General features: G+C 45.7%; 61 protein-coding genes and 1 pseudogene (2 of these 62 running past the window's edge). 18 read left to right on the forward strand and 44 right to left on the reverse strand.

Features of this window, described 5'->3' with window-relative positions; translation table 11 throughout:
• From AC07KQ_RS11380 to AC07KQ_RS11430, 11 genes are all read right to left on the reverse strand, one after another.
• A protein-coding gene (locus AC07KQ_RS11380; RefSeq protein WP_003576247.1) for a glutamate-5-semialdehyde dehydrogenase crosses the window boundary here: on the reverse strand, positions 1-658 show its 5' portion. The gene continues 599 nt to the left of window position 1, outside the view; the window shows 658 of its 1,257 coding nt (coding positions 1-658); its start codon is at positions 656-658; the stop codon falls past the left edge of the window.
• Between the two features lie 88 nt (positions 659-746).
• Entirely contained in the window at positions 747-1,580 is an 834-nt protein-coding gene (gene proB / locus AC07KQ_RS11385) for a glutamate 5-kinase (RefSeq protein WP_003588744.1), read from the reverse strand.
• 316 nt (positions 1,581-1,896) lie between these two features.
• Complete coding sequence (locus tag AC07KQ_RS11390) at positions 1,897-2,091, reverse strand: hypothetical protein (RefSeq protein WP_003567298.1); 195 nt, start codon at positions 2,089-2,091, stop codon at positions 1,897-1,899.
• Between the two features lie 253 nt (positions 2,092-2,344).
• Complete coding sequence (locus AC07KQ_RS11395; RefSeq protein ID WP_013246024.1) at positions 2,345-2,881, reverse strand: hypothetical protein; 537 nt, start codon at positions 2,879-2,881, stop codon at positions 2,345-2,347.
• Between the two features lie 188 nt (positions 2,882-3,069).
• Positions 3,070-4,293, reverse strand: coding sequence for a hypothetical protein (locus AC07KQ_RS11400; RefSeq protein WP_013246025.1), 1,224 nt, complete (start codon positions 4,291-4,293; stop codon positions 3,070-3,072).
• 588 nt (positions 4,294-4,881) lie between these two features.
• Positions 4,882-5,709, reverse strand: a complete 828-nt coding sequence (locus AC07KQ_RS11405) for a class C sortase (RefSeq protein ID WP_013246026.1) — start codon at positions 5,707-5,709, stop codon at positions 4,882-4,884.
• Positions 5,710-5,715: 6 nt separating this feature from the next.
• Positions 5,716-7,275: a SpaH/EbpB family LPXTG-anchored major pilin gene (locus AC07KQ_RS11410; RefSeq protein WP_480156564.1), complete on the reverse strand. Its 1,560-nt coding sequence runs from the start codon at positions 7,273-7,275 to the stop codon at positions 5,716-5,718.
• A complete protein-coding gene (locus tag AC07KQ_RS11415; protein WP_016386628.1) occupies positions 7,272-8,594 on the reverse strand; it encodes a pilin N-terminal domain-containing protein in 1,323 nt (440 codons plus the stop codon). The genes AC07KQ_RS11410 and AC07KQ_RS11415 overlap by 4 nt, the downstream gene beginning before the upstream one ends.
• Before the next feature lies 1 nt (position 8,595).
• Entirely contained in the window at positions 8,596-11,601 is a 3,006-nt protein-coding gene (locus AC07KQ_RS11420) for a SpaA isopeptide-forming pilin-related protein (protein ID WP_289420785.1), read from the reverse strand.
• Positions 11,602-11,878: 277 nt separating this feature from the next.
• Positions 11,879-12,436 (reverse strand): hypothetical protein, encoded by a 558-nt coding sequence (locus tag AC07KQ_RS11425; protein WP_003580832.1) that lies wholly within the window; start codon positions 12,434-12,436, stop codon positions 11,879-11,881.
• 94 nt (positions 12,437-12,530) lie between these two features.
• Positions 12,531-13,727, reverse strand: coding sequence for a DUF2075 domain-containing protein (locus AC07KQ_RS11430; protein ID WP_274991117.1), 1,197 nt, complete (start codon positions 13,725-13,727; stop codon positions 12,531-12,533).
• Between the two features lie 208 nt (positions 13,728-13,935).
• On the opposite strand from AC07KQ_RS11430, the gene AC07KQ_RS11435 reads away from it, so the two are divergent.
• From AC07KQ_RS11435 to AC07KQ_RS11455, 5 genes are all read left to right on the forward strand, one after another.
• Positions 13,936-14,991, forward strand: coding sequence for an Mbeg1-like protein (locus AC07KQ_RS11435; RefSeq protein ID WP_003605954.1), 1,056 nt, complete (start codon positions 13,936-13,938; stop codon positions 14,989-14,991).
• A 270-nt stretch (positions 14,992-15,261) separates the two neighbouring features.
• Positions 15,262-15,909: a helix-turn-helix domain-containing protein gene (locus AC07KQ_RS11440; RefSeq protein WP_013246032.1), complete on the forward strand. Its 648-nt coding sequence runs from the start codon at positions 15,262-15,264 to the stop codon at positions 15,907-15,909.
• A gap of 135 nt (positions 15,910-16,044) precedes the next feature.
• Positions 16,045-16,374: a PadR family transcriptional regulator gene (locus AC07KQ_RS11445; protein WP_003596042.1), complete on the forward strand. Its 330-nt coding sequence runs from the start codon at positions 16,045-16,047 to the stop codon at positions 16,372-16,374.
• Positions 16,371-17,159 (forward strand): hypothetical protein, encoded by a 789-nt coding sequence (locus AC07KQ_RS11450; protein ID WP_013246033.1) that lies wholly within the window; start codon positions 16,371-16,373, stop codon positions 17,157-17,159. The genes AC07KQ_RS11445 and AC07KQ_RS11450 overlap by 4 nt, the downstream gene beginning before the upstream one ends.
• A 52-nt stretch (positions 17,160-17,211) precedes the next feature.
• Positions 17,212-18,000 carry a hypothetical protein gene (locus AC07KQ_RS11455; protein WP_003567326.1) on the forward strand — a complete coding sequence of 263 codons (789 nt, stop codon included), beginning with the start codon at positions 17,212-17,214 and terminating at the stop codon, positions 17,998-18,000.
• A 44-nt stretch (positions 18,001-18,044) separates the two neighbouring features.
• Here the strand turns inward: AC07KQ_RS11455 and AC07KQ_RS11460 are convergent, their stop codons facing one another.
• The 9 genes from AC07KQ_RS11460 to AC07KQ_RS11500 form a co-directional block, all read right to left on the reverse strand.
• On the reverse strand, positions 18,045-18,323 hold the full coding sequence (locus AC07KQ_RS11460; RefSeq protein WP_003567328.1) for a bacteriocin immunity protein: 279 nt from the start codon (positions 18,321-18,323) through the stop codon (positions 18,045-18,047).
• Positions 18,324-18,346: 23 nt separating this feature from the next.
• Positions 18,347-18,631 (reverse strand): bacteriocin immunity protein, encoded by a 285-nt coding sequence (locus tag AC07KQ_RS11465; protein ID WP_003580845.1) that lies wholly within the window; start codon positions 18,629-18,631, stop codon positions 18,347-18,349.
• 192 nt (positions 18,632-18,823) lie between these two features.
• On the reverse strand, positions 18,824-19,120 hold the full coding sequence (locus AC07KQ_RS11470) for a bacteriocin immunity family protein (protein WP_013246034.1): 297 nt from the start codon (positions 19,118-19,120) through the stop codon (positions 18,824-18,826).
• 104 nt (positions 19,121-19,224) lie between these two features.
• Positions 19,225-20,580, reverse strand: coding sequence for a threonine/serine exporter family protein (locus AC07KQ_RS11475; protein ID WP_013246035.1), 1,356 nt, complete (start codon positions 20,578-20,580; stop codon positions 19,225-19,227).
• Between the two features lie 305 nt (positions 20,581-20,885).
• Complete coding sequence (locus AC07KQ_RS11480) at positions 20,886-21,197, reverse strand: hypothetical protein (protein ID WP_013246036.1); 312 nt, start codon at positions 21,195-21,197, stop codon at positions 20,886-20,888.
• 72 nt (positions 21,198-21,269) lie between these two features.
• Entirely contained in the window at positions 21,270-21,620 is a 351-nt protein-coding gene (locus AC07KQ_RS11485; RefSeq protein WP_013246037.1) for a hypothetical protein, read from the reverse strand.
• Positions 21,621-21,793: 173 nt separating this feature from the next.
• Positions 21,794-23,173 carry a bacteriocin secretion accessory protein gene (locus AC07KQ_RS11490; protein ID WP_013246038.1) on the reverse strand — a complete coding sequence of 460 codons (1,380 nt, stop codon included), beginning with the start codon at positions 23,171-23,173 and terminating at the stop codon, positions 21,794-21,796.
• 10 nt (positions 23,174-23,183) lie between these two features.
• Positions 23,184-25,376, reverse strand: a complete 2,193-nt coding sequence (locus tag AC07KQ_RS11495; RefSeq protein WP_013246039.1) for a peptide cleavage/export ABC transporter — start codon at positions 25,374-25,376, stop codon at positions 23,184-23,186.
• A gap of 287 nt (positions 25,377-25,663) precedes the next feature.
• On the reverse strand, positions 25,664-25,819 hold the full coding sequence (locus AC07KQ_RS11500) for a bacteriocin-like peptide, LSEI_2386 family (RefSeq protein WP_013246040.1): 156 nt from the start codon (positions 25,817-25,819) through the stop codon (positions 25,664-25,666).
• A gap of 169 nt (positions 25,820-25,988) precedes the next feature.
• On the opposite strand from AC07KQ_RS11500, the gene AC07KQ_RS11505 reads away from it, so the two are divergent.
• A complete protein-coding gene (locus AC07KQ_RS11505; protein ID WP_013246041.1) occupies positions 25,989-27,287 on the forward strand; it encodes a GHKL domain-containing protein in 1,299 nt (432 codons plus the stop codon).
• A gap of 4 nt (positions 27,288-27,291) precedes the next feature.
• Positions 27,292-28,098, forward strand: coding sequence for a LytR/AlgR family response regulator transcription factor (locus tag AC07KQ_RS11510; protein WP_013246042.1), 807 nt, complete (start codon positions 27,292-27,294; stop codon positions 28,096-28,098).
• A 301-nt stretch (positions 28,099-28,399) separates the two neighbouring features.
• On the opposite strand, the gene AC07KQ_RS11515 is transcribed toward AC07KQ_RS11510, so the two are convergent.
• The 3 genes from AC07KQ_RS11515 to AC07KQ_RS11525 form a co-directional block, all read right to left on the reverse strand.
• Positions 28,400-28,822, reverse strand: a complete 423-nt coding sequence (locus tag AC07KQ_RS11515; protein ID WP_032800967.1) for a hypothetical protein — start codon at positions 28,820-28,822, stop codon at positions 28,400-28,402.
• 176 nt (positions 28,823-28,998) lie between these two features.
• Positions 28,999-29,181, reverse strand: a complete 183-nt coding sequence (locus AC07KQ_RS11520; RefSeq protein WP_020751751.1) for a hypothetical protein — start codon at positions 29,179-29,181, stop codon at positions 28,999-29,001.
• A gap of 307 nt (positions 29,182-29,488) precedes the next feature.
• Complete coding sequence (locus AC07KQ_RS11525) at positions 29,489-29,668, reverse strand: bacteriocin (protein WP_013246044.1); 180 nt, start codon at positions 29,666-29,668, stop codon at positions 29,489-29,491.
• Between the two features lie 666 nt (positions 29,669-30,334).
• Here AC07KQ_RS11525 and AC07KQ_RS11530 point away from each other — a divergent pair.
• On the forward strand, positions 30,335-30,505 hold the full coding sequence (locus AC07KQ_RS11530) for an ATP-binding protein (RefSeq protein WP_225360534.1): 171 nt from the start codon (positions 30,335-30,337) through the stop codon (positions 30,503-30,505).
• Between the two features lie 224 nt (positions 30,506-30,729).
• Entirely contained in the window at positions 30,730-30,948 is a 219-nt protein-coding gene (locus AC07KQ_RS11535) for a hypothetical protein (RefSeq protein WP_013246046.1), read from the forward strand.
• Positions 30,949-31,280: 332 nt separating this feature from the next.
• Here the strand turns inward: AC07KQ_RS11535 and AC07KQ_RS11540 are convergent, their stop codons facing one another.
• Complete coding sequence (locus AC07KQ_RS11540; RefSeq protein ID WP_032800966.1) at positions 31,281-31,478, reverse strand: hypothetical protein; 198 nt, start codon at positions 31,476-31,478, stop codon at positions 31,281-31,283.
• 435 nt (positions 31,479-31,913) lie between these two features.
• On the opposite strand from AC07KQ_RS11540, the gene AC07KQ_RS11545 reads away from it, so the two are divergent.
• Complete coding sequence (locus AC07KQ_RS11545; protein ID WP_032800965.1) at positions 31,914-32,183, forward strand: hypothetical protein; 270 nt, start codon at positions 31,914-31,916, stop codon at positions 32,181-32,183.
• A gap of 243 nt (positions 32,184-32,426) precedes the next feature.
• On the opposite strand, the gene AC07KQ_RS11550 is transcribed toward AC07KQ_RS11545, so the two are convergent.
• Together AC07KQ_RS11550 and AC07KQ_RS11555 are read right to left on the reverse strand one after the other, a co-directional pair.
• The gene (locus tag AC07KQ_RS11550; RefSeq protein ID WP_013246049.1) at positions 32,427-32,600 is read right to left on the reverse strand and encodes a bacteriocin; all 174 of its coding nucleotides are present in this window, start codon (positions 32,598-32,600) and stop codon (positions 32,427-32,429) included.
• Between the two features lie 38 nt (positions 32,601-32,638).
• Positions 32,639-32,812, reverse strand: coding sequence for a ComC/BlpC family leader-containing pheromone/bacteriocin (locus AC07KQ_RS11555; RefSeq protein WP_013246050.1), 174 nt, complete (start codon positions 32,810-32,812; stop codon positions 32,639-32,641).
• A 321-nt stretch (positions 32,813-33,133) separates the two neighbouring features.
• On the opposite strand from AC07KQ_RS11555, the gene AC07KQ_RS11560 reads away from it, so the two are divergent.
• Positions 33,134-33,358, forward strand: a complete 225-nt coding sequence (locus tag AC07KQ_RS11560; protein ID WP_013246051.1) for a hypothetical protein — start codon at positions 33,134-33,136, stop codon at positions 33,356-33,358.
• A gap of 566 nt (positions 33,359-33,924) precedes the next feature.
• On the opposite strand, the gene AC07KQ_RS11565 is transcribed toward AC07KQ_RS11560, so the two are convergent.
• The 11 genes and pseudogenes from AC07KQ_RS11565 to AC07KQ_RS11615 form a co-directional block, all read right to left on the reverse strand.
• On the reverse strand, positions 33,925-34,725 hold the full coding sequence (locus AC07KQ_RS11565; RefSeq protein WP_032800964.1) for a CPBP family intramembrane glutamic endopeptidase: 801 nt from the start codon (positions 34,723-34,725) through the stop codon (positions 33,925-33,927).
• A gap of 283 nt (positions 34,726-35,008) precedes the next feature.
• Entirely contained in the window at positions 35,009-35,167 is a 159-nt protein-coding gene (locus tag AC07KQ_RS11570) for a hypothetical protein (protein WP_013246054.1), read from the reverse strand.
• Between the two features lie 115 nt (positions 35,168-35,282).
• Positions 35,283-35,615 carry a hypothetical protein gene (locus AC07KQ_RS11575; RefSeq protein ID WP_003567365.1) on the reverse strand — a complete coding sequence of 111 codons (333 nt, stop codon included), beginning with the start codon at positions 35,613-35,615 and terminating at the stop codon, positions 35,283-35,285.
• A gap of 250 nt (positions 35,616-35,865) precedes the next feature.
• Positions 35,866-36,057, reverse strand: a complete 192-nt coding sequence (locus tag AC07KQ_RS11580; RefSeq protein ID WP_013246055.1) for a hypothetical protein — start codon at positions 36,055-36,057, stop codon at positions 35,866-35,868.
• A 312-nt stretch (positions 36,058-36,369) separates the two neighbouring features.
• The gene (locus tag AC07KQ_RS11585; RefSeq protein WP_003576308.1) at positions 36,370-36,705 is read right to left on the reverse strand and encodes a bacteriocin immunity family protein; all 336 of its coding nucleotides are present in this window, start codon (positions 36,703-36,705) and stop codon (positions 36,370-36,372) included.
• Between the two features lie 118 nt (positions 36,706-36,823).
• The gene (locus tag AC07KQ_RS11590) at positions 36,824-37,420 is read right to left on the reverse strand and encodes a sugar O-acetyltransferase (RefSeq protein WP_013246056.1); all 597 of its coding nucleotides are present in this window, start codon (positions 37,418-37,420) and stop codon (positions 36,824-36,826) included.
• A gap of 402 nt (positions 37,421-37,822) precedes the next feature.
• The gene (locus AC07KQ_RS11595) at positions 37,823-38,743 is read right to left on the reverse strand and encodes an IS30 family transposase (protein WP_003574021.1); all 921 of its coding nucleotides are present in this window, start codon (positions 38,741-38,743) and stop codon (positions 37,823-37,825) included.
• A gap of 110 nt (positions 38,744-38,853) precedes the next feature.
• Positions 38,854-39,054, reverse strand: a pseudogene (locus tag AC07KQ_RS11600) (hypothetical protein); the annotation flags it as partial.
• Positions 39,055-39,189: 135 nt separating this feature from the next.
• A complete protein-coding gene (locus AC07KQ_RS11605) occupies positions 39,190-39,405 on the reverse strand; it encodes a hypothetical protein (RefSeq protein ID WP_003567374.1) in 216 nt (71 codons plus the stop codon).
• Positions 39,402-39,635 carry a Blp family class II bacteriocin gene (locus AC07KQ_RS11610; protein ID WP_003567376.1) on the reverse strand — a complete coding sequence of 78 codons (234 nt, stop codon included), beginning with the start codon at positions 39,633-39,635 and terminating at the stop codon, positions 39,402-39,404. The genes AC07KQ_RS11605 and AC07KQ_RS11610 overlap by 4 nt, the downstream gene beginning before the upstream one ends.
• 271 nt (positions 39,636-39,906) lie before the next feature.
• Positions 39,907-40,860 (reverse strand): aldo/keto reductase, encoded by a 954-nt coding sequence (locus tag AC07KQ_RS11615; RefSeq protein WP_013246059.1) that lies wholly within the window; start codon positions 40,858-40,860, stop codon positions 39,907-39,909.
• Positions 40,861-41,064: 204 nt separating this feature from the next.
• On the opposite strand from AC07KQ_RS11615, the gene AC07KQ_RS11620 reads away from it, so the two are divergent.
• Both AC07KQ_RS11620 and AC07KQ_RS11625 read left to right on the forward strand, forming a co-directional pair.
• Entirely contained in the window at positions 41,065-41,799 is a 735-nt protein-coding gene (locus AC07KQ_RS11620) for an SDR family oxidoreductase (RefSeq protein WP_003580891.1), read from the forward strand.
• Positions 41,800-41,824: 25 nt separating this feature from the next.
• The gene (locus AC07KQ_RS11625) at positions 41,825-42,988 is read left to right on the forward strand and encodes an NADH-dependent flavin oxidoreductase (RefSeq protein ID WP_480156565.1); all 1,164 of its coding nucleotides are present in this window, start codon (positions 41,825-41,827) and stop codon (positions 42,986-42,988) included.
• A gap of 387 nt (positions 42,989-43,375) precedes the next feature.
• Here AC07KQ_RS11625 and AC07KQ_RS11630 read toward each other — a convergent pair whose 3' ends face one another.
• The 3 genes from AC07KQ_RS11630 to AC07KQ_RS11640 form a co-directional block, all read right to left on the reverse strand.
• Entirely contained in the window at positions 43,376-44,752 is a 1,377-nt protein-coding gene (locus AC07KQ_RS11630; RefSeq protein ID WP_013246061.1) for a class II fumarate hydratase, read from the reverse strand.
• A gap of 132 nt (positions 44,753-44,884) precedes the next feature.
• Positions 44,885-45,643 carry a hypothetical protein gene (locus tag AC07KQ_RS11635; RefSeq protein WP_003576318.1) on the reverse strand — a complete coding sequence of 253 codons (759 nt, stop codon included), beginning with the start codon at positions 45,641-45,643 and terminating at the stop codon, positions 44,885-44,887.
• 291 nt (positions 45,644-45,934) lie between these two features.
• Positions 45,935-47,542: an Nramp family divalent metal transporter gene (locus tag AC07KQ_RS11640; RefSeq protein WP_003567390.1), complete on the reverse strand. Its 1,608-nt coding sequence runs from the start codon at positions 47,540-47,542 to the stop codon at positions 45,935-45,937.
• A gap of 387 nt (positions 47,543-47,929) precedes the next feature.
• Between AC07KQ_RS11640 and AC07KQ_RS11645 the strand changes: the two genes are divergently transcribed.
• Together AC07KQ_RS11645 and AC07KQ_RS11650 are read left to right on the forward strand one after the other, a co-directional pair.
• A complete protein-coding gene (locus AC07KQ_RS11645) occupies positions 47,930-50,647 on the forward strand; it encodes an HAD-IC family P-type ATPase (RefSeq protein ID WP_013246064.1) in 2,718 nt (905 codons plus the stop codon).
• Positions 50,648-50,946: 299 nt separating this feature from the next.
• Complete coding sequence (locus AC07KQ_RS11650; protein ID WP_003567394.1) at positions 50,947-51,312, forward strand: hypothetical protein; 366 nt, start codon at positions 50,947-50,949, stop codon at positions 51,310-51,312.
• A 153-nt stretch (positions 51,313-51,465) separates the two neighbouring features.
• On the opposite strand, the gene AC07KQ_RS11655 is transcribed toward AC07KQ_RS11650, so the two are convergent.
• Both AC07KQ_RS11655 and AC07KQ_RS11660 read right to left on the reverse strand, forming a co-directional pair.
• Positions 51,466-52,839: an MFS transporter gene (locus tag AC07KQ_RS11655; protein WP_013246065.1), complete on the reverse strand. Its 1,374-nt coding sequence runs from the start codon at positions 52,837-52,839 to the stop codon at positions 51,466-51,468.
• A 39-nt stretch (positions 52,840-52,878) separates the two neighbouring features.
• Positions 52,879-54,408, reverse strand: a complete 1,530-nt coding sequence (locus AC07KQ_RS11660; RefSeq protein ID WP_003585581.1) for a multicopper oxidase family protein — start codon at positions 54,406-54,408, stop codon at positions 52,879-52,881.
• Between the two features lie 245 nt (positions 54,409-54,653).
• Here AC07KQ_RS11660 and AC07KQ_RS11665 point away from each other — a divergent pair, with 245 nt between their 5' ends.
• The 3 genes from AC07KQ_RS11665 (at position 54,654) to AC07KQ_RS11675 (ending at position 55,965) form a co-directional block, all read left to right on the forward strand.
• Positions 54,654-54,845 carry a hypothetical protein gene (locus AC07KQ_RS11665; protein WP_003576326.1) on the forward strand — a complete coding sequence of 64 codons (192 nt, stop codon included), beginning with the start codon at positions 54,654-54,656 and terminating at the stop codon, positions 54,843-54,845.
• A gap of 128 nt (positions 54,846-54,973) precedes the next feature.
• Complete coding sequence (locus AC07KQ_RS11670; protein ID WP_003567403.1) at positions 54,974-55,612, forward strand: cation efflux transmembrane domain-containing protein; 639 nt, start codon at positions 54,974-54,976, stop codon at positions 55,610-55,612.
• A gap of 20 nt (positions 55,613-55,632) precedes the next feature.
• Positions 55,633-55,965, forward strand: coding sequence for an ArsR/SmtB family transcription factor (locus AC07KQ_RS11675; protein WP_003567405.1), 333 nt, complete (start codon positions 55,633-55,635; stop codon positions 55,963-55,965).
• Positions 55,966-56,085: 120 nt separating this feature from the next.
• Here the strand turns inward: AC07KQ_RS11675 and AC07KQ_RS11680 are convergent, their stop codons facing one another.
• Positions 56,086-57,027 (reverse strand): metal ABC transporter solute-binding protein, Zn/Mn family, encoded by a 942-nt coding sequence (locus tag AC07KQ_RS11680; RefSeq protein ID WP_003567408.1) that lies wholly within the window; start codon positions 57,025-57,027, stop codon positions 56,086-56,088.
• Positions 57,024-57,414: the 3' portion of a metal ABC transporter permease gene (locus tag AC07KQ_RS11685; RefSeq protein ID WP_003567411.1), read on the reverse strand. Its footprint extends 506 nt past the window's final position; only the last 391 of its 897 coding nucleotides appear in the window; its start codon lies beyond the right edge, outside the window — the gene reads right to left on this strand; the stop codon is at positions 57,024-57,026. Before AC07KQ_RS11685 ends, AC07KQ_RS11680 begins: the two co-directional genes overlap by 4 nt.

Below are 57,414 nucleotides of genomic sequence, written 5' to 3' on the forward strand. Positions count from 1 at the left end.
GAACCGTTGCCTGTTCAACCACCGCTTTAATCAACCCTTTGCCGCCTCGCGGAATCAGCACATCAATGTAGCCGTTTAAGTGCATCATCTGAGTGGCAACGGCACGGCTAGGATCGGTGATCAATTGCACGGCATCACGCGGTAACCCTTTTGCTGCCAGCGCATCTTGTAAAACTGTCGCCAACGCAAGATTGCTGTGTAATGCTTCCTTGCCACCGCGTAAAATGACCGCATTGCCGCTTTTAAAGGTCAGGGCAGCTGCATCCACCGTCACATTTGGCCGCGCTTCGTAAATCATGCCAACAACACCCAATGGCACGCGTTTCTGAGCAATCGTCAAGCCGGCTTCGTTCACCCACGCCCTGTCCGTTTGCGCAGTCGGATCATCCAGTGTGGCAACCTGTCGTACCCCAGCTGCCATGTCGGCAATGCGTGCCTTCGTTAACGCGAGCCGATCAACAAACTTTTCCGGCAGGGCGCTCGCAGCTGCAAGATCAGCCTTATTTGCCGCCAAGATGGTATCGGCATGCGTCTCCAGCGCAGCTGCCATCGCTAACAAGCCGGTATTTTTCTGTAGTGTCGTCAATTGGCCAAGCGTCATCGCCGCCGTTTTGGCTGCCCGCCCCATCTGTTCAAGATCAATTGTCGTTGCGTCCATATCATCGGTCTCCTTTTTTAGTGCACGCGAGCAAGCTTCTGTGTCTGCCAACGTGATATGAGCCGTTTAAAAGTGCTACTAAAACCTACTATTGAAAACTTTGACTGACACTTGCTGCTTGTTTGGGCTGACCGAACCAAGTACCGACTGGGTCGCCGGCCAAGATTTGTAAAACAATCCGCGGATCACGACCACTAGCAAGCACCATTTGTTTGCCAGCACGCATCATCGTCTTGGCGGCCTTCAGTTTTGTCACCATGCCGCCGGTCCCGAAGCGCGTCGAACTGCCGCCTGCAGCTGCCAGCACTTTGGCAGATAGCTGCGTAATCGTCGGCATGAGCGCAGCATCCGGATGGCGATTCGGGTCACGGTCATACAACCCGTCAATATCTGAAAGGACGACCAACAAATCAGCGCCTATTTGCTTAGCCACTAGCGCCGACAATTGGTCATTATCACCAAATGTCGTGCGATGATCCAACTCGTCAACCGCTACACTGTCATTTTCGTTGATCACCGGAATCACTTGCTGAGCCAATAACGCATCAATCGTGTCCAGCACATGCTGACGATTCATCGGATAATCAAATACATCATGTGTTAGCAGCAATTGGCCAATTTTCGCACCATAATCACTAAACCGCTGCGTGTACAAGGTCATCAATTCCGACTGGCCAATCGCGGCAAGCGCTTGTTGCTCGGCAATGACAGCTGGTCGTTTCGACATGCCTAGTTCCGCCATTCCCACGCCAATTGCGCCAGAGGTGACTAACACCAGCTCATAGCCTTGATTATTCAGCGCCGTCAAAGCGTAGGCCAGTCGATCAATGGTTTGCAAATTGACTTTACCATTTGGATGAATCAGGCTACTCGTGCCAATCTTCACTACTAATCGTTTACATTGCATCGCCCGTTTTGCCATTGCTACCTCCGCTGAATGCATACTTGTCGAGAAATCTAATCTATCAAAAAAAGCACCGCCTTGATCGAGACACCCGTTAAGGCGGTACCATTCTCGTTCAAAGCAATGCTTTGCGCTTTTATCGTTATTTAAGTTTTGTGAGACTCATCATACAAGCTTGGATTCGCGCACATTTCAGGACTTTCAGCGATTGTCCTGATCTCTGTGAGGCGCTACTATGACTTGATGAAGTGAATTGTATGCGGGCAATGACGAAAAGTCAAGCGCAGGTATTCCGAAGCGTTGATTACCGCTTATACGCACGCCTCATCGTTACTCAACTCCGAGCAAATAATTGTCTAAGGTGTGCCCCTAGAAGAACCAAGAACCCACTGAGACTGCCACAAACTAAAATAAACTGAAAAGGTTGGCTAACCCCTTTAAAGAAAAGCAGGTAGCAAGCCACCACGATAAAACTCACGGTTAAAAGCAACGCATTTGCCATTTTGTTTTGTTTCTTTTTCGCGCGCATAAATCATACCTCCAAGAACTGCAAAAGATTTTAAAACGACACAATGCTTTCAAAAACATTGTATCGTACAAGGAAGCATCTAAGCGGGTTCAAAAATAAACGTTGTATTTTCGCCGATAATCGTGTGTCACTGCTATCTCGACAACCGAAATTTAGCGGGGATTAAAAACTCTTTTCCCCATCAAGCCAGCCAACCATTTACTGAAATAAGGGCGAAAAATATAAACTAGGCATAGGCAGTGTCAACAATCGCTCACTGCCGCGTCACCGCCACCCGAAAAGCGTAAATTCTAGGCAGTTCCTCTCCTGTATGAATGGCCTGACCATTGGCCGTGATGCCAGTGCGCTTCACGTGAATCTTGACAGGCAGCGGCATTTTGGTCGCATATGGTCGCGGCAAAAGTAGGCGCTCACTGTAAAAAGTCCCAACTGGTAGGTTCTTGGCGATGGCAACAATACCGTGCCGATCTGCTTTTACCTTATAGGCTTCTTTAGAAGTTAATGGATTCCCAACTGACCGCCAATGACCATCCGTTGTTCGATAGCGGCGGCGGCCTGAACTGTCGAATCGATAAAAAGCAAAGATGCCGCCAGCAAGTGGTTGCTGCGTGCCATCCGGAAAGACGGCTAGTTGTTGAAAGAGTGGTCTAACCTTCTTGGCCTCATAAACTGCGGCAACATGATTGGCTTTTAATGGCAGCGGCTCACTTTCCGCTGAGCCGCTTGGCATGCCCAACATCACCAGCAGCATGCCAAGCGCCGCCAGTCCTTTTATCCCATATTGACGCATCCCCACACCCCCAAAATAAGTCAATTAATATTGTAATAATAACTTTATCATTTTGGCCAAACGATGTGCGAACAAAACAGGTGTTATTAAAATTGCTGGTTTCTGAGGCAAACAAAAAGCAGTTTCCGCGATCACCTTCTGATTGCAAAACCTGCTTTTGGCTTCTCTCTTACTGTCAAGCCATGCAATTACTGGACTTGGCCTTTTTTAACCAACACTGGCAAAATAATGACCCGATCCATGTAACTCGGACGATGCATGAAGGAGCCTGCTTCACGATAAGCTTTGGCACCACTTTCAAAGATCATCGAAATGTGCTTCTCAGAAGGATCAAGGCTGATTTCTTCAACCGAGTTTGGCACGTTAATAATTTTAGATCCTGACTTTGGTGCAGTGAAGTCTAGTTTGGTCCAGCTTTTATTGCCCGGAACCCGAATCCAGATTTTGCCTGGTGCGCTGCCATTTGACTGACTGAGCAACGTCAGCCCACTTTTGGCAATGGCAATGCCTTGAAGCCGATCCCAGCCATTGTTATACGAATTAATGACTTTCTTTTGAATCAGCGATTTAAAGACCATGTTAACTTCTTGATCGAGTGTTTTGCCGGCAAACTTTGGTGCAAGTTCCAAAGCCCATGCTTTCATTTGCTTCATCGTGATGGGTGCTGGCAGCCCATTTGCATTGAGCGGTAAGGCAAGGATCGAACGGTTCTTTTTGTTCTGACCATATTTAACAAAAACCAATTGATTGTTATACAGGGCAATCGCTGAGGTCCGTCTTGCCAAATGAAGTTCAATCCGGGTTGACTTTATCGGTTGTTGCGTTGCTTTAGCCGAATAGGCATCGATTTCGCGCTGTGACACATAACTGATACCAGCACCTGTTGTCTGCGCGGCATCATCAGACCAAAGCAGCCGCTGATGGTCGATGTCGTAAGTGATACCACCAACGTGCGATTTGCTCCTTAAAATTAAGGTTTTATTGTACTTAGCATTATGCTTGTTCACCTGAACAATGATTGAATTCAGTTTGTGATTACCATCATACAAGCTCATATAGATCGCATCTTTGGACTGGGTGACCCCCTGAGGCACCCAGTTATTGCCAAAACCCGCTTTTTTGGTTTTAGCATTGATCGACCAAGCACCGCGAAGTCCAGGAATCACCACTAATTTGGCATCGGTGGCCGCGCGTTTTTCAAGCGGATCTGATTGCCCGATAGCTTTAATTTGCTTAATTGCCGCGCTTTTGGACTGCAACGGCCGCGGATCAGCTTCCCATCTTTTAACATCACTTGGCTGATCAACTAACTGGCTGTACTGATAATGATCAATCAACGCCCAGCCGCCAAAGCCAAGTGCAACGATACCGATGGCTGACAATACCGTCACCCAAACCCATTTTTTCAACATGCATACACTCCTTCATATCAGAATTATAATATATTTGAATTAACCACGCGATTATATTACTCGGTAATTGCCAGAAAAAAGCAAAAGGCGGCCTTGATCGTTCTTGAAAAACCGTATCACTTTTTTGTCGAATGCTACTTCAGGAATAACTTTTGGCCATGTCACGGAAAACAGGTCAGGACATCTTTCTCAGTCGGCAAAATAAAAGCGAACAAATTTCTACTTAAAGGAAATTTGTTCGCTTTTGCCTGCTCATAGGTTATTTATTATGATTTTAAAGACCGGAGTGCCAAGGCGGAGCAATCGTAGGCCAGATGGGACTCAGCCGTGCAAACAACACAGCGACCGGTCTTTGTCGCTGATGTTGTTAGGCGACTTCGAGACCGCGGGCTTTGCGGGCTCAAAGCGCCGTCACAGCGTTCCAGCCCCAGCTGGCCGGAGATTGCGGAGTTTGGCACGGCAAGGAAATTTTAGCCAAGCATCTCCCTGCGATTATTCGGAGTTTAATGAATCACGAGTCCTACGTTGGAATTATGGTGCACCCTCTTTTTCACAAAATTGGTCAATCGAACTTGTCTTCCTGACCTTTTATGACCTACGCTGTCGGCGCAAGTAACGGCGGGCTAACCAGACGATCAGCACAGCTAGCAACAGCACACCGCCGATAATTGCAGCGCTTTTCCAAAAGCGCCATTGGTCAGCGGCTTTTGCTGCTTGTCCCAACGATTCAGTATAGGGCACGCGTTTACCAGTGACCAACAAGCGATGCGAGTTGATCATGTATGGCGTGCACGTCATGAGCGTTGCTAAATCCTGACCTGATTCAATCTGCAAGCTTTCAGTCTGATCTGGTTTCACAGTTTGAATGCGAAAGACCTTGTATGCTAGTTTCTTGCCGTTAACTTCAATCAGAAACTGCTGACCTTTCTTGAGCTTCTTCAACCCCGTAAAGTAGCGCTTGGTTGGCAAGCCGCCATGGGCCGAAATCACTGTGTGCGTATTTTTACCGCCGCGCGGATAACTAGTACCCGGTAAAACAACGGCGCCTTGATCAAGTAAGGTGTTGTTGGTGGTATCAAATAGTGGCAAGTCGACTTCTATTTTCGGAATCGCAATTCGCCCAATTAAATGCTTTTTAACATAAGCCTGCTTGACTTTTTGCTCACTGTTAAAGGGGTCTTGGCCGGGTCGCAGGCCGGTTTCGGCGAGCGCGCGATTCTCAGAAGCGCGTTGTGCATCTTGGGCTGCGGCATTTTTGGCTGCTTCGCGATCGGCTTCAGCACGACGACTGGTCATGATGACTTCATTGATCGCCGTCGCCGCAAAAGGGTAGCAGAAGCAGGCAGCCCCCGCGGTGAAGAGGATGATCACGAGCCAGCGCAACAGCCGGTTCGACCCTTTCGCCTGCTTAGCCATAGGCGATCAGGCTTTCTTGCCGGTTTGCTTCTTCAAATAGTAACCACCGCTCATCAAGACGATGCCGATCAGCAGAAATGCGAGCAGTCCCATCCCGCCGGTCATCGGCAGCAATGTGCGTACGGGGGTGTTTGTGATGCGAACGATTTTCTCGCCCCACGTACCTGCAACAATCTCAAAGTCCGTGGTTGGATCCGTGATTTCATAGCCATCAGGGGCATCTGTTTCAATCAAGGTATAAGTCCCTGGCAGCATCCCTTGAATCGACAGGTTAAATGGTTTTCCTGCGCTAGTGGTCAGTTCGGTTGCATCAGCTTTCGTTGTCGTCCAAGTGATCTTGCTTGGGGCATAAGCGCCTGTCATACCGGTGACACCTTCAAGCACAGCATATTCTTTTGCATTGCCAGTTTGTCGCTGAATGATGAACTTTGCACCAGCCAACGACTTGTCATCGGAACCAGTTTCATATTTGAAAAACTTCATCCCGCCAGTCTGAATTTCCGGGCCGTTAACGGTGATTTTGGTATCAGGATCAAAAGAAACAACTGCTGTGTTCCCGATTTTTTGATCAGGTACCATCTTCTCGTTCACGATCCCCGTATAGCCAACGGTCACCCGTTTACCGGCATACTTCGTCAACAAATTACGAACGGCATTGGCGTCTGATCCGCCTAAGAAATCTAATTTGAAGCCGAATGGATAGTTGCCATGCGCGGTTTGCCATGCCGCGTCATTTGAGGTCATCAGCGCGATTTTGCCTGTTAAGTCGTTCAAAATATTTTGACCGTCCACAGTCACTGCGGTTAGTTCTTTAAACGTCAAGCCGGCTTTGGTCATGTAATCCAGCACTTCAAATTGATTGTACTTGAACACGCCGGATTGATTATCCGCCATTGCGCCAATGTCATGGGGAATCTGAAATTGGATATTGTAAGTCAACACATCACCGACAGCAACGTCATGTAAGTCTTTAGCGGCAACTGCTCCGCCATTGATAGCATCTAAATGTTTGGTAACCACACTATCCTTAGGGTAAAGATGGATATTGGTTAAGTCATTGCCATTCTTGTCACGCACCGGCAGACTCACGATCATATCAGCTGCTTTTTGATAGGGCTGAGGCGTCCATGTTTCACTAAAAGCATAAACGCTGTGCCGACCACCGGTTTTAGCTGGCAGTTGATTAAAAACTGCCAACCCATCTCGACCCGTCGTGATTTCTGGCGCATTTTGATCTTGAAGATTTGTATAGTTGCCCAGATTCTGCGACATCATCGCCGCCGCAGTCTCTTTATCGTGTGTCTCTAATAGCTGATAAAAAGCATCTGTAACATTAAACACTTTGAATTTTGCACCGACAACTGGGGTTCTGCCAGTGAGACCTAAATCATGGCCAGTGTTTTGAATCTTTTCATCTGCAGTTTGTTCAATTTTGTGAAGGGTAAATGCAACCTGGCTTTCGGCAGCGTGAACGGTTCTGCCAGCGCCCAATAGCGGTAGTAACACGCTCATGAGCATCAAAGCGGCTAATAGGCCGTGTCCGATCTTTTTTATCGTGGCATTCATGGGTGGTTCCTCGCTTTCTTATGCTTGATCAGGAAGTAAGTTGCCAATGTCAGGAGTCCTATACCGATGAGAACGAGACTTAGGTTTTGCCAGTCAGACATTGCCGGCAAATATCCAGTTGCGCCTGCGCCAGTCGGTTTGTCTGACTGATCAGACTGGCCTGTCGGCGGTGTCGGGTCGGATTCGCTTGAAGTGCTGCTGCGATCTGTATAGTTATAAACTCGGGGATTACCGATACTAATCATTTCCGGTGTCACGATCCCGCCGATGTTTTCTTTCATCGGCTGGCCGTCAATCAGTACATAACGGTAATTGTCATCATCATCTAACCAAGAGTCGGGAATTTCGATTTTAATCGCCCGACTTTTTTCGTCCAATTCATAACCTGGTACTGACTGTAATTCTTCAAAATAATACGTGCCCGCCGACAAGAATCGTTCACCTGTGTTCACTAAACCGTCTTTGTCCGAAACAAATTTATTCACACGATCATCATGAAGAGCATCGGTTGATGCAACCCATTTGTTCTTCAAGTCAGTAGCTGGTGACAAGTCGAGATATAGTTTCTGACCGTCCACGATTCGGTAGATCGCGAAAATGGCCCCGGCTAATCGCCGACTCGTCCCGTCAGGATGAACGCCGAATTTAAAGAAGTACGGGTCCCGGACATAACCGACGTTCTTGGGATAAAGATGCACGGTCGACATTGGGTCACCTGAAGTCGGATCTTTTACCGGAAAAACAATCAGCATCGGTGAGCTTTTTCTTTCCATGTCAACGTTCAGATCGGTGGAGAAATCCAACGCGGTTTCAATCAGCAGATACGCTTTCTCGAAGCTGCCTTGACCAGTGTCAACTGTGACGCGTCCAATCCCGTCTTCACCAAGATTTTTATCGGTGGCGGTGTTAATCAAGCCAAGTCCTTTATTCCCTTGACCTGCAAGTTGCAGGTTTGCCCGCGCAAACTTAAGTGCCTGCTTGCGAGTCATATTTTGATACTTTTCGATCAGTGCCTGAACGTCATCCGGTGTCATATCTGACTTCAACAAGGAACTAGCATCGTAAACTTCAAAATTAGCGCCATTCAGACCACTAGTTTTGCTCAACAGTTTATATCCAGCCTTATCGGGGTTTTCCGGATCAATTATCTGACCGTCATTGTCATACCAAACATCTTCAGGTTGCCGCACATCTCGGTAAATGCGTTTATGCAAGACAATTTCGGCAGTGTTTTCAGCCGCGCTGACTGGCTGAAGACCAAGCAGCGTGCCAACTAATAGGAGGAGTGGGATAACCCACCATAGCAATCGTAGTCGCATCTTAACGCGCCTCCTTTCGCTTGAGCACAATGGCTAGCAGTAATCCGCTAGCGCCGGCCACTAATGCCATTAGCAGAAATAGCACAATGCCCTTGCCGCCTGTTTTCGGTAACAAACTCTCAAGGCTGTGATTGACGACTGTAAAGCTAATGCGATTAACCTTGTCGCTGGCGTCCGGCTGGAATTTAAACTCATAATCATCAGTCGTGAGATCACTGCCGCTGTATTTTAAATCAACCATGGTGCCGGTTTGATTGATCTTAAATGTGAATACCCCCGCCAATTTATCGAAACCCTCAGGTGCTTTGGTTTCAACTAACCGGTAGCTGCCAGGGGTTAGCTGATGATCAAAAAGCAACCGCCCTTCATCATTTGTGTTGTCCGAAGCAACCGGCTCAGTCTGACCATCGCGATACAGTGCAAACGTAGCCTTGGCTAATGGTTTGTTACTTTTATTGACCTTGAGTAACTCAAGGTCAGTTGGTTTCAACTGATTAACCACCGTGTTGTCGTCCCAAATCTCCCCTTGCCGTCCAATCGTCACGTCACCATTTTCAGCGACAATTAAGTCAAACTCTGGTTGGAGCAAGTGTCCTGGTGACATCACTTCGGCAACGGTGTACTTTCCGGGGCGTAAACCGGTGAAGGTCGCCTGTCCTTGGGCATTGGTGACCGCTTCCTGCAATGGCTGGCCAGCTTGTTTCAACGTAAACTTAGTTCCTTCAAGTAAAGCGCCATGCTGATTCTTTTTAGTGATGCTGGCGGGAAAACGATTCAGCGGGTCTAAATGCACATCCACCTCGTTAGTTTCCTTGCTATAGCGCTCTTTCGTATCGAAGAATTTCACCACCGCGCTGTTGGTCATTGTCACGCGTTGATCGATGGTGTCAGGATCGAGGGTTGGCCGAACCTTGAGTCGCAGTGAGAAATAGCCGCTGTGGAAGTAGATTTTCTGCACATCTGCTCGGCCAATCGTCAGCGTGATACGTTGGCGGCCCTTTTCCTCAGTCACCTCAAACGATGAAACGCCAGACGTCAGTGTCATGGCCCGATCTTTGTTGGGTGCATCAGGATCAGTCGCGTTAAAAAGTTGAAAGGCTTGTTCATAAGTCGGTGGCCCATTGTTCTGATCCGGAATCAATTCAATATTTTCCGGCAATAAATCCGTCACCGTGATGGTCGTCGGCTTTACCACATAATCGCCCATGCTGTACACTTCTTGGTTGATGTAGTAGTAAAAAGGTTCGCCTTGGTAATGCTCATTGACCACCTGATTGTGGAGATCGTTTGACGTCCAAATTGGCTTGTTTTTATCCGCCTTGGCGCCACCGCCAGCAATCGCTTGTGCGCTGACACTCTTGTTGTTGGTGACATTCGGGTCAATTAACTCAATCTGTCCGCTGCCATTGGCGACCCATGTACTTCCACCGCTCGAAAAGGTTCCTCGCTTAAACGTGTGACTCGTACCATTCAGCGTATAAGCCACAGCCCCGCGGCCAAATGTTGGCGCGCCGAGGCGGTCCTCCCACTCACTTAGATTGTCATGATCAATCGGATCAACCCAGTTCCCCCATGTTTTCGAGGTATAGCCTTTCTGACCAGTGCCCCGTTCGCCAAGATTCTCTTGATCAAAAACGTCCTTGTTCGCGGTAATCCAGTTACCTTCTTGAAACTGCCAGTCAGTGACATAATCAGCATTGTAAGTCGCGTTGATATCTGACTGCTCAGTCCAAACGAACTCGCCTGGGTTCAATGATGTAAAGGTTAAAGTCGAATTCTGATTCAGATCACTTTGCGGAATAAAATTCAGCCGCTTGCCGGTTTCTTTTTCATAAAAGACCACCCGCCAGTCATAGTGGAGGACGTTAGCGAAGGACATCCCAGAAAAGAAATTGTTCGAGAAGTCGATGCCGACATCTGTTGGCGTTGGTGCCCATTCAACGCGGCGCACATGGATATTGGTCATTTCCACATAGGCCCCGATCTCAAAGTGTCGACCATTCAAATCACTGGCCGAACCTACATGATTGATATCGACTTTAAGCTTGGCATCCAAAACATTAGACAAGCCATCTTCTTGGGTAATCACGTCTTTAAAAATGACCGCTGTTGCTGAAGAACTCGGCACATAATCTGTCGAGACATTTTCTTTCATGGCAGTTTGGCTACCGTATTTACTGCGGCTGCTACCGTTTGGCTTTCGGTAAATCTGAGCCGACCCAATCGGAAAGTCAGAACCATCTGCCTTCGTGACCTGAATTTTGGTTTCACCCAACGCTGCACGCGGCAGGATGAGACTGTGTGCATCCAAGCTGTCTGTGCCGGGTTCGCTCACATGATCGTTCACGATCGGACCCGGCAACTTCAGATCTAGATTCAGCGATACCACGTGATCAGTGCCATTGAACCCGTCTAGACTGAGCTTGAAGCTTTTTTGCTTTTGTTCCTCACTCGAGAGCTCCTTCGTCATCTCATATTCATATTCAGCCCAGTTATTGTTTTCAAACACATGATTTATTTCACCATTCGTATGAGCGGGTTGTGACACTATATCTTTAAATGGCGTCACAACAACTTTTTGTGTTCTATTCTCACTCCACGGCTTGACGAGTTTTAGCTTCACCTTGATTTCAGCCTGCTGCATGTCGTATGTGTAAGTCACGACATGCTGGCCGACCGCCGCTGTCCATTGCCCGCCATCGTCCAAAACAACATCTTGTCGATCAAGGCGGTTGGTCAACTCCGGCATCTCCGTTTTGACGGTTTGGTTCTCAGAACTGCTCATTGCTGCACTTGTCTGTTTCTTGTCAGACTCAATTGTGTCTTGGCTAATTGCCGCTTGTCCGCTCGCATCGTTCTGGTGTGAGGATGGATCGGATTTTGGCGCCGCACGGTCATGTTCGGTGATGTTTGTCTCACCGTTGTCGGCTACAGGGACAACGGCGCTGCCGACCTGGGTCAGCATCAACATCGCCAACATGACGATATGGATCAACTTCTTAGGCATCTGTGCGCCTCCTTCCATTGTTTCCGGCGTCTCTCTTCTTCCAACACCAGCTTAACAAGTTGACCCCGCGCAAAGGAATGATAATGTTCGTTATTTAACAAGATATTTTTAACAGTGCATACTTATTGACATTATAGGTATTAATCTGTACATATAATGTAAAAAGCTCTATTTATAGGTAAATAAGGTCTTCAAACCCAAAAGTAGCCTTGAAACAGCCGGCGTATTGCCAGTAAGTTTCAAGACTACTTATAGGTTATTTATTCAACTAATTAGTTTAAGCTTTGATGATTTTCCCAACTGCAATTGGTAAAGTAACGTGGGCATCGTAGTTCATGACAGTTCCTTGAACAGTAGCCGGTAGCTTCAAGGTATCCGGCACACCATGAATATAAATGACCCTTTTATCGAGCTGCAAATCGTCACTGCCAAAAGCGGCTTTAAACGCTGTCTGCAATTCCTTCAGATCAACGAGTTTGTCATAAGCATAGTGACCTTCTGCATCAGCCACTGGGTAACTGTCATTTGGCACATGCATCTTGGCCGGTTCAGCGTCAAATGGCACCATCGTTGTACCGGAAACCGGTTCTGTTTCTGGCAGATCAACGAAACCGTCACCATTAGCATCTTGTGCCGCTGTGGCGATTTCTGCTGGCTTACCATCCGGGAATCCGTGGAAATGTTCCCAATGCTGCACATTAGCAGGTGTATCAAACATATCGATATGAATCTTCATTTGCGCACCATCAATCGTGAACGTCGCGGCACCGTGCGCTGCGCTGCCAATCTTCTCAGCGTTCAATGGCACAATTTCTGCTGTATACTTTTCAGCCATGCAAACCACTCCTTTTAGATTTAGACTCAGTTTCAGCATAGTGCTAACTGGAACGACTCACAATCTATTGCATTTCAAAAGTGAGATTGCAAGATTATTTGGCCAATTGCAATAACCGTTGGCGCAAAGTAGGATCAGCTGCGTAAAGATAAAGCCCATGCTTCGCCCTCTTCAGCAGAATATTAATGGCATTCATGATAATCGCGGCTTTAGCGTCGGTGGTGTCTGCCAAATCCGGGCGCTTTTTGAATGCTTCCTTGTCTTGGTACTGCGCCAGATCAACCGTAAGCCGGTCTTTTGAGGGATCATAGCCTAGACTCGGCCCTAGAATCACACCTGCGTAATTCAAGTCAAAGCCTTGAATCGTATAAATGGAACCAACTTCATGCAATGTCTCAGGACGTTGTGCCCACGGACGATCGGTGAAGTTGATCTTGTCCCAAGGTAACCGCAAAGAACCAGCTTGGACATACCAGGTTTTACCATCGAGCACTGTGAATGGATAGTCAGCTGTCGCGATCATGCGCGAAAGGCCGGTTTCGGCATTGCGCCGCTGAATGAGGTCATACATCGGCTGACCATCAGAAAAGACTTGAAAATCAAAATGTTGCGGATGTGGCAAAGGCAACGCTTTTCCACGAACAAAATGATCAATCCAGTCATTCACCGCCGCATCGCCTACCCGCATCTGTTCAGTCAGATGATAATGTGTCACTGCGTAATCACGCGTCACTCTTTTCAATAAAGCAGGTGTCCAAAAACTCTTTAGCTTGACTAGCTGATGGAAATCGAACACGAGCACCACCACTCGAGCCAACTGAAGAATATCAGCAAGCTGATTATGGCCACGAAATTTATTATACGGATCAGGCGTCGTCAGTAGTAAATGGCCCTCATCGATCAGCACGACATCTGCTCGCTTACCGGCTTTGCGGTACGCGTTAATAAATGGTGTTGGTTTCATAAAGTCTTTCTTTCGAAAATAAGACTTTGTACCAGCAATTTCTTTGTAAATCTTCAGCATTTCATTGTGATTTACCAACAACTTGTTGTCTGTGCCAGCCAACTCGCCGCTTGTCGCACGGGCAGCTTTTTGCAACTGCGCAAAAGCAGCATCCAACACCACACTTTTACCAGCACCGGCATCACCCGAAATGATCAATAGATGTGTTGACGTTGTGTTGTGATTGTCGTTGATAAAGGTCCAAATTCGCTGTTCCAATGCTGACTGTTCTGAGGTCAGTGTCGCATCTTGCGGCAAAATAAATGTTGACTGTGCTAAATCTGGCATACGAACACCTCCGTTAACAACAATACAGCATTCTGGCGTGCAAACGCTGCTGTGACTTGATTTTGTCGGTACTTTTAAAACATTTTAAAAAAGAACATTAAATATACACAACAATTAACAGCATATTACATACTTTAACCCAGTAAACCGGTTACACTAGAGATAGTCAATTTCTCGAAAAAGTTATTCAAGAACTAGGAGTATTGAAATGCCTTCAATTGCTGATTACCCTCAACGCCATAGCTTGGCGTCATTTCAACAAACACCGCTCACCGAACTTGATGCGGGTTTATTTGCGCAACTTGGTTATTTGAACTTCAATTACCTGATCGGCCAGCCATATGCGCGTTTTGCCGATTTAAATGACAGTGCCCGCCTAAACAGGGCTACCTTGACTACTTGGGCGATTCCAACTCATCAGATCATGTTAGACGCCATGCGTCACAGTGAACGTTTTGCCCGGGTTACTTGGGAAAATTGGCTGGAAACTTGCAGCCATCGCAACGAAGAAGACTTCGCGGCCATCACATTCACATTAGCCCCCGGGGTTTATTGTGTCAGTTTTCGGGGGACAACCAATAAACTGGTTGGTTGGAAAGAAGATCTCAATATGAGCTTCATGCCAACGATTCCAGCGCAGCGTCGGGCATTAAGTTACTTGATTAAACAAATCAGTCAGCATCCCGGCACTTATTACCTGACTGGCCATTCCAAGGGCGGCAGTCTCGCCACCTATGCGTTTGACCACTTGCCACAACCATTAGCCAGTCAAGTTGCCCATGTCTATAGCTTCGATGGGCCGAGCGGTGTCCCGCTTGATCCAAGCCATCGTGACCGTGTCACCAAGCTCGTTCCACAAAGCTCCTTAATTGGCGTCAGTCTCGATCCAGCGATGAATTTTGAGGTGGTCAAAAGTCGCGTGAAGTTGTTCGGCCAACACGATGTTCTTACTTGGAACATTGCCGACACGACCTTCGCTCACTTGCCAACCACAACATGGGCATCGCGTTATTTCCAAAAAACTTTTGCCCTTTGGTTAGCTGGCCTTGATGCCAAAGCCACCGCGGTTACCGTGGACGCACTTTACCGCATTTTGCGCAGTGGCAATGCCATCACCTTAGATGATCTAGCTAAAACAAAAAATCATTGGCGCCACTATCTTGGGGCTTTCCGGCGCCTCGATAAACATCATCGGCAACAACTTGGCCGCTCATTCCGCTGCCTCCTCGGTGCCATGGCTGGCTCGCTGGTTCAAACGCATTAAGAGGGTCACAAGCTCGGCAGATGCCGGGCTTTTTTATTGCACCCATGGTCGTGAAAGCTGGCCAAATCATCTGTATTCTGGCCAAAAGCTACCCCACATCTTAGCAAGCATTCAACTTATCCTGCGCACTAGTGTCAACAATCATCCATCAGCAATGTGCATCAAAATCGCGTCATATCAATGACTCTATGATTCTCAGACCTCTATCAATTGAAAAAAGCTTGTGTAATTTTATTCCTGCCTCAACAATAATAGCAGGTGGTGAAGGACATGCAATTCAGCGACAAACTCAAACTGGCTCGCCAACAGCAACAACTCACACAAACACAAATTGCCGAGCAATTACACGTTTCCCCAAAAACAATTTCCAGCTGGGAAAATGCGCGCAGCTTTCCTGACATCGGCACACTCGTCAGGATTAGCGATTTTTATGATATTTCTTTGGATCAACTATTACGGGAGGATCAGACAATGACAGATCATTACGACGCGATTGACAAACATGTACAACGGGATCAAAAGTATTTTCAAGTTACCTATTATTTGAATATCATTCTCTTTTTAATTGGCTGGGCACTGATAATCATCTCGCCCAACTTGAAACCATTCGCAGGCTTATTCTCACTTACGCTCAGTATTAACGTTGTTGTACTAGCAACCCATTATCCTAACTATCGTGCCTGGGTTAACAACATTCCTCATCAACTATTGCTGGGCCTTTTTGTGGTCGGCTTTGGCGCGATCTTCTTCCTTATTCATATAAAAACTATTGGCTTAGTTCCACCCTCCATATCCGGTGGCAATAAATTAGCGGCCGCAGCTGGATTTTATACGGGCACACTTGTTAAACCACTAGCCCAAACTTTTAGTGTCATCTTCATGATTTTTGGCTATGGTGAGCTAAAAGAAACTAAGTAACCCACCAATTCATGCCGATACGCCCAATTAGTCAGCATATGTTGCTGACTTTTTTCTTAAATGCGTATCTTGCTTTACAAGGTACCCCCTCACGATTATACTATGCTTAACAAGGTACCAAAAGGAGGTTAAGCCATGCAACCTTCATCGCAAATGTTAAAAGGCATTCTCGAAGGCGCCATTTTACAGATCATCCAACAAGGCGATATTTATGGCTACGGATTACATGAAAAGCTAGGTGCGCTGGGCTTTGGCGATATCCCTGAAGGTACCATTTACCCGTTGCTACTGAAACTGCAAAAAAATAAATCAATTGTGGGCGTTCGGCGAGCATCTGAAAGCGGACCGGATCGAAAATACTATCACTTAACCGAAGCTGGCCAACAAACACTGGCTGATTTTCAACAACAATGGCACCAACTGAGTCAAGCGATGGCTAAGCTCAACCAAGGAGGCACAACATGAAAAAGTTGAACCAAATGCGTATGGCCAACGATCAACAGCTCAAACAAATTCACGGCACAGATTACGCTTATACCGAAACGGTGGTTATCTACCTGCGTGGTGCGCTTCGCAAGAATCCATATGCGGTTGAGCATGCGATTAGCGATTTGTTGACAACTTTGATTGATGCTCAAACAGCAGGACGCAAAGTCTCAACCTTCTTTGGCGATGATCCTGAAACAGCAGCAGATAATATTTTAAAAGAATTGCCGCCTGCCCCGCTTGATTATTTTGTCAGCCTATTCTGGCCTTTTGCCATGTTTCCGCTGATTGACGGCATCTTGATGATGGTGGTCGATCACGAAACCCGCCTCTTACTAACCGACTTTTTCCCCATGTTGATCGTTTCGTTAGGCCTCTTTGGCATTTCATTTGGTCGAGGTATCTCGTTTAATCGGCTTTCTCGTAAAACAATCCGTCGTGTCTTGATCAGCCTATTCCTCATCGTTGGCTTGCCTCTACTAATTGGCTATGTGTCAAATCATGTTTTCAACCTATCGTTTTCTAGCACCACACTGATTCCCATCTGTGGCGGCTTTGTCTTTCTGAATTTAGGGCTTGCGGCCTGCTTTCGAAAAAACGCTTTATTATTCCTTGGGTGGTCAGCAATCTGGGCTTTCACGGCGGCGACGCTTTTCTTGCCAATCTCGGAATTATCCGTTGGCTTGGCCATTGTTGGCCTAGGCGCCTGTTTGCTGCTGCTTTTCTACCGTCCTGAGTCACAGTCGCATCTGGAAGTATCCTGACCTGACGATCCTTATCACGACAACGGTGCCAAATGCTTTATGGAGGCTACTCATGAAAAAGTTAAAACAACTCCGAACTGCAAACGATCAACAACTAAAAGCCATTCACGGCACTGACTATACCTACACCGAAACCGTCATCGGCTATTTGCGGACTGATTTACGCAAAGATCCGTACGCTATTGAACAAGCTATCAATGACCTACTAACGACATTGACCGATGCACAAACAGCCGGCCATCGCGTGGCTGCATTCTTTAGTGACGATCCGCAGACCGCGGCGGACAATATTTTGAAGGAATTGCCGCGTGTGCCTGCCTGGTATCTCTTTGATCAATACTGGCCGATTGTCATGTTTCTATTTGCATCCATCATTTTCACGATGCTAGTTGGCCAAGAGCATCGACTTTCATTAAGCAGTATCGCGGCACCTGTTGCTGTCGTGTTTGCTTTCATTGGCGTTCCCTTTGCCCGCGGCATTTCATTCAACAAAGTCTCTTCTAAAACCATTTTCGGCCTTCTAATCGCCTTTGCTCTTTTTATCATCGTCCCTTTGCTAATCGGCTATTTTTCGGCTAAAACAAATGCCTTTTCGTTTTCCCGCCCACTCCTCATTAGCCTTTGTGTTGGCATCGGGCTGGTCAACTTATGTCTGGCTGGCTACTTTCGCACCATTGCTTTACTCCTAATTAGTTGGACTGGCATCTGGCTGCTCGCCTTGCTCGGTCTCCTCTTACCAGCATCCAGTTTAACGGTCGGCCTAGCAATCGCTGGTGTCCTGTGCGCAACACTACTGCTTTTCTATCATCCTGAGCCAAAATCCGTGATTGCGGCAAATTAAAAAAGCCCTTGCTTGTGCAAAAGCCCTTCTGTAGGTCGTCAAGTTCATCTAAAAATCTGAGTCAATCCCCAGTCTCGATCGTCCATTGGCCCAATCTTCATATAAAGTTTGTTCAGTGCGTCAGGTGCATCCAACTGATGCAAGGCCACGTAGCGTGAAATGCTGTTCTTCAACTTCACAGCAACCATCTGATAGGGATCACCATTTTGCAGATGTTGCGCTGATGTGAACAACAACTTTCGAAGATCATCCTGTTTGGCAATCTCAGGGTCTGCATAAGCAACATCGATTGCTTCAAACAATTGTGTTTCTTGTTTTTTCATGAACGTGTCCTCCTTACAAATATTCAAAGCCAAACGCTCAACCCGCCGCCTCCGCGCGCTCGCATACTAGCGCCTGCTACCAATTTATAAACTGGCTCAAGTGCAGACGGATACTGAAAGTGATGAACCTGCGAATAAGACGCGATGAAGCTGTCAAGGCGGGCAGCGACGTAACTGAACCGATCACCACTTGCCAATCGCTGGGCTGATTCAAATAAAAAACGTTTAATCTCATCATCCGACTGAACTGCGGCATCATTATAGGCGCCATCAATGGCCTGAAATAACCGCGTTTCCTTTCCACCCAATACGATCAGCTCCTAACGATAACGGCAGTTTAACACTTCAAAAAATGCGGCGCAATGTTGATACGGATGACCGATCAGCCACCAACCACCGACATGCCAAACATAACGGCTGGTTTTAATTTTTCAAATTGTCATGTGAACTGAACCATGATTGACTGCTGTTACCGCCCCCAAAACACTGGATAGCTATTGTTAGTAACCATACCGAATATTCGCCAGGGCCATCAATGCATCAAGCTTATCCGACTCTGAAGCAGTTAACACAAATTGGTTGTTTTTCAGAGCGCTGGAAATGTCGAGATTCATGCGACTTAAGATGAACGGAACCGCTGATTCTTTTCTCTTAAGCGCCTCTATATAATCGCTTAATACTTGCTGTAACGGCTTTTTCTGCTGGCTATGATTTAGATCTGCCACCAATTCAGTTAAAATACTGATCGCTTGTTCTGCTCGGTCTTGACCGCCAGCATACCATTTTAAAATACTCATTCTTCCATCACTCCTTATAAAAGTTTGTCGAGACATAAAAAGTCCCATTTTGCACGGTGTGACCACGCGAAATGGGACTTTTTATGTCCTGCCAAATGATGCTCTCAATCACTTTTCCGCCAACGCGAATCCATGATCAAGCGGGCCGTAAACAGTCCCAATGGTAAAAACATGATAATCAAAGCGGCGCGGGTCATCCATTCAGCGCCAACGCCGATATTGTTTAAGCCGATGTTATAAATCGCTCGATAAATATACAAGCCAGGCACCATGATCACAATGGATGGCACCGTGAGCGAGATCCGCGGGTAGCCGTCAACCCGATTGATCGCTGAAGCAAGTAACCCCGCGACCAAAGCGCCAATAAAAGCGGCAGCCGCCGGTGGAATCGTGCTCAAGTCGACCAGTTCAAGTCGCAGCGTATTCGCCACTGCCCCGATCAAACCAGCTTGTACCGCCATGCGCTTTGGACTGTTAAACATAACCGAGAAACCAAAGACGCCGCTGAAACTGGCAATCAACCGAAAAAGCAGCAAAAGCATCGGATTCAATCCCAGATCAACAAAGTTTTCAGGGCGCAAGTGCACAATCATCGCGACTAACCAACCGACCAGTGATGCGACAATCGTAATCATCAAGGCATACAGCAGGCGCTCCATCCCTGACCGCATATCTTGCTTCGAAATATCTAACATACTCGTGATGAACGGAAAACCGGGAATCACGAACAGCATGGCACCAATATAACCGGCCTCATGCCGCGCAGCGATGCCTAGACTCATTTCCAATCCACGAAAAACAAGGAAGTACGCTAAGCAAGCAACAGCAACACTGACGCCAATGCAGGCCAACAAGGTCCAGCTGCGGCGAATCATAATACCACGCAACCAATTGCCGATACCCGCGCCAACAAAACAGCAAACCATCTCAACTGGACCACCGCCAAGCAGAAAAACGAAAGCGCAACACGCCAGCGCCGCAGCCAATCCTGCTCGCAGCGGATCATAATTACCCGACATTTTCTGGATCTGATCGAGCCGATGATGAATCTCGCGCACCGTTTCCGTGGTATATTGCTTTTCAAAATTGCGCACAAACCGTTCAAGTGCATCAAGTTTATCTGTGTTCACGCCGCTTTGCGATAATGAGAGAACTTCGGAGTAGGCGTGGTTGTTACTAAAACAAGTGTAGGATAACGAAATGAGGCCAATATCTGCAGAACACGACATTCGCAAAGCACGCGCAACCGTGTTCATAGCTTCACGCACGCGCCATGCCCCAGTTCCACACGCCAGCAACATAATCCCCACCCGACCAACGAGTGAAGCACGTTCCTCAAGCGTGGCATGATCTGCCTGCCGTTCTTCGCTGACAATCACGTCATACCATGGAATCTGCATGTGATGTTTTTCTGAAAGTGGCCGCGTTCCTCGCGCTGTCTGATTACTTTTTGCCGTCATAACTTGTGCCGATCCTTCTTCTTATAGGAATGTGTTATCTTGAAAAAATGAAAATAAACATTCACTATTTTAGCACATCTGACGTACACGCGTTGGCGATCAAACCAGGCCTCGTCTCTTACCCCGACAGTTTACGCTGAAATACGGCACTCAAATGACACTTTTTAAAGCAGCTAACACAGCAGCTACGAGATAACAAATGATATGGCCATCATTCAAAACTTAACCTCCTTCGTCTACGCCACTAGCCGCAAAAATGGGTCGGGTGCCTCTAGGCTAGTTTTGATTAAATCACCAACGCGTCGTCAAACCCTAGCTTTCTGTTCTTTAATTAGACGCAGTTCACGCCTCAATTGACGCAGGTTGCCTAGCCACAAAAATGAAAAATCCAGTTCACCATTTTCATCAGCAAATACCATATAAGGATTTTCCGGATCAATTAATTGGCTCATGGCTTTGCTTGATAACTGCAATCCTTGATTCAGGGTCTTAATCTCGTGAATCAGGTGTCTGCGAAGTGTTCTTTTCCAAAAGACCGGCACCGCGTAACAAATGACACCGCCCATCACCATCAAACTCACCATACCTGCATCAACCAAAGCGTCTATCTTCAACACCCCAAACTTGTGATCCTGCTGCCGATCAAACGATCGACACGCTAAGCGACAACCAGTGTGTTTCCAATGTTTTTAGTTACAGCCAAACAAATGGGCAAAAAAGCGTTGTATGCCACGCCTTTCCGGTTCTGGTTTGCCAAGTGGTTCCCCGTTCGCCAAACGTCGAATGTCATCAATCGCATCCCGCCCCAATTGACTCAACTGGATACTTTGGGTTGACAAAATGAAATCAATTTTTTGGGCAAATCTAAACAATTGGCGATCAAACTCCGGTCCATGCGGCAGTTCATTGTCCATATCACCGGCGACTCTATCAACGACATACGCCATCTCCGGCGACCGATTAAGCGGATGCAACTGATGAATTTTATGACGGAGAATCATAATCAATTTCCTAGCTTCCATTTCAAGTTGATATTCCATACCCCTTTACCTTTCCCTTAACAAAAGATTACGCCCATCCCAACTTTAACAAGCACTTGCTTATTGTAAGATTACCATCTCCCGTGTTGTGTGACGCAATCTGTCGATTAACGTCGTGTTTTGGCCGATTAACGTCGTATTTTTCATCTTTCAGCTAAAAAGTAGCCTTAGTTTTACTGGTGATTAAACATTTTATCGACAAAATATTGCCAGTAAGTTTTCGTTCCGGTGATAACGGCGGCCTGTCCGGCGATACCGTAGTGCAAGGTCTGCCGCTGTTGTTTACTCAGTGGCACTCGTGCCTGTACTTTAAAGTAATTGCCAACTTTAGCATTCACAGTTGGTGCGACATCAATGGCATCAATCCGGCCGGTCAGCGTCATCGGTGATGGGACATTCTCCGCAATTCGCAGCCGAACGCTTTGACCACGTTTCAAACTCATGATTTCCGCTGGCGAAACTGCCAGCTTCAACTCAACTTCTTTTTGCGTGGCTAAGTCTGGCAAGATCTGCGCCAAAACGGTGCCAGCCGGAATGTACTTGTTGCCACTTAAGGATGCTTCAAGATGCAAAACGCCGCTGGCAGATGCTTTGACTTGGTAATTCTTACTTTCGTCCTTTAGTGCCGCCAGTTTCGCCTCGCCTTCTTGGGTACCTTGTTGGACTTTCACCTGTTCTGCAGTCATGGTTTGCTGCATATGGCTTTGCAACGAGGCCAGTTTTGCCTCATTCTGCCCCGTCTGCTGCGCTGAAAGATCCGCCTGCTTCTGGTTGATACGTTGGGTGCGCAAGGAAGCGAGGGTTTCCTTTTCGGTTGTCAATAAGTTTTGCAACTGTGACTGGTACTGACCTTTCAAACTGTTCAAATTAGCGGCATCGGCATTTTTAGCCTCGGCTTTATATTGCAAATAAAGATAGTTGTACGTGTGATTGTCACTTAATGGCCGATCGGTTCGTATGGCCGTTTGGGCCTCACGAATCGCCGTCATTTTAGCCTCGCTTGCCTGCATACTGGTTTGCAACAATTGATCGATTTCTTTGCTCTTACCATCGGCCACACCTTGGGTCGCATGCAAGGCTTCCGATTCCAGTTCGTAAACCCGACGTTGGCTGAGATAATCGCGAACTTGTTGCTGATAACCGAATTTATCAGGACTCGCAAAAAGGTTTTTATTGGCAGCAATACTCTGGTTGAGAACTTCGAGCTGCGCTTTTTGATCTTTCAACGTCGCCAGTTGCTGTTCAAGCACTTTCAATTGTGCAGGATGAGCAACATCGTGATACACCAGCAACGTGTCGCCGCGTTTGACATGCTTGCCTTCCTTCATATGATTCGTCACAATTCGATTCGCCGCCGTCCCTTGAACCGTGACCGCCGTTTTGACCGGCGCAATTTCCGCCGCTGTTAAAACGGTCACCTCGCGCTTGGCGAAGATCAGAAAAAGCAACAACAGAACAAAGAGGATCGCGGTCGGCACAATAATGACTGTTGAAAAATTACGGTAGCGATGGTTATAAAACTCGGTTGTCTCTAACTTCTTTAGATCAATCATCGCGGCCTCCTCACTCACTTACCAACCGAGCATAATAGCCTTGTTTGGCCAATAACTCAGCATGATTTCCTTGTTCAACAATCGCACCATGATCCATGACCACAATCTGTTCCGTTTTAGCAGCAATGGTCAGCCGATGAGCCACAAAAATAATGGTTCGATCAGTCATCGCTAACAACCGATCAACAATTTTTCGCTCGGTGATCGTATCTAAACTGCTGGTCGATTCATCAAAAATCAACACTTTTGCCGGTGATAATAACGCTCGGGCAATTGCTAGTCGCTGCTTTTGTCCACCCGATAAAATACTGCCGCTTTCAGAAAGTTTGGTCTGCCATATCTGCGGCAAATTCGAAATATCTCCGGCAATTTCTGCCACTGAACAGGCAGCTTCAATATCGGCTTCAGTGATATTCGAACGGCTACCCAACGTTAAGTTTTCAATGACTGAGCCAGAAAAAATAAACGGATCTTGTGGTACATACTCGATATATTGTCGTAACGTTGTTAGATCAACATCACTGATTGGAACCCCATTAAATGTGATTTTCCCTTTGCCAGTGTCCACTGGATAGAAACCTACTAGCAACTTGGCTAAGGTCGATTTCCCTGATCCACTCATGCCGACAATGGTGTATTTGGCATTCTCCGGGATTTCAAGATTGATTTGCTTCAAAACATCTTGCCCAAAACCATACTTAAAGGACACATCGGTCACATTGATAGCGCCATCAATTAAATGCCGATCATTCAAACTTCGCTGTTCTTTAAACTCCGATTCAACCAAATACACTTCATTCAGCCGGTTATTCGCGACTTTGGCCATTTGCAATTTTGGTTGCAAATTAATGATGCTTTCTAACGGATTAGTGAAATATGCCAACAACGCATTGAACGTCAGCATCTGTCCTAGACTCATCTTGTTAGCCATCACCAAACTCGCACCAATCCACAGCACGACCACATTCAAAACCAACTTCAGCAGTCCCTTGATCGCCTGCTGCAGTTGATCAGCTTTTGTATAATTGAACGACTTTTTCAAATAAGTGACGAATTCACGGTCAACCCGTTCATAACTGACTTTCTCACCGGTCAGTGATTTAATCGTCTCAATCCCGTTCAAATCCTCGATAATGGATGAACTCAAAATGGCATTGCTTTCCATCGTCTCTTGATTCAGTCGATTAAATGGCCGCTGAAAAGCGAACACAATCACCAAATAACAAGGCACAGCAATTAAAGACACCAAGAATAAGGTGGTGTTTTGAATGCCTAACACGATCCCTAAAATTAAGACAATCCAAATATCAAGAAACAAGGTCATAATCGTGTTTGCCAGCGCATCAATAATCTTATTAGCATCGGAAAACCGCGACACAATTTCCCCAGTCCGACGCGTGGAAAAGAAGGACATCGGTAATTCATAAAGATGCCTAACGTAACCCAAAATGACATCAATCGACAAACGCTGTCCTAAAACAGCCATCAAAAAATTTTGCCCATAGGTTAAAACCGACTGCAGGACATAAGCAAGGATGAGACCAGTGGCAATCATTCCCAAAGTTGTGCGCATCCCGTTTGGAATATAAGTATCAATAATCGACTGAAGAAAATAAGACCCGACAATACTAATCAACGTGATCAACACAGCGGCGACAATAATATTGGCAATGATCCCTTTTTGTCGCGCTAGCATCGGCACAAACGCAAAGAGACTGCCTTTGTCCTCTTTGCGTGGTTGATATTGCGGTTCTGGTGCAATAAAAATAGCGACCCCCGACCACTCCTTCGCAAAGCGATCTTTGGGAAGCCAGGTCATCGCTACTGATGGATCAGGATCGCCAATCAATATATGATCCTTTGTCGCCTTAAACACGACATAATAATGAAGCAACTCGCCACGCTTCAAAACATGGACAAGAAACGGATAAGGAACATCATCAAGATCAAACAGCGTCATATCCGCCTTGACAGCCTTGGTTTCAAAATGAAGCGCCTGAGCAGCGCGGACAATCCCTAACGCTGTTGTTCCTTCCTGATCCGTCTTCGCTAACTGTCGCAGATGCGCTAGCGAATAATCCGAGCCATTAAATTGCAGCAGCATATTAAGCGCCGCAACCCCGCAATCGCGCTCATCCACCTGAGGCGTGTAGTAACGCTTGTAATACTGTGCTTGGCCGAGCTTTAGGTTGTATTTGATCATGGGCATGTCTCCTAGTTGGTGCTGGATTGTTGTTCTTCGTTCACGTCACGTAGGTCTTTCAGAACCAGAAAGCATTTGCGTGCCAGCTGTCCGATTCTAGTCGTCTAATCTTTTAATAAAAAGTTGAGCGCTTCAACTGTCAAAAAGCTAGAAATGTGGTAGTATGACTTTACAGAAGAACTTTAAAACGCATAAATAACCATTTATACTATAATTTTAATAAAAATAATTATTTAACGCATTATAGCTCGTTTCTTTCTTGAATCTTGGCTCTTGCTTATTCATTCCTAACTTTTACCCTGAATAAGGTTTCCAAGCCATTTCTTCAAAGATTCAAACGCTTCGCTTGTTGGCCGTCTAATACCGCCACGCACCAGTGACAGATCATAATCTTGCATCAAAGTAGTTGTTTCCTTCTTTACTTTACTTTTCTTAACATTCATCTTGTTGTTTCCCCCGATCGATTTTTTAACATCATCAGATTAACATGTCACGGGGACAACTCATCTCAAAAAAAATAAACGTTGTGTTTTGACCGATTAACGTTGTGTGACCAGTATTTGAGCTCAACTATATTTCTGTCATCCTAAAAAAACAATGGAGGGCTTTGCCATGCAAACACTACCCAGCATAACTTACTTCTCAATGACATGGCCTATCTTTACACTTGGTATTCTTTTTCTTTCCCATATCTTCTTTGGCCGCTTCAAACCAATTCATGTTTTTTTGTGGTCTCTGATCGGAACATCGCTTTCGCTGATATTTTCCACTTACGGAGAAATCAGCTTTTGCGTAATATATGCTTGGTATATGGCGAAAACCGATGACCGCTCCGATATATTCTGGATTTTCATATTCATGGAAGTCAATCTCATTATTGTGACAATTCAAACTTGTATAACTGAAACTGCTTATTCTTTTAGCTCCGATCAATTAAACCCCGCTGTTATCGTTACAACGCTTATTCTTGATTCATTGCTAGCCATGATATTGACGTGGCTTTTCGTAAAAGAAAGAACACAACTTAACAAACTGCGAAACCTGATTCAAGAACAAAATAAATTACAGAACTCAGTCATTCTTTATACCGGTGCAACTTGCGTCTCGTTGTATTGTTTCTCAGGTATATTTAATCTCGTCAGTCTCAACACTGCACTCAATTTTCTTATTCTAGGTATGTTTATACTTTCTATTATCATTAATCTATATTCGTTGTTTTTCATCTTAAAATCATATGGCTACTATATTGAACTCACTTGGATCAAACGCGCAGAAGCATCTCAGCACGCCTACTACACCATGCTGGATCAGCAGCAAAAAAGCACCAACAAGCTTTTACATGATTATAAAAATCTGCTGGCATCGCTTCAACTTTCCTTGCAGCAATCAACTTCAACTGTCTCAGCGGATACGCAAGCCATTATTTCGCGGGCGCAAACTTCTATCAATCGGGCAGAATCAAGTAAAAGTACCTTCAGCTCAATTAAAAGTGATCCGTTAAAAAGCCTGCTTTACCTGAAATGGGCAGAATCGGCGAACCACAATGTCATCATGAATGTCCGGACTGAGGGTACCATTCAACCACTTGATAGCGATTCCGGTTTTGCCATCATCAGAGCACTCGGCATCTTAATCGATAATGCCTTAGAAGAAACTATCAGAATTAACAAGACTCATTTCAGTGTCCTGCTAGTGGCTTCAGATCGGGGGCTAGAAGCAAGCGTCGTCAACGATATCAATGATGATTTTAATCTAGCAAAATTTACAGAACCCGGTTTCACAACCAAAGGCCGCGGGCATGGCAATGGCTTGACCATCATAAATGAGTTAATCCAGCAGAATAAAAATATCATCATTAAAAAGACCGTTATTAACAAGCAACTAAAGATCACTTTATTTATAGGGAGATGACTTCATGACCAACCACCAAACGATGCTGAAGATTTTCATTTTGGAAGACAATGCTGACTTCTTGAATTTCTTAGAAAGTACACTTCGCAATTATATTATGATTGAGGCATTGCATGCCGAAATCAAATTCACCACTCAGTCAGCAACAGATTTGTTAGATGCTGTTGATCTAGAAGAGATTAATGACTGCCTTTTTCTGCTGGACATTGACATCCCTGGATCTTCTGTAAGTGGTATTGATATCGCCACCATCCTTCGAAAAAAGTCTTTATACGCTGACATCATGTTCATCACCAGTCACACTGAAGAAGCCTTGTCGATTCTGGCCCACAAAATTGCGCCTTTAGACTTAATTGATAAAAGTGTCCTTTTTGAAGTTGAAGCGCGACTGCGATCAAATATTGTTTATGCCATCAAGCGATTGAAGGCGCGTCAATTGCAATCGCCACGACTATTTAATTACAGCATTGATTCAAATCTCTTTACAGTTATATTAGATGAGCTACTTTACATTCAAACAACCCCTGGTATCTCTGGCACGTTGGAACTACACGCAGAACGTGAAATCGCAACCTTTCCAGGAAATCTGAAGGAAGTATCGCTTCAATATCCAACATTATTTCGCTGTCATCGAAGCATTTTGCTCAACCCAACGCATATTTCTAAATTGGACACGCATGGCCGTTTTGTTTACATGGACAATCAGGACAAACTGGAGGTCAGTATTCGTAGAGTGTCAGCTCTGCGTCAAATCATGATGGCCTCGAATAAACCACAATCACCGGCCAATGATCTGTCAAATGATGCTTAACCGAAACATCCGTATCTATTCTTTCACATCGATGCCATCATCAAGCTAATGGGTGGTGAAAGGGTTATTGAAACGACAAAAGACTGACAAAGTCTGACTCAAAATCAGATTTAGTCGGCCTTTTTATCACAAGCTGCAAGAAAGCCATAACCTTGTCAGCAACCTCAAAAAAACTCTGATATTCCCACAACTTGTCGGAAGTATCAGAGTTCCACCTAACCGTATCATTTGACCGTTGAACAGAGTAATGCCTCTAGTTTATTTTTCCTCTCTAGACCTGTTTTAGTCGCGCTCCCTTCTATTAAAGAGAATTAACTGTTTCTTTTCGGCATAGCGTAATATACAGGTGATATGCTAACAGCAAAAATCCTAAGATGATCCCTAAAACACCTAAATACTTAATGATATAAAGAGGGGCAATAAACATAGGAATCGCCAAAAAGCTGGGAGCACCAACGCTCTTATATCTCCTCATACAAAATACTGAAAAAACGATAAAAGACAGCGTGACGCTAAGTGACAGGAAGAGCAACAAGAACTGTGTCACAGGTCCATGTCTAGAAAATGAAAGAACTAAAACGTTAGAGAGAAGAACACAAACTACATATAAAACGGTTTCTGAAACTAAGACTGCTGTGAACTTTTCCCTGTCAACTGGGTACTTAGCGTCCTTAAATGACCACATATCCAACCAGTTGTACAGATACTCTTTTAGGTTTGCCAAATGAAACACTCCTTTTATCTGCCTTGTGTTTTAAGCAATACCGTCCAATCAAATATTAACTCGATCAATCAGGAAGCCAAGATGATAATCATTTCAGTTGAATTGAGTTAATGATCCTCCATTGCTCTAGATACGCAACGTAAAAAGGCACCAATCAACGAAACAAATCCTGCGTTTTAATGACCAAGGCCCCTAAAAATACCAATGAAACCGTCTACAAGTCCTCGGGCTGTTGCTACATCAGTGTTGTAAATTGGAACCATTCCCATACCTGTTTGATACATGTGATCAACAATATATCGTCCACCGTTAATGCTATTTAGGTCAGATGTTTCTAAAACTTCATACTCTTTACTCATTGTGAATCCTCCATATAGATTTTCTCGTAAAAGTTCTTACATCAAGTCTAGTAAGATATGTTGTATTCGCACGTAAACTCCTCTTATTACTTGTATCTGCGATATTGCTGGTTTATGCAAATCTGTCTCAGTTGAGATGATCAAAAGTGCAATTACAACAAACTGAGAGGGGACGGGTGCGTGAACATTACGTTATCTATTATCTGATTATCTTAACAAATCAGTAACTGTTGAGAACTAACACAGGTAATCTCGTTAGTTCATCTAATATACTCGTATAGACTTTCAATTGTTTCTAAAGTCTATATCAGGCTCGTTTCCCGAAAAAAGGGATAAGATTAACAATTGAACCGATAGCATCTACAACTTTTCGTAGCTCTTGACCATGCTTGTACGAATTTTTATAGTACTGATCGTATTCACTTGATCCGCCCGAAACGTTGGCCATTTCTTCATCGGTTAAGTATATCTTTTTATCATTAATCATAACTTATTCATCCTCATGCTGAGTGACAACCAACTAACGCCTAAAAATGCGTTTTTAAGTGGGTGCTAGCTAACCCTGTACTCAATATACAACCAAGTTCAACTTTAGTGATACTTAAAAAATTAACGTTGATAATTTTTGAGTTTTCGATGTCTCTAATGTCAAAAAAGCCAAAAAACGACGAAAAAACGTGATTTTGGTGCATTTACTTTTCTGATGGCAACTTTGCTGTTCTATTTTCTCGTCAAAACGAGTTTTCTTGCTCTGGATCGTTAATGTGCTTACGCCATAAATACACGCTTCTGAAGGTGATCATCCAAGGTTCCTCCTCTCCCATCGAAGTTACCACTAAGTTCCAACAATGTTACCATTCAGAAATCAAAGGTCCTTTGACCTACTTTTAATGAAATGAGACTCTCATCGATTATTGAGGTGCTGGAATCTCAGAAATATAACGAAAATATCCGCCGAATGAATTTTAAAGATCGATTAGAGTTATTGATGCCGCCTATAACACCTGATAAAACAACAAGTTGGGCCGTCTCATCAAAGATATCGGTTTCCGAGCCCGTCAATCAGTAGCGTTGACTACCAACCAGAACGCCAGTTAGATCAAGCTGGCGACTGGTCCTTACATCAAGGCGCTCCACAACATTTTGATTATGGGTGGGGAAGACTTGGCTAGCAACGGCATTAGGCATAACAGTATGTCGACAATTCTATAAAGTACGCTCCGTGCGCTTACCGGAGCTACTGGATGATTTACTCGTGGCCAAGAACGAAGTGAACGGTGACTTCAAGAAGATTCTAGTGAGATACGGGAATATAACCCCTTGATTCATCAATGCATGGCCACTGACTGGCGTCTCGCAGGAGTATGCGACAATTCATACTCAAGCTGATGGATCGCTGAGCTGAACAACGAACCATGATTTTTTGCTCACAGTTTGGTCCAATGTCTTGGCATGAAAAAATGTGACAATCACAGATTGCAAATACCATCTTGGATAGGATAGTCCATACTGCCTGTCACATTGAAATTGATGGTAAGAAGTCTATGCGTGAACGATAGGCCAAGCATGATTTCAAAAGAGGTTGAACAACGTATTGTCGGATATTATATGGTCATGAAAATGATTGAGGCACAGTATCTTGAGCTTGAGAGTGCACTGGTAGATGCCAAATATTTTAGTAACGAACAAATCAGTGAAGATGACCAAGTGAACCTTGGTGTACAGATGATTAATAGGTTCTTGGAAGAAAACGTAGAACGCGCATAGAGACACCAATGCCAACCAACGAAATTCGCCGGTGGGCATTGGTGTGATAACTTCGCGGGCATTAGGTGGTAACATCCGTGGCAAAGGTGGCAACATTGGATGGCCGCCTTCAGTTGGCTGTTGAATACCATAAACCATTTCTCTGAATCTGTTAAAGTCGTACTTGCTCATCAATGCTGTTTAATTTGGAGATATAAACATATCTCATCAAACTGGCAAATTCATAGAAAAATAAGGGTTGCAATCAAACACTCTTTCAATCTTTGATTGCAGCCCCTATTTATTTGATGATGCCCCTAAATCAATTTTTAAGAAGCGACAGATTCACAGATCTATTTCTTAGATTTGCCCTGTCTCTTGACTGGTTCTGATGAAGCAAACGCCATAGAAGAAGTTGTTAATATTAACAACGGTACGATAAAGTCAACTTTAGGAATTATCTTTAATACAAAAGCAAGCATGTATACCGGTAAAAAAGCAATACCAAGCCAGGCAATGAATCTTGCCTTTTTTTCGCCAGTTATGATCATGTTGACCTCCTGATTAACTATTTAAGCGTCTAGCTAGCCAATTTCCAAGCCGATAGCAAAACCAGCACCTACTGATTCAATGCTTTGAAAAACCACGGCAAGTGACAAATTCACTAATTCTCGGTGCCGGATTAGCTACCCTACACACAATATACACTCGACAAATGGTTCTGTGGTTCTCAAATTTTTAACGTTGGTAATTTCAAATTTTTCGTTAATCTTAAAAAACTTGAGAACGCGCATTTGACTTAATGTTTTTGACAGACATTGACAACCTTATTTCACAAATACAAAATAAGCTTACGCAAGGATCGAAGGGGTTGTCTATGTGACGACACCACCAGCTATCATTTCCCCGTTATCACAAAAATGACTAATTCAAAAAAACCTCCGCCTTTCTTGATAAATCAAGAACAGGTGAAGGTTGTCTGGATTTTGAAAATGGAACTAATTGGTAACCTAGAACTGAGCTTTGACAAACACCTTATGAGCAGGCACTTCAATAAAAGATCCAAAATTGTCTTTCACGTTTGTCGATCAACCAAACGTGTAACAAATAATAAACTTAAATTGAAGCATCTATTCGAGACGCCGAGCTATCTCTGGCCGCTGCTAATCGAAGTTAGAATTATTGAAGTAACTAAAGCAATGGCGCAGATGCCGTCAATCTTGTTACAACTTTTAAGAGATATAGGGTATCGATAGGCAGCAGTGAGCATAGGTACAATGCTTACTGTCACCCAACTTATTCGTACGCTATCGCCGTGTGCAAGCTAGGGCATCATATTGATAAGCCAAAATAGTATACAAAGTTGAAAAAATCTCATCTAAGTTGGTCGATGTCGTCATCCTTGAGTATATCAAGCAACTATTCTTAAGGATCAGTTCTTGCGATCAGCTTTCGAATGAAACGAGATTGCTGGGCAGTTCTACGAATCGATTGGCAAATCAATAAATTTTGTGCTTGTTAGCGATTTCCCAGCCAGTTTTGGCACCACTAGCAATTTCATCTGCGTGACTCCACGCATCTGATGCTAGGAATCCTAGAATGGCGGCCACTGGGATCACAAACGCAAAGCCACCAGTGATCTGGCTAAGCTCTTTATCTTTTAAGTTAGTCATTGTGCACATCCTCCTTTTGCTGTTTAGCTAGGGCAGTATTATTTGAATAGGCTGATAAGATCTAAGGCCATTTCTGGAGAAGGCCCAAACAGACTATTAGCGCGCCGTGCGGAGAATCCAAGACCGAGACCAAGGATTGACCATAAACCACCGTTTTCGCCACCAGCAATCTTTTCCAAACTGCTGTTATCTAAAGTCATGAATTGTTGCATTGTTATCCCTCCATTTTCTTTGAGTGATTCATTGCTAAACATTTGGTTCTTAGGTAAAACGGTCGGGGGTGCTAGCTACCCTACACACAATATACGGCTAGCAATTGCTTTTGTGGCGACTTAAATTTTAACGTTGATATTTTCAATTTTTTTGTCCGTTCTATCGTCAAAAAATTGAAAATACGACGAAAAAAGGGGATTTTACGACGTTTATTTTTTGATGACCCATTTTTCTTGAACACTAGTTATTATGAGTATGAAATGATTTGATGATAATGAAATTTTAAAGATGCTGAACGTAACCCAATGGAGATGACTTTCATGAATACTTACAAGCAGTTGAAACAACCACTGTCAATGTGGATCATTAATTGTTGCTTGATGGCGTTGCTCTTTCTTGTTCCCGATGATTCAAGTATCTTTGTCTATATCGTGATTGACCTCGCAATCGTTGCTAACGGTTTTGACTTATTAAAAAAGTTATTTGGTCTGTCAAAGCTTGCAGACTGGCACCACAACAATTGGAATCGTGATGAATCAAAATAAGCCTACAAACTAAGCGTCGCCTCGTCATCGCTTAATTTGTAGGCTTGTTTTTTTGACTCTTCTCACACACCACAATAAAAATAACGAGAAAGATCAAATAGTAGCGATCAATAAATGAAATGTGAGGTAACAAATCTAGATCACTTAAAATCAGCCAAACTATAGCAAATAAAAAGCCGCCACCAACAATAAAGCTGCTCATTTTTCTAAAACTCATAAACAGACCCACTCTCTATCATTCTTCAACAAGGTTCGTTTTTGGCAATAACGCAAACAGTTCATTCACCGATTGGGAGATTAAATGCATTCAGACGTTATGATCTGTATCTGATTCACTTCTTCTTTTCATCAGATGCACACAGGCTGTCCAGACATGGCGCCAATGTACATAGAAGTAATAATGGTAGCACAAAATCACCATGATCAGTCCAGCCGATTGCTGATATCACTGTATAGGTCCAATAGGAGAATGCCTCCAATGATCAGGCAGATCTTGAATGCTTTTGCCATTCGAATCCCCTTTTCGGTTAACTAAGTTCCTCAGTCGTGCTGTTCCGACATAAACCTCATTTTGACAACCTTGCCATGAACCCTTCTTTGTCATGACAGTGCCATAGGGTCCACATGGAAATGGCCAAGTAAATGCCAGCCCAGATCACCGAAACGATTATGAGCGTCGCTTCGTCACTTACCCCATTTAATTTGCTGGGATAAGGGCCGTGAATCAGCGTTACCAAGAAGTCGATCATGAAATGAACAAAAATCGGCATCAGCAATGTGCCATAACGAACGTAGAGAGCAGCCAGCAGCATGCCCATCCCGCTGACTTGAATCATCTGACCCACAGTTGCAACAGCACCTTGGCTTGGCAGATTACTCAAGTGTGCAAGCGAAAACGCCAGACTGCTTAGTAACATGCAATAGATAAAGTTGCGCCTGGTACCACCACGGTTAGCAAGGTAAAAGGCGCGGAGCAAGCCACCGAAAATAACCCCGCGATATAGGTACTCTTCAGGAACAGCGGCGATGGTACCAATGACACTTGCTTGTAAAATATCTAAGAAGTTTCGGTTGGTAAAGATTTGCCAAGCCACAAGGCAGCCCACAATATCCCAGAACACAAATTTCTGCCAGCTTGGCCAGCCAAATGACGTCCTAAAGATAATCTTTTGTCTTAACAGCAACAGATTGAGCCCCAGAATGATAACTAAACTAAGTACTTTATAGAGCACAATGTCTGCCCAAAAATCCAGCTGTAGAAAACTTAAAAATGGGGTGAACACAAATGCTTCTATAAATTCATCCAAGATAAAAATGTATAAAACACGTAATCCAGGCGTGAACAACCGTTGCCGTTTCTTTTTCATTCCGTCACCTTCATCCAAGTTGACAAAGCCGGCTTTTTCCGACATTGCTATGAACAATATACCGATTAATGAATGGCTTTTAGTCAACTAATTTTAAACGTCGTGTTTTCGCCATTTAACGTTGACGATCATCCGTCAAAAATTCGCTAGCGGTCATTTATTGACAAAAAAAGCCACTTCACTCGGCAAACGACGCTACGCTAAGCCAAGAAGAAGTGACGCTGCAGTGTTGAAAAAGTCGCGGAGCTTGCAATTGGCGCAATTCTTCACCGGTCACAAACACCTACATGCCCTGCCATCCCTTTAAAAACCCCGCAATAATTTGGTCAGTGTGTGACCAAGCATCTATCGCAATCAATCCTAAAATCAGCATTGTCAGGAATTTACGCCAGGTAATCCCTTCAATCATTTGTTGCAAATCATCATTCTTTATTCGATGCATCTCATCGTGCTCCTTCCCCAACCAGTCTAAATAAAGTGGTAAGTCACAGGATAAACAGCGTAACACTCGACTTCCGACTTCGCATTTGCGTGTGCCAATATTGGCAACAAACCGATCAAGTAATAAAGTGCGGTCCGCCAACCTGACTCAGCTCTTCATGAATATCATTCTCCATGAAATCTTTCAGTTGTTGCCACCACTGGTCAGCTTCTGGGGATAATTTCATCCCCTGCAACCCAATTAACCGGACAAAGCGAGAATACAGGCGCGCTAATGCGTAGTCAATGGCTCTATTTTGAAGCACATTTTCTTTTTTCAAAATGTGTAGCGCATCATCAATGACCTCTTGTGCATCGGTATTCATGACACTGACGGTTGCAGTTTTTTGAAAGCTTTCGTTGAGCCCTGTCATAATAAAATAGACTTTATTTCGCTGAATCATGTTCATAATATGTCACCATTCCTTTTGATGTCGTGACAATTTTTCTATAGAAATGTTTGAAAAGTATCGATGCTATGGCTTTTAGGTAAACACCGGAAAACAACGGCTTTGTAACCCGACTGATGGATCTTGAGACCCTTTTGTATTTGAACTCTTTTAGATATGAGCCATCGTAACCGATTACATTTTAAAATCAGTTTGTCCTTGTGTACAGAAATTCGGCTTCACGTTTTTCTGCCTTCTAAGCAGACCCAATTCAATGCCTCGCTTTTTCATATCCGGCATCAGCTTCCCGCAACAACGTGAGTCCTGCCGCCAAAAGCAGTAGTGGCAGCGCAAAGTCACCTTGGTTGACCCAGCCCATGGCGGCAGCCAGCGTAAAAAGAAAGACACCACTGATGCCTATCAGTAAAAGATAATGAATTGCTTTATTCAACGTCATCGCCAACTTGTATCCCCCCGTCCAGATGAACTTCTACTTTTTCTCGCGGATGCTTTCACACACTGTACTGGATAGTTCACACGACAACGCAAACTTTTTTTAAACGTAGGATTTTGCCCGATTAACGTCGCTTTTTTGTCAAATATCAACCAAATTTTCTCTTTATTGATCTGCTACTCGGTTTTTCTTAACTGGTGTCAACAAGTTTCATGGCAAAAAAATAGCCGCAGATCTTAGTCTGCGACGTTTTTTGGCAAATGATAACTGATTGATCATCAACTTTAGCCTCACCGTTTAAAATTCACAGCCCCACCTCGGCTAGTGTCCCCAAACAATAGGAATGGCGATTAAGCCGGCTGCCAGTGCTTGTGCACGATAATGTGCTGCATCAATATCGGCAGCAGGTACATCTTTTTTGATGTAATTGAAGACGGCCACCAGCTCTTCTGGTACGGCGTGATGAATCAAATAGTATTTAGAAATGTCGTGGGACAACTGAGTGACAGCCGTCACATAAGCCTTATCGTCATCACCTTCATCAACCTTTTTGGCGTTGGTTTCGATAAGCGCCCGTAATGCCGGCTCTGCTTTGATCGTTGGGTTAGCGTATGCCTTGCTTAGCATCGACATTAAAGTTTCACGTTTATCTGTCATCCTGCACTTCCTTTCGATGATTAACTTGGCAATTCATGCTCACTCGGAGCACCTTAGTCTTTGTGAATATTGTTAGGATGCGCTTGTCAATTGCTAATTTCAAGTATCGATTTGGCGTTTAGATCATGTCATGCCCTGCAAACCCTGTTTTATCAGCAGCCGTGATCTCGCGGAGCACTTCGCAAGGATTACCCGCCGCAATCACGCGAGCTGGGATGTCGTGGGTGACAACACTACCTGCTCCGATAATCGTCCCCGCACCAATCGTGACGCCTGGTAGTACCGTCACATTGGCAGCGAGCCAACAGCCATCCCCGACTACAATCGGTTTAGCAATACAGCCACCAAGTTGTCGTTCAAGCGGATCAAAAAGATGGTTGCTGGTGTACAAACCGACTTTCGGGCCAAACAAAACGTGATTGCCAATGGTCACCGGCGCCCCGTCCAAAATGGTACACTCATAATTGGCATAAAAATGATCGCCTACGCGGATATTCCGACCAAATTCACAGTGAAAGTTTGGGTTCACAAACGGTTTGAAGCCAGTTTGGCCTACCAATTTCCTAAACAAGGCATTGCGTTTGGCTGGATCGTGTTCATTGTTAAGTGCATCAGTTTTGGCAGTTGCTTCATCCCGCACAGCCAGTAACAAAGGATCCATGTCGTCATATGGCTTACCAGTTGCCATGAAAGCAAATTTTTCTTCTAGATTCATTGCGCCACCCCTCTTTCTTGGCTCAAGTTTACCAGACATTTGCGCACTGCGTTGATAATTGCCAATATGTTAAGGTGTGCTTATCGGTACGCATGAAGTCTACAAAAAGCCACCACTTCTTGAAGAAATGGTGGCTTGAAAACAATGACATCGCTTCTGCACACAGAACCACGCCTGTTTTGTTACAAACAGAAACATACAGTTACAGTCTTCATCGTCACAAAATTCTGGCGTTAGGAAATTTCAGCTACTTCCTCGGACTTTATCAGCTTAATCCATAGACTTAATCTCAAGTGACATTAACTCAGATTTTAGCTTTTTTAAATTTGACATAGAGATAAATGTAAAGTCAAGTCTTCCATCTAGAGTAGTGAGAACTATACCTAGATTGCAATAATAAAGTTACCACCTAGAAAGAGGCTTGCTCACTGCTTGAACTGGGGTTTGCCAACGGAGACATTTTCTAGGTTTGTTATTGATAAGCGCTGTGGCTTGTTGAATATCGGTCTCTGAAACCTGATCAAACTGTGTTCCCTTCGGGAAATAGTAGCGAAGTTCTCGATTGAACCGTTCATTTGTGCCCCGTTCATTCGGGTGATAGGCGTGGCAAAAGTAAACCGGTATCCGATAGCGCTTTGTAAGCGCCTGATCGCAGGAAAACTCTTTACCGTGATCAACCGTCACTGATCGAACCGGACCCGGAAAGTCCACCATCAGTCTTGCAAATCCCTTGAGAACAGCATTTTGTGATAAGTTTTCAAGCTTAGTTGTCGCCATTAAACGTGTCACCCGATCGACAATGGTCAAAACAGCAGCCTTTGACCCGCGACCACCGCGAACTGTATCCATCTCTAAATGTCCTTTTTCGGTTCGCCGATTAGCTGACTCACTGCGAATCTCAATTGAGGTGCCTACTGCTTGGTTATAGCGCGACCGAAGGTCTTGTCTTCTTTTATGACGTTTACCGTGATCAAAGAGTTGGCTTGGCTGAAAATCGACTTGTCTTTGATAAATCCAGTGGTAAATCGTGTGTGGCGCACAGTGAACGGCATAACCGACCATTTCAGGGGACCAACCTAGGTTTAGCTTCTCAGTTACCATCCGCTTCAACTTAGGCGTTAAAATCGAGTGCCGACCACAACGATGCCGACAAGTATCGGCATGATCCTGAGCTATAATGGCGCAGTAATCACCTTCAGGGCAACGGTGAAGCTCATGCCTAATAGAAATACGAGAGCGGCCTAAGGTCGCGGCGATGTATTGAATCGTGTGGTGTTGCATCAGTTCTATCTGAGATCGTTCAATTAAGGTTATAATGGCCATGGGACCTGTCCTTCTCTCTAGATGGTATGTTATGCAAACACCATTTTAGCAAGAACGGACAGGTCTTTTTTCACATTTTCTGGGTGGTAACTTTAATTATGCAATCTAGGTATATAAGGGTTCTGGGGATTGATTAACCTACTCAGCCCCTTACTAGATAGTTTCAAATCCCGATTTAACAAAAGTATCTTGGCAATGACTTTGCTTCTTGCTGCCCCTTGCCAAAGTCCTCCAACAAATGGTGCTAGATAAAAAGCGATCGTCGCCAGTAAAATCAAGATAACTATGATGATACTTATTATCTTATCCATTTGTATTTCCTCTTCCTTTTGCACAAATAGACTAATTTGAAATCGATCTTTGACTAAGACAAGAAAAAGTGAGCACTACCAAGGTGTTAGTTATATTGAACAGTTGCGATAGGAGCTAACCGTCTTTGTCCAATATTAGGCTGGGTGAATGTAATTAGTGCTGAGACACAAGGATAATCCTATTGCAGCGCCTGCAACAGTTGTAAATGGATTTAATCCAGCTGCCCCTGCTACCGCTCCCCCGATCGTGGACACAATACACCCACTAGGTTTATTGCGTCGCTTGGCTCCTCCTTGGATTAAGACCAAATCATGCTGTTTTAAAGTAATGCCCACTTCTTTACTTATCATTGCATCCCATCTCCTAAGCATTTAATAGCTGACCCAACCGCTCCTAAGTTTCCACCAACTACGGCGCCGCCGATTATCCCAAAAGGACCACCAGCTAGGCCAGTAATCGTTCCTGATCCAATACCAGCCGTGATGCCAGTAACAAATGTAGCAGCACAATCAAATTTCTTTTTCCCACCTGAAACCCCTGACAACTGAAAATCGTCGAGCTGGCGATAATTATAAGATATAATTTTCCTTCTTTCTTCAAAAAGCAACAAGTTATTTTGTGTAAGGTCGACTTTACTGTCTTTAACATACATTAATTATTTGTGTAAAATGCCAAAATTTTTTAAACGTAGGAAATTTCCAGTTTAACGTCGTCTTTACACTTTTATTGTTCAGTTGCGCTTTAAAAGTCAAAAATTCTTAACGTTTAAATCTCCTTGCTTGGTAAAAACTTCAATTTTTTGCAAAAAAAATCGTCTCAGCAATTTGAGACAATTTTTTCATATCATCAACTTACGGCAAATCATTCCCCGCCGCAAAGTAAATGTCATACCATTCTTGTCGGGTCAACGTGATGTCCGCGCCTTCCGCACTTTCCTTGATATGTTCAGGATTCATAGAGCCGAGAATCACCTGCACACCAACTGGATGGCGTAATAGCCAAGCGACTGCGATTGCATTTTTATTGGTGTGGTAGTGGTCAGCGACTTTCTGCAGTTCATCATTCAACGCCTTAAACTTCGGGCTATCGATAAAGGTGCCTTCAAACATGCCGTATTGGAATGGTGACCATGCTTGTAAGGTCATGTGTTTGCGTTGCAAGTATGGTAATAGGCTGCCATCATGATCGACCGAGGCAGCGTCGGCCATGTTGGTGTGCATCCCCGCATTGACCATGCCAGTATGGGCAACGGAGAATTGAACTTGGTCAATCAGCAAAGGCTGCCGAATGCCGCTTTCAAGCAACGCAATTTGTTCAGGGTTAAAGTTGGAGACGCCAAAATGCCGAACCTTGCCACTTTGTTCCAATGCATCAAAGGCCGCCGCAACGTCATCGACTTCCATTAACGGATCTGGCCGATGCAGCAAGACCGAATCAAGGTAATCAACCTGCAACCGTTTCAAAATGTGATCAACCGCTGACAGTAAGTGATCTTTTGAAAAGTCGTACCGTTTGCCGAATACCAAACTGCCATGAGAGCGTTTTGGATCAACGACGATCCCGACTTTCGATTGAATGAATACCTGATCGCGGGAAACGCTGGCTTGCTTCAAGGCTTCACCAAAAACTTCTTCGGATTTGCCTTGGCCATAAATGTCGGCCGAGTCGATAAAGTTGATGCCGTCATTGTACGCACTATCCAGCACATTGGCCGCTTTGTCGGGGGCCAGCACATTCATCCGCATGATGCCCAAAGCCACACTTGACGCCTGCCAATTGGATCCGCCTAATCGAACTTGTTTCATAAACACAAAACTCCCTTCGATACGTCATTTCAAATTATGTTACTGACGACAAGTTAAGTGTAGCCCCTAAAGTCCACTTGAGGTCAAGCCAATATTAGAATTTCAATAAAACAGCTTGCATGGTGCTGAGCTGCGCGGTAGGTTAAGCTGTGTCTGTTACTTATTTTTTCTTAGCAGGATAAGCCCATAAAGGAGGCCGTGATTTTGACAGTTAAAGATAAAGTGGTTGTAATCACAGGTGCATCGAGCGGGATTGGCGCGGCAACGGTACAAGTGTTGGCCGAGGCTGGTGCAAAACTAGTCATCGGTGCGCGGCGCACAGAACGGTTGGCTGAATTGGCGGCCAGCTTTACGGACGGTCAGGTGCTGTATCAACAAACCGATGTGACCGACCAGCAGCAAGTGAAAGCGCTGATTGATTTGGCGTTGGATAAGTTTGGTCATGTGGATGTTTTGTATAACAACGCTGGCCTGATGCCACTTTCTGAAATGGCCGAACTCAAAGTCAACGAATGGGAACGTATGATTGACGTCAACATTAAAGGCGTCTTGTATGGGATCGCCGCGGTTTTACCGCCTATGATTGCCCAACACAGTGGCCAAATTATCACAACAGACTCAGTTGCCGGTCACATTGTTCACCCTGGAACCGCCGTTTACTCCGGTACCAAGTGGGCTATTCAGGCGATCATGGACGGCCTGCGACAAGAACAAGCGGCTAATCATATTAAAACGACCATGATCTCGCCCGGTGCCGTGAATACTGAGCTTTTCAGCACAATTACCGATCCTAAGCGCCGTGAAGCTGTTGAAGCCGATGAAAAAAACAATGGCCTCAGCGCCTCGGATGTTGCCAAGGCAGTTTTGTATGCCATTGATCAACCGGCCAATGTTGCCATCAATGAAGTGCTCTTACGGCCAGTCACGCAAGAACGTTAATTTTCGTCTAAAGGAGTGTGATTGCATGTCGGGTTATCATTTTTTAAAACCGTTCACCTTCAAGCACCAAACCATCACGTTGAAAAATCGCATTGTCATTCCGCCGATGACAACGCGCCTGTCGTTTGAAGACGGCACTGTGACGCGGGACGAAATCAGGTATTACCAGCAACGGGCCGGTGGCGTCGGCATGTTTATTACCGGTACCGCCAATGTCAATGCGCTTGGCAAAGGATTCGAAGGTGAGCTAAGTGTCGCTGATGATCGATTCATCCCCGGTTTGAGCAAACTCGCCGCTGCGATGAAAACAGGCGGCACCAAGGCTATTTTGCAAATCTTCAGCGCTGGCCGCATGAGCAATAGCAAGATTCTGCGCGGTGAGCAGCCAGTCAGTGCCAGTGCGGTTGCTGCGCCACGGGCGGGTTACGAAACACCGCGCGCATTGACATCGGCAGAAATCGAGGCCACTATTCACGATTTTGGTCAGGCTGTGCGCCGCGCCATCCTTGCTGGTTTTGATGGCATCGAACTGCATGGTGCCAACACCTATCTGATACAGCAATTCTATTCGCCAAACTCTAATCGCCGAACCGATGAATGGGGCGGTGACCGCGATAAGCGGATGCGTTTTCCGTTGGCAGTCGTTCATGAAGCAGAAAAAGTGATTGCCACAATTGCTGACCGGCCATTTTTGTTAGGCTACCGCATTTCGCCGGAAGAGTTGGAACAGCCTGGCATTACCTTGGATGATACCTTGGCCTTAATCGACGCTTTGAAACAAACCAAGATTGATTACCAGCATGTCTCCCAAAGTGACGTTTGGCGAACCTCATTGCGCAACCCCGAGGACACAGCCATCATGAATGAACAAATTCGTGACCATGTCGCCGGTGCTTTTCCAGTGATTGTGGTCGGTGGCATTAAAACCCCCGCCGATGCTGAGAAAGCGGCAGAATCCTTTGATTTGGTCGCGATTGGTCACGAAATGATTCGCGAGCCGCACTGGGTTCAGAAGGTCTTAGACCATGACGAAAAGGCGATCCGTTACCAGATCGCCCCTGCTGATCTTGAAGAACTTGGCATTGCGCCGACCTTCCTCGATTTTATCGAAAGTATTTCCGGTGGGGCAAAAGGTGTCCCGTTAACAACTGCGCAGTCTGTGACATCAAGCAACGTGACTCAAGATTAATCTAGCATTTCAAATCATCGTGCGAGTCGAGCTGTAAAAAGCTCGGCTTTTTTCTTGCCGTCTTCAACTTACGCGATGGTGCCTGAAGCTACCAGTGATTTATAAGTTTTAAATCAAGGTGTGATCATCACCTGCTCACGCTCTGACTTAAACGCGTTCACCAGCGCAGAAACCTACACATAAGGACCTGAAACCTAAATGGTCAAAGCCCGACCATTTAGGTTTCAGGCCACTTATGTTCCGGTTTCTAACCGCGCCAGCTCACGCTCTGACTTAAACGCGTTCGCTGGCGCAGCTCGGCTATGCGAAGAACAGTGACACAGATGGTCCAAAGCCCAGACCATCTGTGTCACTGCCACTTCGCTACGCCGAGCTAACCGCGCCAGTTCACGCTCTTGTCATTTTTAACGGGTCGACCCACTTATCAAACTGCGCTGCTGTGACGTCACCGCTTTTGATGGCGGCTGTTTTTAGATCGAGGTTTTCTTGCTCAGCCAATTGCGCGATGGCGGCACTTTTTTCGTAGCCGATGTGGGGTGCGAGGGCGGTGACCAGCATGAGCGAATGATCAACGAGTGCCCTCATATGCGGTGCGTGGATGGTCAAGCCGGCAGCTAATTTTTCAGTGAAACTCGTGACTGTTTTGGTTAGTAGATCAGCTGACTCTAAAAAGGTACTGATGATAACCGGCTTGTAGACGTTCAATTCAAAATTGCCTTGTGACGCGGCCACCGTGATCGTCGTATCGTTGCCCATGACTCGAACAGCGGCCATGGTTAGCGCTTCGGCCTGTGTGGGATTCACTTTGCCCGGCATGATGGAACTACCAGGCTCATTGGCCGGAATGCGCAACTCGCCGTATCCAGCACGTGGACCACTGGCAAGGAAGCGAATGTCATTGGCGATTTTAAGCAGATCAGCCGCTAGCGTTTTAATGGCACCATGAACAACGCTAATTTCTGAGTGAGCCGCTAAAGCAGCAAACTTATTGGTTTTCGCCGAAAGTGGTAATTGATAAACATCGCTCAATCGGCCCGCCACAATCTTGCCAAAGTTAGGGTCAGCGTTAAGCCCCGTTCCGACTGCTGTTCCGCCAATGGCTAAGTAAAAAAGATTGGGCTGAAGCTGCTTTAAAGCAATCTGATCATGCTCCATCATGGCCACCCATCCGCTGATTTCTTGGCCAAACGTTAGCGGCGTTGCATCCTGTAAATGAGTTCGACCGATTTTAACAACACGAGCGTAAGTGACGGCTTTTGAATATAAAACACTGCACAGTTGGTTGACAGCGTGCAGCAACTGATTCACTGCAATAGCCGCCGTAATATTCATCACAGTTGGAAAAGTATCATTGGAGCTTTGACTGTGATTCACATCATCATTCGGTAAGATCGGCAAGTCGGGGTTGAGTTTTGCAGCTTGGTGGCTAATGACTTCGTTCACATTCATATTTGTTTGTGTGCCAGACCCGGTTTGATAGACATGCAGTGGAAAATCTTTTTGCAGTTTTTCGTCTGGCAAGGCCAACAAGGCATCGACTGCTCGCGTGATTAATTGGCCTTTTGGTGCCGGTAAAACATCAGCGGCCACATTTGCTCGCGCTGCCGCTTTTTTGAGTTGCAGCAAGGCCCTAATCACTGGCATCGGCATCAATGGACCAGCCTGAAAATTATGCCGGCTGCGCTCTGTTTGCGGTCCCCACAAAGCGTTTGCCGGAATTTCAACTGGTCCTAATGTGTCCGTTTCTGTTCGATATTTGCTCATGTTTACCTCCGTCATCACCATCAGAAAAATTCAACCAACATGCCTATTTGCATAGACCCATTTTACACGAATTCGCCCACGGTTAAACAACTCAAGTAAAACAAAAAGCCACCCAGCAAGGTTAATCGCCGTTTAGTGCAATATTGTTTCGACAAGTTGTGCCGCTTCGGTTTGAGCTTTGATAGAACCAGTGGTCAGTAATGACAAGTAGAGATGGATCGGATCTGCCTGTGGTGTCGATATACCACCATGCAGCCGACGACTCACCGTAGCCGGATCAACTGACCATGTTTGAATGATGACTGCGCGACTATCATCGACACGATGCTTGCTATTGGCAATTTTTAGAGTTAATTCCGCCTTCAGTAAACGATCATATGCAGCCTGTGAGACAGCATAAATCAACGGTTGGTTACTGCCAAATATCGCTGCCTTAATTAGAACGGTACCGGCCGCCTCCAAAGGAAAGTTTTCACTGAAGTCACCGCTGATTTTCAGCAACTGCTCAAACTCATCAGCAGTGTATGTGCGGGTTGCTAGAATTGGCGATGTCATTAGACCGTTATATTGCTTGAAAAGCGTCCATGGATCATTTGCCAGTTGATAATGCTTATGAGTTCGATGGCGATCGGCCAATAAAGCGCCAGAAACCTGTAGTTCCAATCTAGCGCGCTTCATGATTGTTCGACTGCCAATACCTGCTAATTGGCCAAAATCTTCAAAAAACTGCCGCCCGCCGCGAAACGACAGACGCTTCTTGCTGCCGTTTGCCTGAGAACCCAGACGATCAGCATACATAAGACTGATCAGCAGATCCGTTGCATGTTGCGACAACATGGCTGGCGTTTCTAATAACTGTGTTGACGTGCTTGTTTCTTCTCCCTGTGCCATCCCATCACTCGCTTTCTATATTGTTTGCCTATTCATGAGACTATGAAACTTTAGCTCCTATGCTTTCTGTCATGACGTGCGCCGGCTTGTACTTAAAAAAGCCGCTTTGATCACCAAACAGATGATCAAAGCGGCTTTACTAGGAAAACTGACAACGATAATGATTATTTGGTTGAATGCGTGGCCGTCTTAGATTGCATATGATCTAACCCAAGAATAGCGAATAGCCAAGGATCGTACCCCACAGATTCCTCGATCCCATCGCAACTCATGGCCAAAGATTCAAACAAATCATTGTTCGTCAACATCTGCTTTCGCCTCTTTTTCATCGGCTACAGCTGCAAGATGTGCTTCATAACGTTGATTGCCTTTATACAGATCCCAGATCGTCCAAGCGAGTAACGCGAGGATGGCTACGATCAGAACAATGGCAATGATGTTGGCCATGTTGGTTTGTGTAGCCGTTGGATGATCGCCGAAGAATCCGGCGATTGAATCTGGCAGGCCTTTAAGGTTCAGTCCAGTTAAGCCGAGAACGGAAATCCAACCGAGCACTTTGACCCAACCAGTGTTCTTGAACCGATCGCCCATTTCGACTTTACTGTTTGTGAACATCAACAGTGGCAACATTGAGAATGGTAACGCAAACGCTAGAAAGACCTGTGAATTGTTCATCAAGGTATTTAACGCCTCATGTTGCTGAATTGGCGTGTCTCTAGCCGTCAACATAACACAGACGATAACTGGAATGACGGAAATAATCCGGGTAACCAACCGTCGTGCCCACAGAGGCATTTTCATATGGACAAAGCCTTCCATGATGACCTGACCCGTTAAGGTACCGGTGATGGTGGAGTTTTGACCTGATGCCAGTAACGCAACCGCGAACAGAATTGACAGAATACCAGATTTAGCAACGGCAATTAAAACACCATTACTTAAGGTTGAAGAATCTGACAAAGCTTGGAACAAGCCGAAGAATGATGGATCTTTAACGGCACCACTCTTGAAGACTGCGACCCCCATAACCAACAGCAAGCAGTTAACAACAAAGGCGAATGACAGCTGAATGTTAGAATCCCATGCTGAGAACTTAACAGCCTGTGCCACATCATCCGGGTTCTTGTGATCAATTTTCCGCGTTTGCGAAATGGCACTGTGCAGATAAAGGTTATGCGGCATAACCGTCGCACCAATAATGCCAAGTGCACCTTGGATAGGACTCATGCCGTTAATCGAAGGTGAACTAGCGAATGTTTCACCGGTTGGAATGAATCCCTTCAGCAAAGCACCCATGTTCGGATCGGACAAAGCAACCTGATAAACGAAGACCAGTAAAATGACAAGAATAAGAGCAACAACAATGGCTTCGATCTTTCGGAACCCGATCTTGGTCAACAGCAGCAGCACTAGCACATCGAGGACCGTTACCAGAACGGCGATGACTAGTGGAATGTGGAACAACAGATAAAGCGCAATGGCAGCACCGATAACTTCAGCGATATCAGTCGCCATAATGGCCAACTCAGTCAGGATCCACAGCACAATCCCTAACTTCTTCGACGTCCGTGCGCGGATAGCCTGTGCAAGGTCCATTTGGCTAACAATGCCAAGTTTAGCTGCCATGTATTGCAATAGCATCGCAATCAAACTTGACATCAGGATAACGGAAATCAGTAAGTACTGAAAGTTTTGCCCACCTGTGATGGACGTTGACCAATTCCCGGGATCCATGTAACCAACGGCAACCAACGCCCCTGGCCCGGAATAAGCAAAAAGCGTGCGCCAAAACCCTTTCCCGTGCGGCACCTCAACAGTACCGTTAATTTCTTCCAATGACGGCCCATTCGCGTATTGAATGAGCTTAATTGGATGGCGCTTCTTGTGATCATCACTCACAATAACTCTCCCCTTTCGTTTGAAAAAAGTTAAGTCCCTGGGGAACAAGGCCTTTTAGGTCTCCCTAACTTAATCCTTTCTTAGGATATGCCTGTACTGATATATCGTCAACCGTTTTATGAAAATAATTTGTGTTTTTAAAGGAAAAATTGTGAAAATGACCATACAAGTTATTGCTCATAATTGCCGTTATTGTTAAAAAGTCACTAGTGTGAGGATGTTCAAACGTCTTTTTGAAAAATTTATCGACCCATCAGGTTTTTCAACTTTTCTGCAAATGCTAGTGTCCCCATAACCGCCATTAACAAATTGTTTGCAACCGGTTTAGGCATACCATATTATATAGTTAGCAACAAAAAATTTATATTATGAAATGAGGAATCATGCATGGAAGAAGTTCCTGACTCGCAACCACCTGCGTCTGCACACAGTATCAAGGACCTGCAGCAATCGTTGCAGGTCCCGTCCCTTGACCACGGCCTTTCTAAAGAAGAAGCCGCTAAACGCCTGAAGGCAAATGGACCGAACTCAATCGAGTCGCATCCAACGCCAAAATGGCTAATTTTTCTGCGTCAGTTTAACAATCTGATCATCTATATCCTGATCATTGCCGCGATTTTGACAACCGTGATAGGTGATGTGACCGATACCTCAGTTATCGTTTTGGTCATTATCATCAATGCTATCATCGGCTACTATCAGGAAAGTAACGCCAGCGATTCCTTGGAAAAAATCAAGAAAATGCTGGCTCCTGAAGCCACGGTTTACCGTGACGGCGAACGGCTTGATATCCCTAGTGCCAATCTTGTGGTCGGTGATGTCGTCTTCCTTGAAGCAGGCGATAATGTCCCGGCTGATTTGCGCTTAGTTGATATTGATAATCTCACCATTCAGGAGGCTGTCCTCACTGGCGAAGCCAATTCCGTCATCAAAACCACCGCAACATTGCCAGCCGACACGCCATTAGCTGACCAAAGCAATATTGCGTTCGCCTCCACTGCCGTTGCTGGTGGCAGTGGCATCGGCATCGTGGTTGCCACCGGCCATCACACCGAATTCGGTAAGATTTCCCAAGCGGTATCGGATGTCCGCAAAGGCCGCTCGCCGATGATGCGTGAAATTGACGGCATCGGCAAAGGCATCTCTTATGCCATCATTGCCGCTGCCATACTGTTGTTCATTTTCGGCCTCGTCATTGGCAAATACAGTCTGCCCGTTCTCGCCTTGGCCATTGTCACGATGGTCGTCGGTTCTATGCCAGAAGGCTTGCCAGCCACCACCTCGGTCATCTTGGCCATGGGCGTGTCCAACATGGCCAAAAAGCAGCATGTCATTGTGAAAACCTTGCCAGCTGCTGAAACGCTTGGCTCAGTGGATGTCATCTGTACCGACAAAACTGGTACACTCACCAAAAACGAGATGACGATTACCACCATCGTGACACCGCAAGCAACTTACGATGTCAGCGGTACCGGTTATGCGCCGACTGGTGACTTTTCAATGGCTGGAAAAGTGATTGATCCAGCTGAACATGCCGATTTATCAGCATTACTGACTGCTGGATTTGAAGCCAACGACACGGAATTGCACCAAGAAGATGGTCGTTATGTCATTAACGGCGAACCCACAGATGGCTCGTTTCTGACTGCCTACTACAAGGCTTTCAAACAGGAACCGGCGAACACCGAGCGCGATCTGATGCCATTTGATTCCAACAACCGATACATGGCGAAGTTAGCTAAATGTGCCGATGGTCGCACGAGACTGTTTGTTAAAGGATCGCCGGATAAAATTCTTCCGTTAGTTGCTGCAACGCATGCTGACTTTGATCAGGATCGCTACTTGAAGCTCACCAGCCAGTTCAGTGTCCAAGGCCAACGGGTCATCGCGGTTGCCGAAAAGGTAGTGACAGACGACACAACCGAAATTACCCCTGAACTGCTCAGCGAAGGCCTTGATTTTCTCGGCATCACCGCGATTATCGACCCGCCGCGTGAGTCTGTTATTACGGCCATCAAGCAAATGCGCCGCGCTGGCGTGAAGGTGAAAATGATTACTGGTGATCATCCGGAAACTGCCATCGCGATTGCCAAAAAACTCGGACTGGCTGATTCCCCAGAAGCGGTCACCGGTGCGCAATTGGCGGGCCTATCAGATGAAAAACGTCGACAATTGATTCTTAATGCTGATGTTTTTGCCCGAACGACCCCTAAAGACAAGCTGACCATCGTCTCTGTGCTGCAAGAAGCAGGCAATGTCACGGCAATGGTCGGTGATGGCGTCAATGATGCGCCAGCCCTTAAAAAAGCCGATGTCGGCGTTGCTATGGGCCAGTCTGGTACTGATGTTGCTAAGGATGCAGCGGATATGGTACTGACCGATGATCGCTTTGCTCGCATGGAAACTGCCATCGCGCAAGGGCGGCGGATTTACCAGAATATCAAAAAGAGTATTCTGTTCCTGCTGCCGACTTCATTTGCTGAAGGCTTGGTCATCGTGTTCACCATTCTGACGCAACAAGAAATGCCATTGCGTGCCAGTCAACTCCTGTGGATCAACATGGTCAGTGCTATTACGATCCAATTTGCCTTCATTTTCGAACCTGCGGAAGCCGGCACCATGGATCGACCACCACGTAAGAAGAACGCCGCGATGATGCATAAACACGATGTTTTCCAAATTGCTTATGTTGCCATGTTAATTGCAGGCATCGGCTTGTGGGCGTTTGACTGGTTGACCGCCAATCATCTAACCGACCGCACGACGGCAAGTACCATGATGGTTAACATGATTGTTTTAGGTAAAATTTTCTATCTGTTTAACATTCGCACCAATACATTGGCACTCTCAAAGAACCTGTTCAGTAATCCCATGGCCTTCGCCATCATTGGGATCATGCTAGCATTGCAATGCTTCCTGACCTATGTGCCGTTTATGCAAGACATTTTCCAAACCGCACCGATGTCTTGGCGTGAATGGGGACTGGCGATACTTGCTGGCTCAATCATTCTCATTGTGACCGAAATTGACAAAATCATTCGGATCCGCCGTCAGCGTATGCGCGGCCATGGTGCCTTTCGGTCAGTAACCAAAACGCAAGGATAATGTTTGGCCTCCCTAAATTTTTTCTTCCATTTTTGGATTGATCATGGTAATACTATAAGTAAGGTTTCCCTAACAAACCTTATGCGTATTTAGAAGGCCTGACAGCCAGATCGACCATCACTCAAGCTGTCAGGCTTTTTGAATACCTTTTTTCTTTTAAACAAAGGCGTTATCAGTTGAGCAGTCCCGAATCCTGCTTAGTCACATCACTAAAAATTATTTCAGGCTTACCTAATATTTCTCTTTTAAATATCATCATAACTGCTATACTAAAAGTGAAAAGAAGAGGAGTGATCGTTTTGAAATTGTATCAAAGCCTTACCCAAGTCCAAATCAACGAACAATTCGCTGGTCAAGCTAGCGGCTACAAGCTCACCACGACCCTTGATAAACCGCTGAACTACGATCCAACGATTCTCTATCAGTACTTGGACACCGTCCTGAAACCGGGCAGTCGCCACGACGAAAACAACTTGCGCTACGTGACTGATCCGGGCTATATCGGCGAAAACTTTAATTACCAAAGCGTCCCGTTTACTTCGCACATGACCGAATTCGACGAGAAGATGGCCTTCGCACGCAAACTGGTGGCCGACCTTAATCGTCATTTATCTGTCAACATCAAACCAGAAGATGAAACTATCGAACTGGTCTTTGTTGACTAAAGCAACCGTGTTACCCTCCTTTCCTAGTCGCGATGCTTCTCTCCTGATCATTTGCGGCTAAGTACCCAGTCAAGCATGCTTAGTTGCAATAAAAATGACCGTCTACTTTTTGGTAGACGGTCATTTTTGTAGATGCAAAGCACGAATTCGCAGCTATGCCGCTTTCTTCGCGACTTCCTTTGGTAACGTCAACGCCAGCAACAAGCCAATCAGGCCCACGCCAGCAAACACAGCGAAGGTAACAGCAAAACCGCCAGCATGACTTCGCAGCGTGGTTTGCATGCCATCCAACAACACTGTGGCGAACATGACACCGGCAGACCCAAATAACTGACGAGCCGTCGTTGTGACCGCAGTGCCGTCTGCCACAAGCTCATTCGGCAAGGCATTCGCGCCAGCCGTCACTGAGGGCATCATCACAAAAGCGTTACCGGCTTCAGTCGCCATCGCCAACATAATTGCCCCAATCAGTGGTAAATGATGGGCAAAGACTGCTAACAGACCAAAGCCGCCAGTAATCAGCAACATGCCAATCATGGCCACGACACGCGGTCCAAAGCGATCCAGTAGGCGCCCGCTAATTGGATTCAAAATACTCAGCAACACCGCAGCTGGCACTAAGGACAAGCCAGAAATCAACGGTGACAAACCAAGTAGCGTTTGAAAGTAAAGCGGCATCAGGATAGTGGTGACAATCAAACCGACGTATGAAATTCCGGTCAGAAACACCGCTTTAGTAAACATACCAGTGGCAAAAACTCGCATTTGCAACATTGGTGGTTGGCGATTCAATTGCCGAACAACGAAAATACCAGCTGCCAGAACGCCTAAAATCAACAAACCAACCACGCCAACAGTTAAGCCTTTTTTCGACAAAGCACCCAAGGCATAAAGTAGAATTGGAAAACTTGCGGATAAAAGGAAGGACACCCAGTCCAGTTGCGTCGGTTGCAATGGCATGACAGACGCAATGGTCACCGTTGAAACGGCCAGCACAAGCAGCGAAACGACCAAGAAGAACAAGAATAAAGCCTGCCAAGGGAACCATGTCAGCAAAACACCGGAAATAATCGGACCGACTGCCAAGGCTGAACCCATGACCAATCCCGCCGTGCCCATCACCCGACCACGCTCACTATGCGGCGTAATCGTCAGCAACACGGTCTGGAAACTCGGGAAAATAATCCCGACCGCAATCGCTTCAAGCAACCGGCCAATCATGAGCACGGTAAAACTCGGTGCCCAGATACATAAGCCTGTCCCAATGGCAAAAATGAGTTCAATCGCTTGGAAAAGCCGTTGGAAAGGAACATTATGCAACAGCCATGGACTAACCGGAATCATCAAGGTCATCACCAACATAAAGCCGGTTGTCAGCCAAGCAACTGTATCCGCTCCTAAACCAAAAGCTTTCATAAAAGCAGGATAAGCGGTGCTTAAAGAAGACTGAGAAATTGACATCGAAAAGGTACCTGTCAGTAACGTGGCGACAAAAGCCCCGCGATGTTTGATCGTTGGAGAGTGCATATTAAAATCATCTTTTTCTATATTAGTATTGTGGGACGTTTACATTTTCATTCCCATTTTTTCATAAGACTGCATACCGCCCATCCAAATCTCAGATGGTTTGACGCCACGTTCTTTAGCCAAGGCCATCATTAACGTATCCATATCCATCAATTTATATTCTTGCTTTGGCTTGGCTGGATCGAAAGTTTCAATCTGTGCCATCATGCCGCCATCTTCGTGCTCAATGATATGACAGTGATACATGTAAACCCCTGGCAGATCAAAGCGCACCAGCAGCCGAACCGTTTCCCCAGGATTCACGCCAACGGTATCTTTGAAACCATGTTCATTTGGATACGGCGCATGCCCATTCCGCGACAAGACTAAGAATTGGGTTCCATGCACATGGAATGGATGAACCATTCCAGGCGCATCATTGCTATTGGTAACATCCCAGTACTGGGCTTTGCCAATTGGTTGCGTGGCATCAATCCGCTGCATGGCAAACTTTTTACCATCAATCGCAACACCTTCGTCCATCCCCTGCATCACAACGTGGCGAACTGGCAAAGCCGGATCAACCACTGGTGCCTTCACATCGAACAACTTATCAGGCAAGGTCGTCTGATCCGGTTTGAACGCATGAATGCGGAATTTTAGCAATGGCACATCATCCGTATATAAGGTGACCTCGTCGCCTTCATGGTATTGGCCAAAATCAACAATCACTTCGGCACGCTCAGCACAAGTCAGCATCAAATGGGTAAATTTGACCGGCTCCGGTAACAGCGAGCCATCCCCGCCAATTTGCGTAAATGGCAGGTCATCGGAAAAATGCAACCGCCATTCACGTCGATTAGCACCGTCCAGAAAACGCAACCGGACCTTTTGCGTGGTGACATCAAAATAGGGATTGATTGTACCGTTAATCATTGCAGTTGGCCCAGCAACACCGTCAGGATCATAATCAGCCCGGTAGTCCCACTGGTTGTTCTCGTGAAAACGCCGGTCTTGCAAAATGACCGGAATATCGTCAACGCCATAGTTCCTTGGCAATGGCAGGCTGGCTTCATGGTCGTCTTTGACAATCACCATGGCAGCCAAACCATGCCAAACCTGCTCGGCTGTGGATGGGCACGGATGCGCGTGCAGCCACAAAGTCGTCGCCGGTTGGTCCAACGTGAAGTCGATATGCTTACTTTCACCCGGATAAACCGGCGCATGGCATCCGCCATCAACATAAGGGCCACTGACATTAGCCCCATGCCAATGAAAAGTGGTCAACTCAGGCAAGGTGTTTTTCAGTGTCACATGCGTATGCTGACCACGGCGATACACAATCGTCTGACCTAACAGACTGGTATTATAGCCCCACGTCTTGGTCTTCGCCCCTGGCAACAGTTGTGTTTCCCCAGCCTCTGCTGTCACCGTGTAATAAACGTCGGTCGCTGTCTCTTTATCCGGTTTCAACAACGGTGGCACATTTAAGGGCTTCTCAGGCGCATCACTGACCTCAAGCGGCACGTACCCGCCATCGTGGAGATCAAACGCTGGCTCATCAAAGAAATAGTCCGTATAGGTTTTCATCGTGATTTCCCCCTTCAAACGCGTTCTCAGCCGCAGAAACCTGCACATAAGGACCACAAGCGCAATGGCCAAAGTGCGGCCATCGCACTTGTGCCCGCTTATGCTCCGGTTTCTGACCGCGGCTGATCACGCTCTGACTAGAATTTTAACACTTTTTAGGGTTGCCATAAACATAATTTAGAATTAATCTAAAGTAGTAGCGAAAAATGGTATAGGTCTTATCCATACACTTGAGGAGGATTTTCATGCAACAAATGTCGAAAACGATGGGCTGGCTCATGCTGGCGTTAAATGTGGTGCTGCTGATTCTAATTGGTACCATGCACAATATGGCAGCAATGTGGTTAATGGGTCTGATTATGACTTTGGACGCTGTGACAGGGTTAGTTGCCGCTTATCGGCCCCAGTCAAGTCAACAACACGCCCACCAGCACTAGTTTGTTAAGAAGTTGCTGCAAGACCTTTCATGGAGTCATTGATCGGCATTATATGTTGACATATACATATGTTGAATATATCATGTGTCTGTACTGAGATGAACAGTCACATGAAAGAGGGTCGTTTAATGCAGCAACTGTCAATGACGCAGAAACAAACCATGACGTCAGCTTTACGGGTTGAATATTTTTCAACGGCATGGATGGCATTTGAGTTCATAGTCGGTTTTTGGTCCGGTATGCAAGCGGGTTCCATTCTCTTAATTGCGTTTGGCCTCGATAGTTTTCTTGAAATTATTTCTGGCAGTGCCCTCATTTGGCGTCTTAAAAAAGAAGCCAATGGTGCGCCATCTGCGGAGGTTGCTCAAGCAGAGCAACGTTCCAGTCTCATTGTCGGCAGTGTTTTATTATTACTCAGTCTTTATGTCATTGGCGTTTCCGGCTATAATTTGGTTACACATGCCGCAGCTGATACAAGTTACAGCGGCATGGCAATCGCAATTGCTTCCGTGTTCCTGATGCCTGTTTTGACCATTAAAAAGCGGCACTTGGGAGAAAAGTTAACCTCTCCCGCGCTGATTGAAGATGGCATGTGCAACATCACCTGTGCTTATATGGCCGCAACTGTTCTGCTTGGCAGTCTGCTGACTTGGTTGTTTAACTGGTGGTGGGCGGATTCTGTCGCTGCTTTAGTCTTGGTTTATTTTGTGGCTAGTGAGGGCTGGGAAGCGTTGCAAACGGGATTGGGACACGGTGATGACGCTTAACTAATGGAGGTTTCGGTCACATGGACACAGACACTTTAGAACTGGTCACGACAGCTAAATTGACTGAGGCGGAACGCATTTTTAAGTTATTGAGCAATCCGATTCGCCTACAGATGTTAAAACTGCTCGAACAACGGGAACTGAATGTCGGTACCATTGGTGACTTGTTAGGTTTGGAACAGTCGGTTGTTTCCCACCAACTTGCCTTGTTGCGAAAGCACCAGCTGGTGAGCGCCAAACGGGTGGGTAAAGCCAATTTCTACCGCCTCGATGATCCGCATATCATCACCGTCATCGATGCTATGCTCGCCCATGCCGACCACGTGGCTCGCGGCAAGCGACACGGCGAATAATGCAACAATGGGTTTGCAGTCAGAGAAGGCTACGAGTCAGCCATAAAAAAACGTTACCTTTACCATTTTCGGCAAAGGTAACGTTTTTTTTAATGGTTCAACCGAGCGTCTTGGTCGCGATTATTCCGCCAAACCGTCGTGAATCTTATCTAGGTTCCATTTCATCATGCTGTAGTACGTATCGCCTTTGGTGCCTTTTGCTGCCAAAGAGTCAGTAAAGATTTTGGCGTGAATCGATAGGCCGGTTTCTTTCGCAACTTTGTTCATGGACTTCGGTGAAACAGAACTTTCGACAAACAAATGCTTAACATCGGAGGCGCGAATTTTTGCTAAAACCGTCTGCATCTGCTCAGGCGTACCTTGGGCTTCGGTGTTAATTTCCCAGATGTAGGCCGGGGTGACGTGATAAGCCTTAGAGAAATACTTGAAGGCGCCTTCTGATGTAACGAGCAACCGCTGGCGTTCCGGAATATCAAGGAACTGAGATTGGGCGGTTTGATGCAGTTTTTGCAGCTTAGCAACGTATTGATCTGCATTCATCTGGTAATAATTGGCATTCTTGGCATCTTTTTGCTTCAACACCTTGGTGATGGTTTTCACGTATTGAATCCCGTTGGCCAGATCAAGCCAAGCGTGCGGGTCTTGTTCCTTCGTATTGGTCGTCAGGTACATCGGATTGACCCCGTCACTGGCAGCAAAAACGTCTTTGTTAAAAGCTTTATGCGATGTTTGAACTAACTTTTTGAACCAACCATTTCCGCCAGTTTCAAGGTTGAGGCCATTGTGGAAGACAACATCGGCTTCACTAGTGGCAGCAACGTCGGTCGGTCGCGGTTCATATTCGTGCGGGTCGGTGCCGCGCTTGACGATACTATAGAGTTCAATGCGATCACCGCCGACATTGTGCACCATGTCTTCAAGAATCGAGTTGGTGGTGACGACACGTAATTGTTGGTTAGTACTTGCTGAATCTTTCTGAGTCGTACTGCGGTTGTTTACAAACCAGAAAACCCCTGCAACCATGGTTAAAACAGCAACAACACTGATTAGAATCTTTTTCATCGAACAGCCTCCTCGGCAGTGTGGGTAGCAGCAGCGGTTTTCTTTTCTCGCTGTTTTTTACTAAAACTGAAGAACGCCTGCTTCGGTGAGAAGACGAAGGAAATGGCGAACAGGACCGCAGCTACGAGCACAATGGCCGGCCCGGATGCCCAGTTAAAGGTGAAACTGAAGTAAAGTCCGGTGATGGCCGAGAAAACGCCTACGCTAGCGGACGTGATCAACATCGTTTCTAACCGATCCGTCCACAAGAAGGCAGTTGCTGCTGGCGTAATCAGCATCGCCACAACTAGAATGATCCCAACTGTCTGCAAGGCTGAAACGGTGACAAGCGTCAACACCAGCATCAAAGCATAGTGAATCATGGTGGTATTCAAGCCATACGTTTTC

Source organism: Lacticaseibacillus sp. YLM2-1 (assembly GCF_056583465.1).

What these genes read in the sequence shown, in the direction of transcription:
- AC07KQ_RS11660 (WP_003585581.1), bottom strand. Translation starts at nt 54,408, where the DNA reads ATGAAAACCTATACGGACTATTTCTTTGATGAGCCAGCGTTTGATCTC.
- AC07KQ_RS11395 (WP_013246024.1), bottom strand. Translation starts at nt 2,881, where the DNA reads ATGCGTCAATATGGGATAAAAGGACTGGCGGCGCTTGGCATGCTGCTG.
- AC07KQ_RS11405 (WP_013246026.1), bottom strand. Translation starts at nt 5,709, where the DNA reads ATGGCTAAGCAGGCGAAAGGGTCGAACCGGCTGTTGCGCTGGCTCGTG.
- AC07KQ_RS11540 (WP_032800966.1), bottom strand. Translation starts at nt 31,478, where the DNA reads ATGATCATAACTGGCGAAAAAAAGGCAAGATTCATTGCCTGGCTTGGT.
- AC07KQ_RS11420 (WP_289420785.1), bottom strand. Translation starts at nt 11,601, where the DNA reads ATGCCTAAGAAGTTGATCCATATCGTCATGTTGGCGATGTTGATGCTG.
- AC07KQ_RS11595 (WP_003574021.1), bottom strand. Translation starts at nt 38,743, where the DNA reads ATGGCCATTATAACCTTAATTGAACGATCTCAGATAGAACTGATGCAA.
- AC07KQ_RS11555 (WP_013246050.1), bottom strand. Translation starts at nt 32,812, where the DNA reads ATGCAACAATTCATGACTTTAGATAACAGCAGTTTGGAAAAGATTGCT.
- AC07KQ_RS11390 (WP_003567298.1), bottom strand. Translation starts at nt 2,091, where the DNA reads ATGCGCGCGAAAAAGAAACAAAACAAAATGGCAAATGCGTTGCTTTTA.
- AC07KQ_RS11635 (WP_003576318.1), bottom strand. Translation starts at nt 45,643, where the DNA reads ATGGCACAGGGAGAAGAAACAAGCACGTCAACACAGTTATTAGAAACG.
- AC07KQ_RS11400 (WP_013246025.1), bottom strand. Translation starts at nt 4,293, where the DNA reads ATGTTGAAAAAATGGGTTTGGGTGACGGTATTGTCAGCCATCGGTATC.
- AC07KQ_RS11475 (WP_013246035.1), bottom strand. Translation starts at nt 20,580, where the DNA reads ATGACGGCAAAAAGTAATCAGACAGCGCGAGGAACGCGGCCACTTTCA.
- AC07KQ_RS11435 (WP_003605954.1), top strand. Translation starts at nt 13,936, where the DNA reads ATGCCTTCAATTGCTGATTACCCTCAACGCCATAGCTTGGCGTCATTT.
- AC07KQ_RS11470 (WP_013246034.1), bottom strand. Translation starts at nt 19,120, where the DNA reads ATGAGTATTTTAAAATGGTATGCTGGCGGTCAAGACCGAGCAGAACAA.
- AC07KQ_RS11560 (WP_013246051.1), top strand. Translation starts at nt 33,134, where the DNA reads ATGAATACTTACAAGCAGTTGAAACAACCACTGTCAATGTGGATCATT.
- AC07KQ_RS11485 (WP_013246037.1), bottom strand. Translation starts at nt 21,620, where the DNA reads ATGGAATATCAACTTGAAATGGAAGCTAGGAAATTGATTATGATTCTC.
- AC07KQ_RS11410 (WP_480156564.1), bottom strand. Translation starts at nt 7,275, where the DNA reads ATGAATGCCACGATAAAAAAGATCGGACACGGCCTATTAGCCGCTTTG.
- AC07KQ_RS11615 (WP_013246059.1), bottom strand. Translation starts at nt 40,860, where the DNA reads ATGAAACAAGTTCGATTAGGCGGATCCAATTGGCAGGCGTCAAGTGTG.
- AC07KQ_RS11670 (WP_003567403.1), top strand. Translation starts at nt 54,974, where the DNA reads ATGCAGCAACTGTCAATGACGCAGAAACAAACCATGACGTCAGCTTTA.
- AC07KQ_RS11425 (WP_003580832.1), bottom strand. Translation starts at nt 12,436, where the DNA reads ATGGCTGAAAAGTATACAGCAGAAATTGTGCCATTGAACGCTGAGAAG.
- AC07KQ_RS11510 (WP_013246042.1), top strand. Translation starts at nt 27,292, where the DNA reads ATGACCAACCACCAAACGATGCTGAAGATTTTCATTTTGGAAGACAAT.
- AC07KQ_RS11645 (WP_013246064.1), top strand. Translation starts at nt 47,930, where the DNA reads ATGGAAGAAGTTCCTGACTCGCAACCACCTGCGTCTGCACACAGTATC.
- AC07KQ_RS11605 (WP_003567374.1), bottom strand. Translation starts at nt 39,405, where the DNA reads ATGATAAGTAAAGAAGTGGGCATTACTTTAAAACAGCATGATTTGGTC.
- AC07KQ_RS11415 (WP_016386628.1), bottom strand. Translation starts at nt 8,594, where the DNA reads ATGCGACTACGATTGCTATGGTGGGTTATCCCACTCCTCCTATTAGTT.
- AC07KQ_RS11500 (WP_013246040.1), bottom strand. Translation starts at nt 25,819, where the DNA reads ATGAATGTTAAGAAAAGTAAAGTAAAGAAGGAAACAACTACTTTGATG.
- AC07KQ_RS11455 (WP_003567326.1), top strand. Translation starts at nt 17,212, where the DNA reads ATGAAAAAGTTAAAACAACTCCGAACTGCAAACGATCAACAACTAAAA.
- AC07KQ_RS11460 (WP_003567328.1), bottom strand. Translation starts at nt 18,323, where the DNA reads ATGAAAAAACAAGAAACACAATTGTTTGAAGCAATCGATGTTGCTTAT.
- AC07KQ_RS11585 (WP_003576308.1), bottom strand. Translation starts at nt 36,705, where the DNA reads ATGACAGATAAACGTGAAACTTTAATGTCGATGCTAAGCAAGGCATAC.
- AC07KQ_RS11445 (WP_003596042.1), top strand. Translation starts at nt 16,045, where the DNA reads ATGCAACCTTCATCGCAAATGTTAAAAGGCATTCTCGAAGGCGCCATT.
- AC07KQ_RS11495 (WP_013246039.1), bottom strand. Translation starts at nt 25,376, where the DNA reads ATGATCAAATACAACCTAAAGCTCGGCCAAGCACAGTATTACAAGCGT.
- AC07KQ_RS11520 (WP_020751751.1), bottom strand. Translation starts at nt 29,181, where the DNA reads ATGAGTAAAGAGTATGAAGTTTTAGAAACATCTGACCTAAATAGCATT.
- AC07KQ_RS11490 (WP_013246038.1), bottom strand. Translation starts at nt 23,173, where the DNA reads ATGATTGATCTAAAGAAGTTAGAGACAACCGAGTTTTATAACCATCGC.
- AC07KQ_RS11440 (WP_013246032.1), top strand. Translation starts at nt 15,262, where the DNA reads ATGCAATTCAGCGACAAACTCAAACTGGCTCGCCAACAGCAACAACTC.
- AC07KQ_RS11590 (WP_013246056.1), bottom strand. Translation starts at nt 37,420, where the DNA reads ATGAATCTAGAAGAAAAATTTGCTTTCATGGCAACTGGTAAGCCATAT.
- AC07KQ_RS11505 (WP_013246041.1), top strand. Translation starts at nt 25,989, where the DNA reads ATGCAAACACTACCCAGCATAACTTACTTCTCAATGACATGGCCTATC.
- AC07KQ_RS11450 (WP_013246033.1), top strand. Translation starts at nt 16,371, where the DNA reads ATGAAAAAGTTGAACCAAATGCGTATGGCCAACGATCAACAGCTCAAA.
- AC07KQ_RS11665 (WP_003576326.1), top strand. Translation starts at nt 54,654, where the DNA reads ATGCAACAAATGTCGAAAACGATGGGCTGGCTCATGCTGGCGTTAAAT.
- AC07KQ_RS11625 (WP_480156565.1), top strand. Translation starts at nt 41,825, where the DNA reads ATGTCGGGTTATCATTTTTTAAAACCGTTCACCTTCAAGCACCAAACC.
- AC07KQ_RS11655 (WP_013246065.1), bottom strand. Translation starts at nt 52,839, where the DNA reads ATGCACTCTCCAACGATCAAACATCGCGGGGCTTTTGTCGCCACGTTA.
- AC07KQ_RS11565 (WP_032800964.1), bottom strand. Translation starts at nt 34,725, where the DNA reads ATGAAAAAGAAACGGCAACGGTTGTTCACGCCTGGATTACGTGTTTTA.
- AC07KQ_RS11680 (WP_003567408.1), bottom strand. Translation starts at nt 57,027, where the DNA reads ATGAAAAAGATTCTAATCAGTGTTGTTGCTGTTTTAACCATGGTTGCA.
- AC07KQ_RS11430 (WP_274991117.1), bottom strand. Translation starts at nt 13,727, where the DNA reads ATGCCAGATTTAGCACAGTCAACATTTATTTTGCCGCAAGATGCGACA.
- proB (WP_003588744.1), bottom strand. Translation starts at nt 1,580, where the DNA reads ATGGCAAAACGGGCGATGCAATGTAAACGATTAGTAGTGAAGATTGGC.
- AC07KQ_RS11675 (WP_003567405.1), top strand. Translation starts at nt 55,633, where the DNA reads ATGGACACAGACACTTTAGAACTGGTCACGACAGCTAAATTGACTGAG.
- AC07KQ_RS11575 (WP_003567365.1), bottom strand. Translation starts at nt 35,615, where the DNA reads ATGAACATGATTCAGCGAAATAAAGTCTATTTTATTATGACAGGGCTC.
- AC07KQ_RS11630 (WP_013246061.1), bottom strand. Translation starts at nt 44,752, where the DNA reads ATGAGCAAATATCGAACAGAAACGGACACATTAGGACCAGTTGAAATT.
- AC07KQ_RS11570 (WP_013246054.1), bottom strand. Translation starts at nt 35,167, where the DNA reads ATGCATCGAATAAAGAATGATGATTTGCAACAAATGATTGAAGGGATT.
- AC07KQ_RS11550 (WP_013246049.1), bottom strand. Translation starts at nt 32,600, where the DNA reads ATGACTAACTTAAAAGATAAAGAGCTTAGCCAGATCACTGGTGGCTTT.
- AC07KQ_RS11525 (WP_013246044.1), bottom strand. Translation starts at nt 29,668, where the DNA reads ATGATTAATGATAAAAAGATATACTTAACCGATGAAGAAATGGCCAAC.